This is a genomic window from Actinokineospora lacus, from assembly GCF_053813445.1.
The window spans coordinates 221,796-277,680 of record NZ_JBQERA010000001.1; the positions used below are offsets into that span (position 1 = coordinate 221,796).

The 55,885-nt window shown below is 73.1% G+C and carries 50 protein-coding genes, 2 tRNA genes and 1 pseudogene (2 of these 53 only partly in view); 29 read left to right on the plus strand and 24 right to left on the minus strand.

Features of this window, described 5'->3' with window-relative positions; genetic code table 11:
• The 4 genes from ACTG9Q_RS01135 to ACTG9Q_RS01150 form a co-directional block, all read right to left on the minus strand.
• Window positions 1-196: the 5' portion of a sensor histidine kinase gene (locus ACTG9Q_RS01135; protein ID WP_455570657.1), read on the minus strand. Its footprint begins 1,052 nt before the window's first position; 196 of the gene's 1,248 nt are visible here — the first part of the coding sequence; it begins with the start codon at window positions 194-196; its stop codon lies beyond the left edge, outside the window.
• 47 nt (window positions 197-243) lie between these two features.
• On the minus strand, window positions 244-1,107 hold the full coding sequence (locus tag ACTG9Q_RS01140; protein WP_455570658.1) for an Fpg/Nei family DNA glycosylase: 864 nt from the start codon (window positions 1,105-1,107) through the stop codon (window positions 244-246).
• A gap of 31 nt (window positions 1,108-1,138) precedes the next feature.
• On the minus strand, window positions 1,139-1,576 hold the full coding sequence (locus tag ACTG9Q_RS01145; RefSeq protein ID WP_455570659.1) for a DUF983 domain-containing protein: 438 nt from the start codon (window positions 1,574-1,576) through the stop codon (window positions 1,139-1,141).
• A 133-nt stretch (window positions 1,577-1,709) separates the two neighbouring features.
• Window positions 1,710-3,116, minus strand: a complete 1,407-nt coding sequence (locus ACTG9Q_RS01150) for a sigma factor (protein ID WP_455570660.1) — start codon at window positions 3,114-3,116, stop codon at window positions 1,710-1,712.
• 230 nt (window positions 3,117-3,346) lie between these two features.
• On the opposite strand from ACTG9Q_RS01150, the gene ACTG9Q_RS01155 reads away from it, so the two are divergent.
• Window positions 3,347-3,419 (plus strand) — tRNA-Gly (locus ACTG9Q_RS01155).
• Between the two features lie 43 nt (window positions 3,420-3,462).
• Here the strand turns inward: ACTG9Q_RS01155 and ACTG9Q_RS01160 are convergent.
• The 4 genes from ACTG9Q_RS01160 to msrA are packed head-to-tail and all read right to left on the minus strand — an operon-like array spanning window position 3,463 to window position 7,369.
• Window positions 3,463-4,992: an Eco57I restriction-modification methylase domain-containing protein gene (locus ACTG9Q_RS01160; RefSeq protein WP_455570661.1), complete on the minus strand. Its 1,530-nt coding sequence runs from the start codon at window positions 4,990-4,992 to the stop codon at window positions 3,463-3,465.
• 17 nt (window positions 4,993-5,009) lie between these two features.
• Window positions 5,010-6,374 (minus strand): DUF2252 domain-containing protein, encoded by a 1,365-nt coding sequence (locus ACTG9Q_RS01165; protein WP_455570662.1) that lies wholly within the window; start codon window positions 6,372-6,374, stop codon window positions 5,010-5,012.
• Between the two features lie 48 nt (window positions 6,375-6,422).
• Complete coding sequence (locus ACTG9Q_RS01170; RefSeq protein ID WP_455570663.1) at window positions 6,423-6,665, minus strand: helix-turn-helix domain-containing protein; 243 nt, start codon at window positions 6,663-6,665, stop codon at window positions 6,423-6,425.
• Window positions 6,666-6,706: 41 nt separating this feature from the next.
• Complete coding sequence (msrA, locus tag ACTG9Q_RS01175) at window positions 6,707-7,369, minus strand: peptide-methionine (S)-S-oxide reductase MsrA (protein ID WP_455570664.1); 663 nt, start codon at window positions 7,367-7,369, stop codon at window positions 6,707-6,709.
• 102 nt (window positions 7,370-7,471) lie between these two features.
• Here msrA and ACTG9Q_RS01180 point away from each other — a divergent pair, with 102 nt between their 5' ends.
• The 7 genes from ACTG9Q_RS01180 (at window position 7,472) to ACTG9Q_RS01210 (ending at window position 17,493) form a co-directional block, all read left to right on the plus strand.
• Window positions 7,472-9,148, plus strand: coding sequence for a hypothetical protein (locus tag ACTG9Q_RS01180; RefSeq protein WP_455570665.1), 1,677 nt, complete (start codon window positions 7,472-7,474; stop codon window positions 9,146-9,148).
• A complete protein-coding gene (locus ACTG9Q_RS01185) occupies window positions 9,145-10,125 on the plus strand; it encodes a glycosyltransferase family 2 protein (RefSeq protein ID WP_455570666.1) in 981 nt (326 codons plus the stop codon). Before ACTG9Q_RS01180 ends, ACTG9Q_RS01185 begins: the two co-directional genes overlap by 4 nt.
• The gene (locus ACTG9Q_RS01190) at window positions 10,122-10,823 is read left to right on the plus strand and encodes a class I SAM-dependent methyltransferase (protein WP_455570667.1); all 702 of its coding nucleotides are present in this window, start codon (window positions 10,122-10,124) and stop codon (window positions 10,821-10,823) included. Before ACTG9Q_RS01185 ends, ACTG9Q_RS01190 begins: the two co-directional genes overlap by 4 nt.
• Window positions 10,816-11,793 carry a lysylphosphatidylglycerol synthase transmembrane domain-containing protein gene (locus ACTG9Q_RS01195; protein WP_455570668.1) on the plus strand — a complete coding sequence of 326 codons (978 nt, stop codon included), beginning with the start codon at window positions 10,816-10,818 and terminating at the stop codon, window positions 11,791-11,793. Before ACTG9Q_RS01190 ends, ACTG9Q_RS01195 begins: the two co-directional genes overlap by 8 nt.
• A 20-nt stretch (window positions 11,794-11,813) precedes the next feature.
• The gene (locus tag ACTG9Q_RS01200; protein ID WP_455570669.1) at window positions 11,814-12,695 is read left to right on the plus strand and encodes a hypothetical protein; all 882 of its coding nucleotides are present in this window, start codon (window positions 11,814-11,816) and stop codon (window positions 12,693-12,695) included.
• A gap of 110 nt (window positions 12,696-12,805) precedes the next feature.
• Window positions 12,806-14,011 carry a hypothetical protein gene (locus tag ACTG9Q_RS01205; RefSeq protein ID WP_455570670.1) on the plus strand — a complete coding sequence of 402 codons (1,206 nt, stop codon included), beginning with the start codon at window positions 12,806-12,808 and terminating at the stop codon, window positions 14,009-14,011.
• The gene (locus ACTG9Q_RS01210) at window positions 14,008-17,493 is read left to right on the plus strand and encodes a glycosyltransferase (protein WP_455570671.1); all 3,486 of its coding nucleotides are present in this window, start codon (window positions 14,008-14,010) and stop codon (window positions 17,491-17,493) included. Before ACTG9Q_RS01205 ends, ACTG9Q_RS01210 begins: the two co-directional genes overlap by 4 nt.
• Window positions 17,494-17,535: 42 nt before the next feature.
• Here ACTG9Q_RS01210 and ACTG9Q_RS01215 read toward each other — a convergent pair whose 3' ends face one another.
• The 3 genes from ACTG9Q_RS01215 to ACTG9Q_RS01225 are packed head-to-tail and all read right to left on the minus strand — an operon-like array spanning window position 17,536 to window position 21,912.
• The gene (locus ACTG9Q_RS01215) at window positions 17,536-19,449 is read right to left on the minus strand and encodes a glycosyltransferase (RefSeq protein ID WP_455570672.1); all 1,914 of its coding nucleotides are present in this window, start codon (window positions 19,447-19,449) and stop codon (window positions 17,536-17,538) included.
• Window positions 19,446-20,594, minus strand: a complete 1,149-nt coding sequence (locus ACTG9Q_RS01220; protein ID WP_455570673.1) for a hypothetical protein — start codon at window positions 20,592-20,594, stop codon at window positions 19,446-19,448. The genes ACTG9Q_RS01215 and ACTG9Q_RS01220 overlap by 4 nt, the downstream gene beginning before the upstream one ends.
• Before the next feature lie 13 nt (window positions 20,595-20,607).
• A complete protein-coding gene (locus ACTG9Q_RS01225; protein WP_455570674.1) occupies window positions 20,608-21,912 on the minus strand; it encodes an alginate O-acetyltransferase AlgX-related protein in 1,305 nt (434 codons plus the stop codon).
• Window positions 21,913-21,998: 86 nt separating this feature from the next.
• On the opposite strand from ACTG9Q_RS01225, the gene ACTG9Q_RS01230 reads away from it, so the two are divergent.
• Window positions 21,999-23,696 (plus strand): AMP-binding protein, encoded by a 1,698-nt coding sequence (locus tag ACTG9Q_RS01230; protein WP_455570675.1) that lies wholly within the window; start codon window positions 21,999-22,001, stop codon window positions 23,694-23,696.
• A complete protein-coding gene (locus ACTG9Q_RS01235) occupies window positions 23,693-24,217 on the plus strand; it encodes a DUF1697 domain-containing protein (protein WP_455570676.1) in 525 nt (174 codons plus the stop codon). Before ACTG9Q_RS01230 ends, ACTG9Q_RS01235 begins: the two co-directional genes overlap by 4 nt.
• 4 nt (window positions 24,218-24,221) lie before the next feature.
• Here the strand turns inward: ACTG9Q_RS01235 and ACTG9Q_RS01240 are convergent, their stop codons facing one another.
• Window positions 24,222-25,976, minus strand: coding sequence for a gamma-glutamyltransferase family protein (locus ACTG9Q_RS01240; RefSeq protein WP_455570677.1), 1,755 nt, complete (start codon window positions 25,974-25,976; stop codon window positions 24,222-24,224).
• Between the two features lie 92 nt (window positions 25,977-26,068).
• On the minus strand, window positions 26,069-27,034 hold the full coding sequence (locus ACTG9Q_RS01245) for an aldo/keto reductase (RefSeq protein WP_455570678.1): 966 nt from the start codon (window positions 27,032-27,034) through the stop codon (window positions 26,069-26,071).
• A 77-nt stretch (window positions 27,035-27,111) separates the two neighbouring features.
• Between ACTG9Q_RS01245 and ACTG9Q_RS01250 the strand changes: the two genes are divergently transcribed.
• Both ACTG9Q_RS01250 and ACTG9Q_RS01255 read left to right on the plus strand, forming a co-directional pair.
• Window positions 27,112-28,041 carry an oxidoreductase gene (locus ACTG9Q_RS01250; protein ID WP_455570679.1) on the plus strand — a complete coding sequence of 310 codons (930 nt, stop codon included), beginning with the start codon at window positions 27,112-27,114 and terminating at the stop codon, window positions 28,039-28,041.
• A gap of 69 nt (window positions 28,042-28,110) precedes the next feature.
• The gene (locus tag ACTG9Q_RS01255; RefSeq protein WP_455570680.1) at window positions 28,111-28,869 is read left to right on the plus strand and encodes an SDR family NAD(P)-dependent oxidoreductase; all 759 of its coding nucleotides are present in this window, start codon (window positions 28,111-28,113) and stop codon (window positions 28,867-28,869) included.
• 4 nt (window positions 28,870-28,873) lie between these two features.
• Here ACTG9Q_RS01255 and ACTG9Q_RS01260 read toward each other — a convergent pair whose 3' ends face one another.
• From ACTG9Q_RS01260 to ACTG9Q_RS01270, 3 genes are read right to left on the minus strand one after another with little or no spacing between them, the layout of a single operon-like run.
• Window positions 28,874-29,494 (minus strand): MBL fold metallo-hydrolase, encoded by a 621-nt coding sequence (locus ACTG9Q_RS01260; protein ID WP_455570681.1) that lies wholly within the window; start codon window positions 29,492-29,494, stop codon window positions 28,874-28,876.
• Window positions 29,494-30,579, minus strand: a complete 1,086-nt coding sequence (locus ACTG9Q_RS01265; RefSeq protein WP_455570682.1) for an S-(hydroxymethyl)mycothiol dehydrogenase — start codon at window positions 30,577-30,579, stop codon at window positions 29,494-29,496. Before ACTG9Q_RS01265 ends, ACTG9Q_RS01260 begins: the two co-directional genes overlap by 1 nt.
• A 36-nt stretch (window positions 30,580-30,615) precedes the next feature.
• Window positions 30,616-32,250 carry a TM0106 family RecB-like putative nuclease gene (locus tag ACTG9Q_RS01270; protein ID WP_455570683.1) on the minus strand — a complete coding sequence of 545 codons (1,635 nt, stop codon included), beginning with the start codon at window positions 32,248-32,250 and terminating at the stop codon, window positions 30,616-30,618.
• 77 nt (window positions 32,251-32,327) lie between these two features.
• Between ACTG9Q_RS01270 and ACTG9Q_RS01275 the strand changes: the two genes are divergently transcribed.
• From ACTG9Q_RS01275 to ACTG9Q_RS01295, 5 genes are all read left to right on the plus strand, one after another.
• Window positions 32,328-32,732 carry a DUF6474 family protein gene (locus ACTG9Q_RS01275; protein WP_455570684.1) on the plus strand — a complete coding sequence of 135 codons (405 nt, stop codon included), beginning with the start codon at window positions 32,328-32,330 and terminating at the stop codon, window positions 32,730-32,732.
• 55 nt (window positions 32,733-32,787) lie between these two features.
• Window positions 32,788-33,291: a hypothetical protein gene (locus tag ACTG9Q_RS01280; protein ID WP_455570685.1), complete on the plus strand. Its 504-nt coding sequence runs from the start codon at window positions 32,788-32,790 to the stop codon at window positions 33,289-33,291.
• Between the two features lie 42 nt (window positions 33,292-33,333).
• Window positions 33,334-34,080, plus strand: coding sequence for a YcnI family copper-binding membrane protein (locus ACTG9Q_RS01285; protein WP_455570686.1), 747 nt, complete (start codon window positions 33,334-33,336; stop codon window positions 34,078-34,080).
• A gap of 255 nt (window positions 34,081-34,335) precedes the next feature.
• Window positions 34,336-34,860 (plus strand): copper resistance CopC family protein, encoded by a 525-nt coding sequence (locus tag ACTG9Q_RS01290; RefSeq protein ID WP_455570687.1) that lies wholly within the window; start codon window positions 34,336-34,338, stop codon window positions 34,858-34,860.
• Between the two features lie 207 nt (window positions 34,861-35,067).
• Complete coding sequence (locus ACTG9Q_RS01295; RefSeq protein ID WP_455570688.1) at window positions 35,068-36,087, plus strand: copper resistance D family protein; 1,020 nt, start codon at window positions 35,068-35,070, stop codon at window positions 36,085-36,087.
• Window positions 36,088-36,213: 126 nt separating this feature from the next.
• Here ACTG9Q_RS01295 and ACTG9Q_RS01300 read toward each other — a convergent pair whose 3' ends face one another.
• The 3 genes from ACTG9Q_RS01300 to ACTG9Q_RS01310 form a co-directional block, all read right to left on the minus strand.
• The gene (locus ACTG9Q_RS01300; protein ID WP_455570689.1) at window positions 36,214-36,492 is read right to left on the minus strand and encodes a hypothetical protein; all 279 of its coding nucleotides are present in this window, start codon (window positions 36,490-36,492) and stop codon (window positions 36,214-36,216) included.
• A 96-nt stretch (window positions 36,493-36,588) separates the two neighbouring features.
• Window positions 36,589-37,476, minus strand: a complete 888-nt coding sequence (locus ACTG9Q_RS01305) for a phosphotransferase enzyme family protein (protein ID WP_455571293.1) — start codon at window positions 37,474-37,476, stop codon at window positions 36,589-36,591.
• A gap of 41 nt (window positions 37,477-37,517) precedes the next feature.
• Complete coding sequence (locus ACTG9Q_RS01310; RefSeq protein ID WP_455570690.1) at window positions 37,518-38,891, minus strand: helix-turn-helix domain-containing protein; 1,374 nt, start codon at window positions 38,889-38,891, stop codon at window positions 37,518-37,520.
• A gap of 262 nt (window positions 38,892-39,153) precedes the next feature.
• Here ACTG9Q_RS01310 and ACTG9Q_RS01315 point away from each other — a divergent pair.
• The 3 genes and pseudogenes from ACTG9Q_RS01315 to ACTG9Q_RS01325 form a co-directional block, all read left to right on the plus strand.
• A pseudogene (locus ACTG9Q_RS01315) lies at window positions 39,154-39,345 on the plus strand (hypothetical protein); the annotation flags it as partial.
• Window positions 39,346-39,357: 12 nt separating this feature from the next.
• On the plus strand, window positions 39,358-39,702 hold the full coding sequence (locus ACTG9Q_RS01320) for a hypothetical protein (RefSeq protein ID WP_455570691.1): 345 nt from the start codon (window positions 39,358-39,360) through the stop codon (window positions 39,700-39,702).
• A gap of 264 nt (window positions 39,703-39,966) precedes the next feature.
• On the plus strand, window positions 39,967-40,587 hold the full coding sequence (locus ACTG9Q_RS01325; protein ID WP_455570692.1) for a TetR family transcriptional regulator: 621 nt from the start codon (window positions 39,967-39,969) through the stop codon (window positions 40,585-40,587).
• Here ACTG9Q_RS01325 and ACTG9Q_RS01330 read toward each other — a convergent pair.
• Entirely contained in the window at window positions 40,584-41,780 is a 1,197-nt protein-coding gene (locus ACTG9Q_RS01330; protein WP_455570693.1) for an amino acid deaminase/aldolase, read from the minus strand. The two genes, ACTG9Q_RS01325 and ACTG9Q_RS01330, sit on opposite strands and share 4 nt — an antisense overlap.
• Window positions 41,781-41,841: 61 nt before the next feature.
• Between ACTG9Q_RS01330 and ACTG9Q_RS01335 the strand changes: the two genes are divergently transcribed.
• Complete coding sequence (locus tag ACTG9Q_RS01335) at window positions 41,842-43,149, plus strand: D-arabinono-1,4-lactone oxidase (protein ID WP_455570694.1); 1,308 nt, start codon at window positions 41,842-41,844, stop codon at window positions 43,147-43,149.
• Here the strand turns inward: ACTG9Q_RS01335 and ACTG9Q_RS01340 are convergent.
• The 3 genes from ACTG9Q_RS01340 to ACTG9Q_RS01350 all read right to left on the minus strand — a co-directional run bounded on the left by ACTG9Q_RS01340 (window position 43,113) and on the right by ACTG9Q_RS01350 (window position 45,251).
• Window positions 43,113-43,778, minus strand: a complete 666-nt coding sequence (locus tag ACTG9Q_RS01340) for an NAD(P)H-binding protein (RefSeq protein WP_455570695.1) — start codon at window positions 43,776-43,778, stop codon at window positions 43,113-43,115. The genes ACTG9Q_RS01335 and ACTG9Q_RS01340 overlap by 37 nt on opposite strands.
• Window positions 43,779-43,794: 16 nt before the next feature.
• Window positions 43,795-44,433 (minus strand): hypothetical protein, encoded by a 639-nt coding sequence (locus ACTG9Q_RS01345; RefSeq protein WP_455570696.1) that lies wholly within the window; start codon window positions 44,431-44,433, stop codon window positions 43,795-43,797.
• A gap of 735 nt (window positions 44,434-45,168) precedes the next feature.
• Window positions 45,169-45,251: transfer RNA gene (locus ACTG9Q_RS01350), tRNA-Leu, on the minus strand.
• Between the two features lie 128 nt (window positions 45,252-45,379).
• Between ACTG9Q_RS01350 and ACTG9Q_RS01355 the strand changes: the two genes are divergently transcribed.
• The 7 genes from ACTG9Q_RS01355 (at window position 45,380) to pknB (ending at window position 55,026) form a co-directional block, all read left to right on the plus strand.
• Window positions 45,380-46,597, plus strand: a complete 1,218-nt coding sequence (locus tag ACTG9Q_RS01355; protein WP_455570697.1) for an FhaA domain-containing protein — start codon at window positions 45,380-45,382, stop codon at window positions 46,595-46,597.
• Between the two features lie 164 nt (window positions 46,598-46,761).
• Window positions 46,762-47,214 carry an FHA domain-containing protein FhaB/FipA gene (locus ACTG9Q_RS01360; RefSeq protein WP_455570698.1) on the plus strand — a complete coding sequence of 151 codons (453 nt, stop codon included), beginning with the start codon at window positions 46,762-46,764 and terminating at the stop codon, window positions 47,212-47,214.
• Entirely contained in the window at window positions 47,211-48,623 is a 1,413-nt protein-coding gene (locus ACTG9Q_RS01365) for a PP2C family protein-serine/threonine phosphatase (protein ID WP_455570699.1), read from the plus strand. The genes ACTG9Q_RS01360 and ACTG9Q_RS01365 overlap by 4 nt, the downstream gene beginning before the upstream one ends.
• Window positions 48,623-50,086 carry an FtsW/RodA/SpoVE family cell cycle protein gene (locus ACTG9Q_RS01370; protein ID WP_455570700.1) on the plus strand — a complete coding sequence of 488 codons (1,464 nt, stop codon included), beginning with the start codon at window positions 48,623-48,625 and terminating at the stop codon, window positions 50,084-50,086. Before ACTG9Q_RS01365 ends, ACTG9Q_RS01370 begins: the two co-directional genes overlap by 1 nt.
• Window positions 50,083-51,576, plus strand: coding sequence for a peptidoglycan D,D-transpeptidase FtsI family protein (locus ACTG9Q_RS01375; RefSeq protein WP_455570701.1), 1,494 nt, complete (start codon window positions 50,083-50,085; stop codon window positions 51,574-51,576). The genes ACTG9Q_RS01370 and ACTG9Q_RS01375 overlap by 4 nt, the downstream gene beginning before the upstream one ends.
• A 2-nt stretch (window positions 51,577-51,578) precedes the next feature.
• Window positions 51,579-52,970, plus strand: a complete 1,392-nt coding sequence (locus tag ACTG9Q_RS01380; RefSeq protein ID WP_455570702.1) for a protein kinase domain-containing protein — start codon at window positions 51,579-51,581, stop codon at window positions 52,968-52,970.
• A 52-nt stretch (window positions 52,971-53,022) separates the two neighbouring features.
• Entirely contained in the window at window positions 53,023-55,026 is a 2,004-nt protein-coding gene (gene pknB / locus ACTG9Q_RS01385) for a Stk1 family PASTA domain-containing Ser/Thr kinase (RefSeq protein WP_455570703.1), read from the plus strand.
• A gap of 57 nt (window positions 55,027-55,083) precedes the next feature.
• On the opposite strand, the gene ACTG9Q_RS01390 is transcribed toward pknB, so the two are convergent.
• Window positions 55,084-55,734, minus strand: a complete 651-nt coding sequence (locus ACTG9Q_RS01390; RefSeq protein WP_455570704.1) for an aminodeoxychorismate/anthranilate synthase component II — start codon at window positions 55,732-55,734, stop codon at window positions 55,084-55,086.
• Between the two features lie 42 nt (window positions 55,735-55,776).
• On the opposite strand from ACTG9Q_RS01390, the gene ACTG9Q_RS01395 reads away from it, so the two are divergent.
• A protein-coding gene (locus ACTG9Q_RS01395; protein WP_455570705.1) for an APC family permease crosses the window boundary here: on the plus strand, window positions 55,777-55,885 show its beginning. 1,079 nt of this gene lie beyond the right edge of the window; only the first 109 of its 1,188 coding nucleotides appear in the window; it begins with the start codon at window positions 55,777-55,779; its stop codon lies off the right edge, out of view.

Here is a 55,885-nt window from a genome sequence, read left to right on the forward strand (position 1 = left end):
TGGCCTGGTCGGCCGCCTGCTCGGTGAGCCCGCCGCGCAGCCCGGGGGCGGCCTTGGACAGCCGCTGCACGGCGTCGAGCACCGCGTCCTGCACCGAGCCGGACTTCTTGGGCCTGCACAGCACCACGAACAGGCCCAGGACGAGCAGTGTGGCGGCAACGCCGATGAACGCGCGCTCGGTCAGCAGTTCGGCCACCCGGTCATGCTCCCGTCCGGCGGCGGGCGTGACAAGGCCGGGGCACGCTATTTGAGCAGCCGGGACATCCGGCGGTCGGCCAGCGGCTTGCCCCCGGTCTGGCACTGGGGGCAGTACTGGAAGGACTTGTCGGCGAACGACACCTCCCTGACGGTGTCCGCGCACACCGGGCAGGGCAGGCCGGTGCGGGCGTGCACGCGCAGGCCGGAGCGCTTCTCGCCCTTGAGCCGGGCGGCGGCCTGCCCCACCGAGCGCTCGACCGCGTCGGTGAGGACCGTGCGCAGGGCGCCGTAGAGGGTGTCGATGGCGTCCGCGTCGAGCTTGCCCGCGGTCGCGTAGGGCGAGAGGCGGGCGGTGTGCATGATCTCGTCGGAGTAGGCGTTGCCGATCCCGGCCAGGACCCGCTGGCTGGTCAGGACGGTTTTCAGGCGCTCTGAGCGACCCTGGAGCAGGGCGGCGAACTCATCGCGCGTCAGCGAGAGCGCGTCCGGGCCGAGGGTGGCGATCTGCTCGATCGAGGCGAGGTCCTCCACGATCCAGACGGCCAGGCCCTTTTTGGTGCCCGCCTCCGTCAGGTCGAACCCGGGACCCTCCCCGGGCGGGCCGAGGTGCGCGCGCAGCGCCAGCGGGCCCTTGCCGGGCTTGGGCGGGACGGCGGAGAGGGTGTCCGACCAGCGCAGCCAGCCCGCGCGGGCCAGGTGCACGACCAGGTGTACGCCGTCGCAGTCCAGGTCGAGGTACTTGCCCTGGCGGCCCGCGGCGGTGACGGTCCGGCCGTGCAGGGCCGTCCACGGCGGGGACGCGGTCTTGAGCACGCTCAGCGAGGCGACGTCGACCCGGGCGACCACGCGGCCGACCGCGTGCTCGCGCAGGTGGTGGGCTAGGGCTTCGACCTCGGGCAGCTCGGGCACCGCACCAGTCTCGCCCGTGCGCGCCCCGCTGTCACTCGATGGGCTTGAGGACGCCTTCCCAGCTGGGCTGGGTGTCCTGCTGGATGCTCTTGGCGATCTTGGCGATCTCCCCGCGCGCGGTGAAGTACCCCCGGACCACGCCCACCCAGCGCTCGACGGGCTCGTCCTCGGCGTCGTCGCCGGTCTCGGCGACCAGCTTCCACGGCCTGCGCAGGGCCCACCGGACAGGGAAGAACAGGGCCACCAGCAGCAGGACCAGGATGAGCCAGCCGGGGACGACGACGTCCTCCGGCATCCAGCTGACCAGCACGATGCCCAGCACGGCGATCAGCACGATCATGAAGACCCCCGGCAGGTAGCCCGCCGCGACGTCGTGCTCGAAATCGTCCTCGGTGGCCGGGGTGCGCCATTCGAGCGTGCCGTGCACCGTCCACAGCCTGCCGTTGGAATCGCGTACCTGGCGCGTCATGTTCAGCCCTTCGGCGCGGGTAACGGGAACGACACAGTGCGTGACACCGAAAGTACCCTCTCGGCGGCCCGCGGGACAGACGAGCAGCCCGCCCGCGCCGATTGTCGCACCGCCGGGTTAGTTGATCAACGCCTCAGCCCGCGGGGGTCGACATGAGCTGGGCGTCGGAGGGCTGCGCCCGCATGCTGGTGTACACGGCGGAGCTGGTCACGACCGTGGTCTGGTTGGCCGAGTTCACCCGGGTCTCGCGCGTGGTGACCGTGTAGACCTCGCGGTCGTCGTAGACCGACCACTTCCGCTGCGTCGAGCTGCTCTGGTACACCACGGGCAGCGACGCGTCGTAGGGCTCGGGCTGCGAGCGCGCGGCGCTGATGTTCGGGGCCGCGGTGGTGGTGCTGATCCGCGGGGCCGGTCCCGCCGGGTCGCCGGTCGCGGTGTCCGAGGTGGTGCCCGGCGCGTCGGTGGTCGTCGTGGGGTCGGCCCGGGGAGCCGCCTCGAAGGCGATGGTCTCGTCCCGGCGCTGCGGGGCGCGCCCGCCGGTGGTGGTGACGACCGCGGGCGGCTCGGGCGCCGAGGTGTCGGTCAGGACGATGCCCTGGTCCGCGTCGAGGTCGTCGATGGCCAGCTGGTCGGACTCGGTGGAGCCCCACGGCAGCAGCGCCAGGCCCAGCGCGCCGACCGCGGCGGCGCCGGTCAGCGCCACCTGGGCCTTCGCGCCCGCGAGGAAGCCCTTGATCTGCTGCCACAGCCCGATGCTGATGACCGGCACGCCGATGTAGGCCGCGTGCGCGCGCAGGCCCGAGCAGACGTCGCGCAGCTCGTCATACATGGAGGTGCAGGACTGGCAGGCCGCCAGGTGCGAGCTGACGCGGTGGTGCTCGGCGCCCTTGATCGCACCCGCGGTGTAGGCGCCCAGCTTCTCCAGCACGGGGCGGCAGCCGGTGGGGCGGCTCTCGGTGGTCAGGTGGGCCTGCAGGTAGGCCGCGCGCAGCCCCTGCCGCGCCCGGCGGGCCAGCGCCGCGGTGGCGTTCGGGCTCAGCCCGAAGTTGCCCGCCACGACGGCCGGGCGCTCGCCCTCGACCTCGACCTTCCACAGCACGCTGCGCCAGCGCTCGGGCAGGCTGACGAACGCCCGGGTGATCAGCGTGCGCTCGGTGGACTGCCCGGTGGTGTCCGGGTCGGCGCCCACACGCACGTCCAGCTCCTCGTCGGAGACCGGCACGTCGCGGCGGCGGCCGTTCCACTCCCACGCCACGCGGCGGGCGACGATCAGCAGGTAGCCGCGGACGTTGTCGACCGGCCCCGAGCCCCGGCGGATGGCCTGCAGCACCCGGAAGAACGCCTCGGCCACCAGGTCGTCGGCCTCGGCGCGGTCCGACACCAGCCCCAGGGCCAGCCTGCGCACCGCGTCGCAGTGCCGGGAGAACAGCTCCCCGAAGGCGGCGTTCTCCCCCGCCCGCAGCCGTTCCAGCAGCACACGGTCCTGCGGACACCCGCCACTGGCCCGCGGCGCGTCGGCGGGCCGGTCGTTCCAGCTCATCCGGCCCGGTACCTCCTCCAGCCCGCCTGGCAATCCTGAACAACATGCCACATTCGAGGGTCCATCGGACCTCAACCGTGAATAACGGTAAGTGTTACCCGACGGTCGGCCACCCCCATTCGGGTGAGCAAGCGCTCCCACAGCAGGAGGGGTCGATCAGCCCGAAGGGACGCCGACGGAGACCCCCGCGTCACCACGTCTTCCCTCGCGGTTATAGTTCTCCCCGTTACGCGGACGTAGCGCAGCTGGTAGCGCATCACCTTGCCAAGGTGAGGGTCGCGGGTTCGAATCCCGTCGTCCGCTCGCGCCGAGGGCCCGGATCACCGATCCGGGCCCTTTCGCGTGCTCACGCCTGGCCGAAGGCGGCGGCAACCGCGTCGTCCATCTCGGCACGGTCGCCCGCGCCCCGGGTCAGGGCGCGGGCCAGGGCGATGATCCGGCGGCCCGGGGCGCCGTCGGGGTCCGGCAGCGGGAGGCGGGCGACGTACTGGGTGATCCAGCGGCGGCGGCCCGCGTAGAGGCGGTTGCCGCACACCTCGTCGTAGAAGCGCAGGCCGAAGGTCGAGTTGGCCACGCCCAGGACGAGGTGGGCGACGTCCTCGCCGGTCTCGGCCAGGGTGATCCAGTAGCAGTCGCCGTTGACCACCGCGCCGCTGCGGTCGAGGGTGAAGCGCGGGTCGGGGCTGATGTCCGGGAAGACGATCTTGGGCGCGCGCCAGAGGGCCGGGCGCTGGGGCACCCAGATCTCGAACCACTCGCGGCCCGCCTTGGCCAGGTAGGCGCGGGCCTCGAGGCGTTCGCGGTGGCCCGCCAGGTAGGCCGCCGCGCGCGGGTGCTCGGCGAGGTCGACGACCTGCCTGGTGGCGAGGTCGAGGTAGGGGTAGAGGACCTTCAGGCGCGGCTCGGCGGGGGTCGCCCACGCCTGCAGGTCGGTGTGGCTCAGCAGGGGCCGCAGGAGGGCGTCCTCGGGGCGGCGGTCGGGGGGCAGGGCGTCCCAGTCGGCGATGAAGACCGGGTCGGCGGTGGTCTTGATGCCGACCCGGATCTTGGCGATGTCGCCGACGGTGCGCCAGGTGTGCCGGTCGGTCGCCTCGCGCCGCCGGGCGCGTTCCGGTGTGGACAGCCGCCAGTCGTCGAGGGTCCCGGTCAGCACGGCGTAGTTGCGCCCTTGCAGGGTGATGACACTGTCCTGTGTGTCCAGTAGCGCGGCGAACAGGTCCGTGCCGGTCGCGGGTTGGTCTGTGGTATACGCGGTGGCGTAGTGCGCCGGTCGCTGTTCTTGGCCCTTGACGGCGATCACGACCGCGGGCAGGACGGCGGCGGCGAACAGGCGGGTGTCGCCGAGGTCGAACACCTCGCGCACGGCCAGGTCGCGGGTGAGCACCGTGCGCACGTTCTCCCCCGCGCGGGTGCTGAGGAACCGGTTGGAGCACAGCAGGGCGAGCACGCCGCCGTCGGCGAGCAGCTGCGGGGCCATGGCGACGAACGGGTGCGCGAGGTCCACCCGGCCCCGGAGGCCGAACCGCTTGGCCAGGTGCGCGGCCTGGGACCCCAGCACCTGCGTGCGGACGTAGGGCGGGTTGGTGATGACGAGGTCGAAGCGCTCCGGCGGCGGGCCGTCCAGGAAGTCCTTGTGCGCTATCGCGGCGTCAGGCAGGCGGGCCTGGGCGATGTGGACGGCGCGCTCGTCCAGGTCGTAGCCCGTCAGGACGGCGTCGGGACGCCGCTGGGCGACGGCGGCCAGCAGCTCGCCGTCACCGCAGGCCGGGTCCAGGACCCGCAGTGGACCGGCCGGGGCCGCCGCCAGCGCGCGCTCGGCGACGAACGCCGCGAGCGCGGGCGGGGTGTAGTGCAGGCCGTGCCGCTTCCGGTCCACCGGGCGAATCGTACGGATCAGGCGTCCCCGTGCGCGGCCAGTCGCCCCGCCCGCACCGCGGCGGCCAGTTCGGCGTGGTCGGCCTCGGTGCGGTCGGCGTAGTCCACCGCGTAGCCCGCGATCGCCTCATCGAGGTCGCCGCCGCAGTAGCCCGCGAGCAGGCGCGGGTCGACCGAGCGGGTGTGGGCGCGGGCGAGCAGGGCGCCCGCGAACCGGCCGTAGTCGTCGAGGTGGTCGGCCCCCAGGGTGGTGGCGTCGATCTCGCCCTTGCGGTTGCGGAACTGGCGCACGATGAAGTGCCTGCCCTCGACCGTCGTCCAGCCGAGCAGGATGTCGGTCTCGGCCTGCACCAGCCGCGCCCCGTGCACGACCCGCTTGCCCTCGTGCTTGCTGGTGGCGTCGACGTAGGGCGCGAGCGCGGACGGCCGGGCCTCCTTGACCTGCAGCACCAGCGCCTCGCCGCCGTTGCCGTGCAGGAGCACCAGGTAGTTGCGCAGCCCGACGCTGCCCGTGCCGACGACGCGGAAGGCCACGTCGGACACCCCGTACCGCATGATCAGGTTGCGGCGGGACTCCCTGAGGGAGTCGACGTACTCCGGCAGCGCCGCGATGACGGCCTCCGCGGTGCCCGGGGTGACGGCGCTGAGCACCGGCGGGTCGGGGATGAACCGCCACCGCTCGTCCGCCCCGCGCTGCGTCCACCGGGCGGCGACCTTGGCGCTGGTGTTCTTGCGCGCCCTCTTGGCCGCCTTGGCGAAGTCGTCCATGAGCGCCTTGGCGTCGACCTTGCTGAGCACCGACTCGTCCCCGAGCGCGGTCCACGACTCCAGGAACGGCAGCTCGGCGAGGTGGTCGATGGTGCGCCGGTAGGACTTCACGACGTCCTCCGCGGCCCGCCTGCACGCCGCCTCGTTCACCCCACCCTCACGGCCGGCCAGCACCAAGCTGGTCGCCAACCGCTTGAGGTCCCACTCCCACGGCCCCGGGACGGTCTCGTCGAAGTCGTTGATGTCCATCACGATCTGCCCCTCGGGCGTCCCGTACAGCCCGAAGTTCGCCGCGTGCGCGTCCCCGCACAACTGCACGTCGACCCCGCTGCGCGGCCCCGCGGCGAGGTCCCCCGCCATCAGCGCAGCACTACCCCGGAAGAACGCGAACGGCGAGGCGAGCATCCGCCCCACCCGCAACGGCGCCAGCTCCGGAATCCGCCCCTCGTTGGACCGCAGGACGAACTCGGCAACCCCGGGCCGATCAACGGCGAGCAGCATTTTCCGGTGCGCCTGGAGCCCGACCGCCTCCCGCAACTCCCGCCCCCGGGCGTGGACCTCTCCAGGCTCCACCCACCGACCCAACTGTCTGGCAACCTTCTCCCGCGCACCCATAAGCGCGCATCATGCGCCCTGCCCGGCCGTGAACCAAGCCTGGCGTCTCTAGGAGACGTAGCCCATCGCCCGAAGGAACCGCGACAGCGTCGGCTCCACCGGTGTCGTTCGGCCCGACTCGAACTGGACCACGTCGGATTCGGTCACGCCCGCGGCCTCCGCGAGCTGTGCACTGGTCCAGCCCTTCTCCAGGCGGGACACCTCGACCAGCCTGCCGCAGTCCTCGGCCTCCTGGGCTGCCTTGCTCGCCCCTGTGACCTCGGTCCGGTCAACCTGGCCGTTCGATGCCATGCCCTGTCCTCTCGCCGGTGTTCACGTGTGGCATCGGCGAATCAGGCGTCGCCGTTGACAAGACCGATCGGGCAGGAGACGCCGGTGCCGCCTAGACCGCAGTAGCCGTGGGGGAACTTGTGCAGGTACTGCTGGTGCACTTCCTCGGCGTAGTAGAAGGGGCCCGTGTCGGCCAGTTCGGTGGTGATCTCGCCGTAGCCGCGGGTGGTGAGGGCCTGCTGGTAGGCGGCGCGGCTCTGTTCGGCGATGGGGCGTTGGGCGGGGTCGGTGAAATAGATGCCGGAGCGGTACTGGGTGCCGACGTCGTTGCCCTGGCGCATCCCCTGGGTTGGGTCGTGGGACTCCCAGAAGACCTTCAGCAGGGCCTCGTACGACACGACCGCCGGATCGTGGACGACGAGGACGGCCTCGGTGTGGCCGGTGTGGCCGCCGCAGACCTCGTCGTAGGTCGGGTTGGGGGTGTACCCGCCCGCGTAGCCCGCCGCGGTGGAGTACACGCCAGGGGTCTGCCAGAACTTGCGCTCGGCGCCCCAGAAGCAGCCGAGGCCGAAGACCGCGGTGGCCATGCCCTCGGGGAACGGCGGCTTCAGCGGGGCGCCGGTCACGGCGTGGGTGGTGGGGACACCGGGCAGCGGGGTCTCGCGGCCGGGCAGCGCGGCGCCCGGCTCGACCATCCGGCTCTTGGATCGCCCGAACAGCATCATGGCTTCCAGTCTACGGCCGCCGCGCCCGACGCGGTCTCCCGGCGAAATGCCTCCTCCTACACTGCCGTCCCGGGGAACGTCCGGAATCAGTTGGGGAGAGCAGTGACCACCACCGTGTCCGCGCCTGTGGCGCCCGAGGTCAAGGCTACGGACAGGCGGGTCGCGCCCGCGCTCGTGGAGGCCCTGGCGCTGGTGCCGCTCATCGCCATGGTCATCGACGTGGTGCGGGCGCCCAGGCTGCCGCTGCTGGACTACTGGGCGGTCCTGCTGCGGATCACCACCCCGGACGGCGGCTTCGAGCCCGCCGGGCTGCTGACTTTGCAGAACGAGCACCCGCTGATGCTTCCCTCGGTCCTCTACTGGATCGACGCCCGCTTCTTCGACGGTGACAACCGGGTGCTCGGCCTCGCGGTCGTCTGCATCGCCGCGCTGACCGTGCTGCTGCTGCGGATGGCCCTGCCGAAATCCCTCCCACCGCTGGTCAGGGCCGGTCTGGTGGTCGCGGCGGCCGCGCTGGTCTTCAGCCCGCACGGGCTGCACAACTTCGCGATGGCGATGAGCGGCGCCGCCTGGCTGATGGCCAACCTGTTCGCCGTCGCGGCGCTGCTGCTGGCCGCGCGCGGGCGGTGGTGGCCCGCCTGGGTGGCCGGGCTGCTGGCCTGCCTGAGCTACGGGACCGGGTTCCCGGTGTGGATCGCGCTGGCGGTGATCGCCACCGTCCGCGGGGAGCCGATGTGGCGGCGGCTGCTGCCGGTGGGGATGCTCGCCTGCGTGCTGGCCGGGTGGTCGGCGCTGCGCCCCGCGGTGGACGCGGGCGCCGCGGGCACCGACGACCTGGGCACGCTGGTGTTCCGGTTCTTCACCGTGGTCGGCCACCTGTGGACGGCCAGGGACCCCGGGATGGCCGCCTTCGCCGGGGTGGTCGTGGTGGGCGCGCTGGCCGCGCTGCTGACCGTGCGGGAGGCCCGGCGGCCTGACCTGCTGTTCTGGTGGGCGCTGGCCGCCCACGGCCTCATGTGCTGCGGGATGATCGCCCTCGCCCGCCTCGACTACGGCGCCAACCAGGGCCTCACCGGCCGCTACACCTCCCTGTCGACCCTGTCGTGCCTGTCCCTGCTGGTGATCGTCGTGGCGGTCGTCGTCGCCCGGCGGCAGGCCGGCCGGGCGGTGGTGCTCGCCGTGGCCGCGGGTGTGCTCGGGTTCGCACTCGGGTCGCCGGAGGCGATCTCGGTGCGGTCCAACGTGCGCGAGGCGCCCCTGCAGGCCGTGGCGATGCGCGCCGGCCTGGCCGACGCGCTCGGCTACCGCCTGCCCGACGCCGACACGCTCAACCCCCGCCTGGCCGCGATGGGGCACTACCCGTTCAGCGGGGACTTCAGCCTCGGCTGCGGCGGACCCGAGCTGGGCTCGCGGGTCGACCTCGCGCGGGCGACCCCGCTGCCCACGCCGCCCGAGCCGGGCGGGGACGCCCAGGACGCGGGCTGGGTCGAGGACGTGAAGCCCAGCGGCGACGCCCTCGTGGTCCGCGGGTGGGTGGCGGGCGAGACCCTCGGCGCGCGGTGCGCGATGCTGGTGTCCCCCGACGGGACGGTCACCGGTGGCGGCATGGTCGCCCAGCCGCGGCCGGACGTCGTGGCGCGGTTGCCGTGGACGGGCCAGAACACCGGGTTCGCCGTGGCCGGCCGGGACGAACCGGGCGCTCGCCTGGTGATCGTGCTCCTGGACGGCCGGATGCTGACCGCCGAGGTGGCCAAGAGCGAGCCGGAGGGGACGGCGTGAGCGAGAAGCCCGTGGAGATCAGCGTGCTGGTCCCGGTCAAGGACGAGGAGGCGACGCTGGGCGAGCTGGTCACCCAGCTCGCCGCCGCCGTCCCCGACCGCGACTACGAAGTGATCTTCGTCGACGACGGCAGCACCGACCGCAGCTGGGCGGTCATGACCGAGCTGGCCGCCCGGCACCCGAACGTGCGGGCCCTGCGGCTGCGGCGCAACTTCGGCAAGGCCGCCGCGCTGGCCGCCGCGGTGACCGACGCGCGCGGCGACATCATCGTCACGATGGACGCCGACCTGCAGGACGACCCCGCCGAGGTGCCCCGGCTGCTGGCCGACCTCGACGCGGGCGCCGACCTCGTCAGCGGCTACAAGGCCGACCGCAAGGATCCGCTGTCCAAGCGGCTGCCGTCCAAGCTGTTCAACAAGGCGACCGGCGTCATCACCGGCCTCAAGCTCAACGACCACAACTGCGGGCTCAAGGCCGCCCGCGCCGAGGTGTACCGCAAGCTGCCGCTCTACGGCGAGCTGCACCGCTACATCCCGGCCCTGGCCCACCAGCACGGCTACAAGGTCGTCGAGCGCGCGGTCAACCACCGGGCCCGCGAGCACGGCGTGTCCAAGTACGGCTTCGAGCGCTACGTGCGCGGCGCGATCGACCTCATGACGGTCGTGACCATCACCCGCTACGGGCGGCGCCCGGCCCACCTGTTCGGCGGCCTCGGCCTGCTGTTCGGCGGGATCGGCTTCCTGGTCCTGACCTACCTGACCGCGGTGTGGATCTTCACCGCCGACCCGATCGGCACCCGCCCCCTGCTCAACCTGGGCATCCTGCTGGTCATCCTGGGCGTGCAGATGGTCTCCCTCGGGCTGATCGCCGAGATCGTCCTGCACCGCACGGCCAACAAGGGCGAGGTGGTCGACCTGCTGGCCGAACGCACCGAACCCGCGCCCGAGCGGCGCCCGTCCCTGAGGCTGGAGCGGTGAGCGCGCTGCGCTCGGGGTACGTCCACGCGGTCAAGTCGGCCCGCAGGGTCGCCGCCCGCACCGGGCTGCTGGAGCGGCTCGGCGCGAGCCGCTCGCCCGCGGCCCGGCACGTGCGGTCCCTGTTCTCCATCCACGACGTCGACGACCTCGCCGCCCAGGACCTGGCCTGGTGGAGCTACCCGGCGATGCGCGAGGTGGAGCGCTTCCTCGCCGCCCGGCCCGCCGCGCGGGTCTTCGAGTTCGGCGCGGGCGCCTCGACGGTGTGGCTGGCCCGCCGCGCCGCGCGGGTGCACAGCGTCGAGCACGACGCCGGGTTCGGCGGGCACGTGCGCGAGCTGGTCGCCGACCTGCCCAACGTCGACCTGCGGATCGTGGCGCCGACCCCGGCGACCGCGGCGACGACGGTCCGCTCGGGCAGGCACGGCCACGAGCACCTGGACTTCGGCGACTACGTGGCCGCCATCGACACCGTCGGCGGTCCCTTCGACCTCGTCGTGGTGGACGGCCGCGCCCGGGTGGACAGCTTCCGCCGGGCCCTGGACCACCTGGCCCCGGACGGGGTGGTCGTCTTCGACAACGTCCGGCGCAAGCGCTACCAGCCCGCCCTGCGCGCCCCGGGACTGCGGGTCGAGCACCTGCGCGGCGCCACCCCCGCCCTGCCCTACCCCACGACGACCGGCATCGTGCGCCGTGCGTGAGCGCCGCCGCTGGGCCGACGTCGCCGCGATCGCGTTCGTGGTGCTGGCCTGCGCGGTGGCGGCATGGGCGCTGCACGGCGAGTGGGCGCGGGTCGGCGACGCGCTGGGCCGGATGCCCTGGTGGCGGCCCGTCGCGGCGCTCGCCCTGGCCGTGCTCGGGCTGCTGGTGACCGCCGAGGTGTGGCGGGCCTGCCTGGCCGGGCTCGGCTCGACGGTCAGCCCCGCGCGGGCCCGGCGGATCTTCTTTCCGGCCCAGGTCGGCAAGTACCTGCCGGGCGCGGTGTGGCCGTTCCTGGCGCAGGCCCGGCTGGCCCGCGACGCGGGTGTGCCCGCGGGCCGCGCGCTGCTGTCCGGGGCGACCTTCCTCGCCGTGCACATGGTGACCTCGGTGCTGGTGGCGGCCACCCTGGTCGTCAGCCAGCCGACGCTGGCCGGGCGGTTCGGCTGGCTGGTCCTGGCCGCGCCCGCCGCGTTGGCGCTGCTGCACCCGAGGGTCGTCAGGTTCATCGCGGGCAAGGTGGACCGCTCCGGCGCGGGCGTGCCGCCGCTGCGGTGGTCGCACGTGCTGCGGCCCGCGGCCTGGATGTCGGTGGCCTGGGTCTGCTACGGCGCGTCGGCGTGGCTGCTGGCCGCCGCCTTCGACGGGCCCGGCGCCCAGCTCGGGCTGGTCAGCGCGGGCGGGTTCGCCCTCGGCTGGCTGGTCGGGGTGGCGGTGGTGTTCGCGCCCGCGGGCATCGGCGCGCGCGAGGCGGTGATCGCGCTGGTGCTGACGCCGTTGATCGGGCTGGGGGCGGCGACCGCGGTGGGCCTGCTTCTGCGCGTGTGCCACACCGTGGCCGATATCGGCCTGGCCGTCCGATTCGGGCTGATCAGGACCAGTCGCCGCGACTCCCCACGAGCCGTACAACCGTCCGGGTACGATGCCCACGCTTCGTATTCGGACCGCGACCGGTCCCACGAGCGCCAATAGCGGCTGGGAGCAGGAGAAAGATGACCGACTGGCTCGACCAACTCCGGCGCTTGGACCAAGCGCTGGCCGCGGGCGAGATCTCCGCGGCCCAGCATCGCAGCAAGCGCGACGAGATCCTCGCCGAGGCGTCGTCCGCGCAGCCGCTGATGGCCCGCCCGCAGCCCGCGACCGGGCCGGGCCTGCCCGCCGAGCCACCACGGCACAACCAGCACCAGGTCCCGGCGTCCTGGCCGCTCCCGGCCGCGGAGACCGCGTCGGCGCGGGTCACGCCCGGCCAGGCGCAGGCGATCTTCTCCACCGCCCAGTCGACGACGTCCAAGCCGTGGCCGGCCGCCCTCGCCGCGCTCCTCGTGCTGGTGCTCATCGCGGCCGGGATCTGGCTGTGGTCGTTCAGCGGCGCCGACCCGGTCGCCGGGCCCACGACGACGACGCAGGCCCCCTCGCGGTTCACCGAGCTGCGCCTGCCCGGCCAGGCCGACATCCGCAGCGGCGACATGCGCCTCCAGCAGGCGCGGCAGGAGAACCTGATCACCGCGGAGGAGGCGGCCCTGCTGATCGGCCTCGGCGTGAACAAGGTGACCTACGTCGGGTCGGCGGACAAGCCCTACCAGTTCCTGGCCTTCTCCTACCCCAGCGCCGACCCGGGCGGGCAGACCGAGAAGATCCGGTCGATGCAGCGCGACCTGGGGTACACCGCGGTGGACGTGGCGGACCTGCCCGAGGGGTTCGAGGCGGTCCAGTGGTCGAACACCCGGGCCTCGCAACTGCGGCTCACCTACACTTCGGCCTCTGCCACGGTCCAGCTGATCGTCCTCCAGGTCCCCCTCGGGGAGCAGGACGAGCTGCTGGGCCGCGCTCGGGACGCGGTCGCGGCGGCGACCGCGGTGGCCCCGCCCGACTGAGGACAGCGGCACCCGCGACGGGCACTCCCCGCGCAGTGCCTACCGCCGACCCGGACGATTCGGCTCTTAGGCACAATGACCCCCGTTGTCGCGTGGGTGGGAGGACTTCGATGTCTTGGCAGGACGAGCTGCACCAGCTCGACACAGCGCTCGCGTCCGGCCAGCTCTCGGCCGACGATTACCGGGTCCGCCGCGACGCCCTGCTGAGCAAGGCATCCGGCCAGGTCGGGCAGCCCGGCCAGCCCCAGTCTCCGTTGCAGGTGCAGCCGCAGCCGCAGTCTCCGTTGCAGGCGCCGTCGCAGTCGCAGTCACAGGCGCCATCGCCGTCACCCGAGAACGAGCGGACCCAGTTCGTCGCGCCGGTGGTCCTGCCGCCGCAGAACGGCCCCCGCCCGCAGGAAGCCGAGCGCACCCAGGCCGTGCGCCCCGGCAGGCACACCGACCACACCCAGGTCGTCGGCAAGCACGACTCCTCGGCCGACAACACCCAGATCGTGCCGAACTCCGGGCTCCCGCCGCGGCCCGCCTACCCGGTGGTGCCGCCGTGGGAGACGGTGCACCCCGGCTCGGTGCCGCAGGCGTCCACCCCGTGGGGCGGCGACGAGCTGCCGCCGGGCTTCGGCCAGACGGGCTGGCCCCGCCAGGGCCCGGAGATCTTCGCCGAGCCGGAGAAGGGCAAGGGCGGCAAGATCGCCCTGATCGCGCTGGCCGTCGTGCTGGTGCTCGGCCTGGTGGGCGCCGGGGTGTGGTTCTTCGGCTTCAAGGACAGCGACACCGCGCAGCCGCCCCCGCCCGCCCCCACGACGACGACCAAGCAGGAGCCGGTGCTGCCCCCGCCGAACGTGCCGGACGGCCCGTTCATCGAGATCGCCGGGCGCGAAGCGCTCAACCGCACCATGACGATCGAGCAGGCGCTGCAGCGCAAGCTGCCCACCGAGCGCGAGTCGAAGCTCATGAAGGCCAACGGCATCGTGGAGGTCGGCGGCCTGGTCACCGAGGAGAACGGCCTGCGCCGGGGCATCTGGGCGTTCAAGGTCGCCGACGGCGGTGACGCCTCCGCCGCGCTGGTCGCGATGGACGCCCTCTACGAGCAGGCGAAGTACGCCAAGGTCGCCTCCCCGGAGCACCCCGAGGTGACGATCCGCAAGCTGGCCTCCTCCGGGGGCGACGCGCCCACGGTGTTCCGGGCGCACTACGTGACCGACGGCGGGTACATGGTCCGAGTCGAGGCGTTCGGCGCCGACGCGGCGAAGGTGGAGACGGCGTTCTTCGACCTGCTCGCCGAGGAGACCGGGAAGTTCCCGCCGCTGTCATGACCGACGCCACCGACCCCGCGGCGCTGCTGCGGGCCGCGGCCGACGTGACCGCTGGGTCGGTCGAGCTGTCCGCGCTGGTGACCGGCTGGGAGTCCGCGCGGCACTTCTCCCCCGCCCGCGCGGGCGTGCTGGCCCCGGTCCGGCTGCGGCCGGGGGCGCGGGCGCTCGAGTTCGGCTGCGGCAGTGGCGCGATCACCCGCGCGCTGGGCGAGGCCGGGCTGGACGTGGTCGCGGTGGAGTCCGACCCGGACCTGGCCGAGGCCGCCCGGGAGCGCTGTCGCGACCTCGCGAACGTCCGCGTCACCGCCGAGGTCCCCGAGGGCGCCTTCGACCTGGTCGTGAGCACGGGCGAGGGCGGGTCGCTGGAGACCGCCGCCGCCGCGCTGTCCGACTCCGGGGTGCTGGTGCTGGCCGTGACCAACCGGATGGGCTTCTTCCGGCTGTTCCAGGGCGGCGACGGCGGCTGGACCCGTTCGCGGCTGCGCTCGGCCCTGGCCGACGCCGGGCTGCCCGAGCAGCGGTTCCTGTTCCCCTACCCGGACTGGGTGGTGCCGCGGGTCGTGCTGGACGAGGCGGTCTTCGCCCGCGATGACGCCGTCGAGGTGGTCGACAAGCTGGTCCGGCACCCGTTCTCGGGGATGTTCGGCCTCGCCGACGTCCCGCTGCCCGGCCGGACCGCGCACGAGATGCTGCTCGCCGAGGGCGCGGCGAGCGCGACCGCGCCCGCCCTGCTGGTGCTGGCCGCGCGGACGCCGCGGGCGCTGGCCGAGGGCAGCGCGCCGGGGCTGGCCTGGCTGCTCACCCGGGGCAGGCTGCCGCAGTGGCGCCGCACCCGCGTGCTCGGTGCGGACCTGGTCCTGCACGGCGTCGACCAGGGTGGGGCCCACCAGCACCCGTGGCTGCGCCAGCGCGTGGTCAAGGCCGACCCGCTGGTGCCGGGGCGCCCACTGGACGCCTGCCTGCTCGACGCCCTGCGCGCGGGCGACACCGACGACATCACCGCGCTGCTGAACGACTGGCGCACCGCGTGCACCCGGGACGCCCGTCCGCCGCGGCCGCAGGACCAGCGCCACCCGTACCTGCCCGGGAAGCCGGGCGTGCCCGTGCTGCCCGCCGACCACCTCGACGTGCACCCGGGCAACCTGATCATGGGCGCGGGCGGTCTGGTCAGGGTCGACCTGGAGTGGCACGGCGGCGAGGGCGTCGACCTGGAGCTGGTCCTGCTGCGCGCCCTGCTGGAGTTCGCCCGCGAGGCCGTGCTGGACAAGGCGCCGACGCCGTGGCCGGGCGCCACGATCCGGGGGCTGGCCGTCGAGCTGGCGGGCCTCGTCGGGCTCGGGGACGCCGCCCGGACCCGGTGGGACGAGCTGGTGGCCGCCGAGGCCGCGTTCCAGGAAGCCGTCTCCGGCGCCGCGGCCGCGGACATCGCCAAGGCCATCGAGCGCACCGCGGACGCCGTCCCGTCGCTCTCGCTGACCGACGTCGACGGCGGTCTCGGCGCCCTGCTCGCCGGGCGGACCGAGCGGGACCGGCTGCGCGGCGACCTGGAGCGGGCCACGGCGTGGATCACCGAGCGCGAGCGGGAGCTGATCACCGAGGTCGACCGCGTGACGGCGCTGGCCCACGACTACGACGACCAGCGCGCGCTGCTGGACCACGAACTCGCGATGACGCGCTCGGAGCTGGCGGTCAAGGACGACCGGATCGGCCGGGCCTTCGCCGAGCTGGCGCGCACCACCGGCGAGGCGGAGGCCGCGTGGCGGGCCGCGGGCCACGCCGAGCAGGCCCACGAGAGCGCGGTCGCGCGGGCCGACGAGCTGGCCGCCCGGCTGGGCAGGACCAGGGCCCGGCTGGCCGCGCTGGAGGGCTCGCGCATCGTGCGCGCGGCCAACCAGGTGCTGTGGCCCGCGGGCAGGCTGGTCCGCGGGGTCCGGGACCTGGCGCTGGCCCGGCCGGGCGAGGAGTCCGACGGCGTGCTGCGCCGGGTCGCGCGCCGCGCGCCGGGGCTGACCGGCGCGCTGGTGCGCGGTGGCTACCGCGCCGCCGCCAACCGGGACACCGGGCTCCGGTTCGACCTGCCGCTGCCCTCGGAGCCGGTGGCCGTCGGCGCGGGCCAGGTCGTGGAGCTGACCGGGTGGGTCGCCCACGACGCGCTCCCCGTTGCGGAGGTCGACCTGGTCGTCGGCGGGCACCGGGTGAGCGCCGACCGCGGCCACCACCGCCCCGACGTCGCCGCCGCGCTGACCGCGGCCGGGGTGCGCGCGCCCAGCGGCAGCGGGGTCCGGTTCCGCGTCGCACTGTCCACATCGGACGCGGACACCGCGCTGCCCACGACGCTCCTGGTGCGCCTCGTCGACGGCACCGTCCTGCGCCGCGACCTCGGCGCGCTGGCGACGGTGTCGCGGCTGCCGGTCGCCGCGACGACCGCGCGGTGGCCCGGCGGCGGCACCCGCGTCGCCGTCTGCCTGGCCACGTACCGGCCCGACCCGGTGTACCTGGCCGCGCAGCTGGACTCGATCCGCGCCCAGGACCACACCAACTGGGTCTGCGTCATCTCCGACGACGGCTCCGGGCCCGCGAGCGTGGCCCAGATCCGCGCGCTGGTCGCCGGGGACGAGCGGTTCACCGTGCTCGCCCACGACACCAACGTCGGGTTCTACCGCAACTTCGAGCGCGCGCTGGCCTGCGCGCCCGCCGACGCCGACGCGATCGCGCTGTCCGACCAGGACGACGTCTGGGACGCCGACAAGCTGAGCACCCTGGCGGCCAGGCTGGCGGACCCGGCGGTCACCCTCGCGTACTCCGACATGCGCCTGATCGACGGCGACGGGAACGCCGCAGGCGAGTCGTTCTGGGGCAGGCGCGCCAATCAGTGGTCCAATGTGGACTCACTGCTGATGCTCAACACCATGACCGGCGCGTCGATGCTGGTGCGCGCGGAGGCGGTGCGCCAGCGGGTGCTGCCGTTCCCGCCGGGCAGCCCGTCGGCCTTCCACGACCAGTGGATCGGCGCGGTCGCCCTGGCGGGCGGGCGGGTCGAGTTCGTGGACCGCCCGCTGTACTCCTACCGCCAGCACGGCGCGAACGTGACCGGCCTGCGCGAGGACCGCCTCGACGACGACCTGCCCGGCGTGCTCGGGCTGCTGCGCTGGGCGCTGACCGGCAGCACCCCGGTCGAGGGCCCCAAGGCGGCGGAGCTGGAGGCGGTGGCCGACTACGAGCTGGCCCGCATCGCCCAGTTCGCCACCGTGCTGTCACTGCGCTGCGACCCCGACGACCGGCGCACCCGCCAGGCGCTGGACTGGCTGGCCTCGGCCGACCAGGGGCTGCTGCCGCTGCTGCGCGCCGCCGCCCGGGTCCGACTGCGCAAGACGGACGAGACCGCGGGCGCCGAACACCGCCTGGTGGCCGCCGCGCTGCGCAAGCGCCTGCTGCGCGCGGACCGCCTGGCGCTGCCGAGCCTGCCCCGGCACCCCGACTAGGCGATCACGCCCCCAGATGATCACGTCCCAGACGATCGCGCCCTAGACGATGACTCCGCAGTCGGCGATGACGCCGCGCATCTGGGCGGCGAAGGCGTTGGTGGAGAAGTGTTCCCGGCAGGTGTCCAGCAGGGCCAGCTGAATGTCAGTCCACAGTGGAACATCGGTGAGCAGGCGGTCGCACAGCTCGACCAGTTCGGCGGGTGAGCTGCCGACGAGGTGGCGGGCCGTCCAGCCCAGGTGCAGCCCCTCGCCGCCGACCGGGGTGGTGACGAACGGCAGGCCCGCGGCCATCGAGTCGACGAACTTGATCTTCACGCCCGCGCCGTAGCGCATCGGGACGACGTGCAGCAGGGCCGTGGACAGCACCGGGTGCGGGTCGGGCACCTTTCCCAGCACGCTGATCCGGCCCCCGGCGAGGGCCGTCACCGCGGGCGAGGGGTCCGCGCCGACGACGCGCATGGTCAGGTCCGGGTAGCGCCGCGCCAGCTCGGGGAAGACCTCGTCGGCCAGCTCCAGCACGGCGAACTCGTTGGGCGTGCCGGGCACGCCGTCGAACCCGCCGAAGAAGACGATGCCCTCCCGGCCCTCGCGACCGGCGACGGCGTCGGGCACGGTGGCCGGGTAGCACGCCACGTGGACCCGGGACTCGGGCGCGACCCGCCGGGCCCAGCGGGCCTCGTCCTCGCTGACGCACACCGCGACGTCGGCCCAGGTGAAGGCGTGGACCTCCTCCTCGCGCAGCCGGTGCGCCTCGATGGCGTACGCGCGGCGCACGTCCGGGTCCAGCGCGGAGTGGAAGTGCTGCTCCGGCCTGCGGTGGAACAGCGCCTCGGAGTCGTACACGCGCACCGCCTGCGGCTGGGCCGCGGCGATCGGCAGCCCGACGCCGGTGAAGTTGTGCGGGCGGAACGCGACGATGACGTCGTAGACGCCCGCCCGCTCCGCCGACCAGCGCGCCGGGTCCGCCACGCCCCACACGACCTCGACGCCGCGGGCACGCAGCCCGGGAGCGCATTCGCGGGCGCGGTCGGGGGTGACGGCGAAGAACGTCACGCTCGCCCGCGGGTCCACCGCCCGCCAGGCGTCGAGCACGGCCATCGTCCTCGGGTCGCCCCGGCCGCGGTCGGCCTGCGGCACCCGGTCGTCGATGAGCAGCACGCGGTAGGGCGCGCGGTGATCGCGCAGCCAGACCATCCGGTGCGGGTGCTCATCGATGCCGACGACGGGCACGCGACTCGCCAGCTCGGCGGGCCAGCGGCGGCGGAAGGTGCCGTGGTTGAGCCGCATCAGCTCGGTGGCCCTGGCCGACGAGCTGCTGCCGTGCCGCTCGTGCACGACCCGGGACGCGGGCTCGACCCAGGTCGGCCAGCCCTTGGCGGCCAGGGCCAGGGCCAGGTCGACGTCCTCGAAGTAGGCGATCTCGTACTCGGTGGAGAAGCCCGCGACCTCGATGAACGCCTGCCGCCGCATGAGCAGGCAGGCGGCGGAGGCGTAGTCGACCGCGCGCGGGTAGAGCTCCTCCTCGTCCGGGGCGTAGGCGCGGCACCAGCCGTCGCCGCCGATGACGCTGCCCGCCTCCTGGACGCTGCCGTCGGGGTTGAGCAGGACCGGGGACACCGCGCCGACCGCCGGGTTGGCGTCGAGGAAGGCCAGCAGCGGCTCGAGCCAGCCGTCGGTGACCTCGATGTCGGCGTTGAGGAAGCACACCAGCTCGGTGTGAGCGTGCCGCACGCCGAGGTTGCCGCCCGCGCCGAACCCGAGGTTGCTGTCCATCCGCAGCACGGTGGCGCCGCGCAGGTTGTCCTGCAGCCACTGCCCGGTGCCGTCCGGCGACGCGCTGTCGACCACCACCACGTCGTAGGGCTCGGGGGTGTGCTTGGCCAGCAGGTCCAGGCAGCGCACCACGAGGTCGGCGCCGCCGTAGGACACCAGCACGAACGTGACTCGGCTCATCGGCCGGAGACCTTGCCGTAGGCCGAGCGCAGGGGCTTGCTCCACCGCACGAGCTTCGTGTCCTGCCAGGCCCGCAGCTCCCGCTCGTTGACGGCCGCCGCTGCCTCGGCGTGCTCAGCGCGGGCGCGCAGGGCGGCGTTCTCGGCGCGGAGCCGGTCGAGTTCGTCGCGCAGCCGCTCGCGCTCGGCGCCCAGGTCGGCCATCGGCTCGGCGAGGCGCTTGCGCTCGATGAGCTGGCGCTCCCGCAGCCGGGCGTGCGCGGTGCGCAGCGCGGCGTTCTCGGCGACCACGGCGGCGAGGCGCGTCCGCGCGGTGTCGTCGTCCTCGATGAGGGCGGCCACCGCGGCGAAGTGCGCGTCGAGGCGGGCGCGCTCGGCGGCCAGGTCCGGCACGGCGGCGCGGCGGGCCAAGGCTTCCACGGAGGCCGCCTGGTTCGGCGAGCCATCCGGGTCGCCCGGGTCGCCCGGGTCGCCCGGGGCCCAGCGGACGCTGGGCACGCCGAAGGCCGCCGCGGCGGCGCGGGTGTGCTCGTCGGCGGTCACGACGATCCGGGCGGCGGACAGGATGGCCAGGCGGTCTTCGAGGACGAGGTCCTCGGGCAGCACGACCGTGGCGCCGTCGACGCGCTCGCGCAGGGCGGGGTCGGTGACGGCGTAGTCGGGTTCCGCGGGCAGGTAGCCCAGTATCCGCAGCTGCCGGACCCGCTCGGGCAGCGTGGCGGGGTCGACCAGGCGGTCGGCGGCGATGGCCGGGTGCGGGACGACGGTGATCTCCCGGTCGACACCGGCGGCGCGCAGGCGGGCCGCGGACCCCTCGTCGCGGACGGCGAGCAGAACGGCCTCGCGGGCCTGGCGGACGCAGTCCCGCGACACGTCGCCGACCCGCACCCCGGACCACACCAGCGGCCCGGCGGGCCGGGGGTCGTCCGCGGCGCCCAGCGGGCGCGCCACCGCCACGACGGTCAGCGCGGCGTCGCCCGCGGCGGCCGCGACGGTGACCTGCCCGCCGTCGACCCCGGCGCCTTGGGCGAGCACCCTCGGGCGCGCGCCCGCGCGGGCCAGCGCGTCGGCGGCCACCCGCGCGAGGACCTGCTCCCCGAGGCCGGGCCGGTCGGTGTCGCCCCAGACGTCAATTCTTCCCACCACGGGGGGACTGTATCTACCGGACGGGGTTGGCCATCAGCGCCCGCTCGATGTCGTCGATGGCGCCGTCGCTGAACAGGGCGTTGCGCCCGCTGACCAGCGAGCGCTCGACCGCCTCGAACACGAAGACCTCCCGGTCGGCGACGAAGTCGTCCAGCCCGACCGTGCCCTTGCCGATCGAGTCGGCGTGCACGAGCGTGATGTCGGAGAACGCGCCTGCGAGGTAGGGCGTGGCGGCCAGGGAGAAGGAGTCGGCCACCATCGCCACCCTGGGCTTGACGACTCCCTCGCCCACGCCCTGGCGCAGCGACAGCGGTTCGAGGAACTGCTTGTTGACCGGCCTGCTGCGCACCGTCTCGCCGTCCGGGAGCAGGTCGTAGTGGCGGGCCGCGGCGCTGACCTCGCGGCCGATCAGCGGCGGCAGGTCGCCGCCGGTGGTCAGCAGGTCGCCGGGGCCGATCCGCCAGGTCGCGGTCACCCCCGGCTCGACGGCCTCGGCCAGCGCGCGGACCATGACCAGCGCCCCGCCGGGCGTCCAGTGGCTGTCGACGGGGGTGTAGAGCGGGGTGTCGGCGGCGGCCCTGTCCAGGGAGTCGCGCAGGTCGATGCCGTCCAGCGCGGGCACGGTCTGGTCCCAGAAGACCGGCAGGACGCTCTGGGCGCACTCCTTGCCGACGTAGTCATCGGGCATGAACCGCGGGACCATCGTGGACTTGTTCGGCGCGACGACGAAGACGAACGTGCGCCCCGACGCCTCGACCGCCCTGCGCAGGCGCTCGATGCCCGCGACCACGTCCTCGCGCGCGACGGTGGGCAGGCAGGCGCCGCGGACGTCCTCGCCGAGGAACAGCCAGCCGTCGCGGCCCTCCAGCACCGTCGGGTAGGCCGAGCTGCGGGCCGCGGGGTCGTCGGGGTCGGGGAAGCGGGGGCCGGGCACCGGGCCAGGGCCTGCGCCGGGTCCCGCGCCGGAGTCCCCGCGCCCGAGGGTGGGGGCCTCGCCGAAGACGCCCCGGCTGATCCCGTCCTCCACCGCGACCGCGACGTCGCGCAGCGGCAGGTGGTCGGCCGCCCACATCGGCAGCCCGGTGAACAGGCCCCAGCCGTCGGTGACCGAGGGGAAGGCGGCCAGCTGGCGGTTCTCGAACGACGCGGGCCGCACGCCCAGCACGAGCAGGAGGATGGGGGTGAGGAAGAAGACCGCGGCGCACAGCAGCCCGGAGCGCTGCCGCTCGGAGTGCCGGGGCCGGTAGAGGGAGTGCTCCCTCGGCAGCCACGCCTCGTGGACCGGCGGCAGCTGTTCTACCTGGGCTTTCCCGTGCACCCGGCCAGGATAGCCGGCGGTCGCGGGCACCGTGGGCGACGTCGGCCCCTACCCCGTCAACCTACTTTCAAGTAGCATCGTCGCGCATGGACGCAAGGGTGCGGGTTCGGGACGTCCTGCGGGCGGTGCCGTCGCTGGTGGCGGACGCGCCGGTCATGCTGGGCGGCGCGGTCGGGCTGCTGACGTTGCGGGCCTCGGCGGTCACGTCGATCGGCCTGGTGTTCCAGAAGGCCGCCGCCGCGCACCCCGATCGGCCCTTCCTGCGGTTCGAGGACACCGAGATCACCTACGGCGCGGCGAACGCGCTGGTCAACCGGATGGCCTCGGCGCTGGCCGGGCGCGGGGTCGGACCGGGGACGACCGTGGGGATCATGGCCCCGAACCGGCCCGAGACGCTGCTGGCGGCGCTGGCCGCGGTCAAGCTCGGCGCGGCGGCGGGGATGCTCAACACCCACCAGCGCGGCGAGGTGCTCGACCACAGCGTCCGCCTGCTGGAGGCCACCGCGCTGGTCGCCGACGCCCAGCACGCCGACCTGCTGCCCGGCGCGCTCGACCTCGACACCCTCGCCGACGCGGGCACGACCGACGCCGACCCCGAGGAGACCGCCCGGATTTCCGCGCGCTCCACCGCGTTCTACATCTTCACCTCCGGCACGACCGGCCTGCCCAAGGCCAGCGCGATGTCGCACTTCCGGTGGCTCAAGAGCATGAGCGGACTGGGCAAGCTCGGCGTCCGACTCAAGGGCGACGACACGCTCTACTGCTGCCTGCCGCTCTATCACAACAACGCCCTGACGGTCTCCCTTTCCGCCGTCCTGGCCGCGGGCGCGACCCTCGCGCTGGGACGGTCCTTCTCGGCCTCCCGCTTCTGGGACGACGTCGTCGGCACCCGCTCCACCGCGTTCTGCTACATCGGCGAGCTGTGCCGCTACCTGCTCAACCAGCCGGAGCGCCCCATCGAGCACCAGGTGCGCGTGGTGGTCGGCAACGGGCTGCGGCCGGAGCTGTGGGACGAGTTCACCACCCGCTTCGGCATCAAGCGGGTGGCGGAGTTCTACGGCGCCAGCGAGTGCAACCTGGCCTTCATCAACGCGCTCAACATCCCGCGGACAGCGGGCACGTGCCCATTGCCCTACGCCGTGGTCGAGTACGACGGCGAGTCCGCGCGCCGGGTCGGCGGCAGGCTGCGGAAGGTGAAGGCGGGCGAGGTCGGGCTGCTGATCACCAAGGTCACCGACCGCGCGCCCTTCGACGGCTACACCGACCCGGAGTCCACCGAGCGCAAGCTGCTCCGCTCGGCGTTCAAGGACGGCGACCGCTGGTTCGACACCGGCGACCTGGTCCGCGCGCAGGGCTTCCGGCACGTCGCCTTCGTCGACCGCCTCGGCGACACGTTCCGGTGGAAGGGCGAGAACGTGGCCACCACCGAGGTCGAGGCCGCGCTCGACGAGCACCCCGACGTCGACCAGTCGGTGGTGTACGGGGTGGCCGTCCCGGGCACCGACGGCAAGGCGGGCATGGCCGCGGTGAAGCTGCGCGACGGCGTCTCCTTCGACGGCGGCTCCCTGGCCGGGCACCTGGGCGCGAAGCTGCCGGGGTACGCGGTGCCGCTGTTCGTCCGGCTCGTCGGCGAGGTCGACCAGACCTCCACCTTCAAGTCCCGCAAGGTGGACCTGCGCGCCGAGGGTTACACAGAGGACTCCTACGTCCTTCGCGACGGCGAGTACGTCCCGTACTACGCCGCCTATCCGGACGAGGTCGCGGCAGGCACAATCCGGACGTGACCGCATACGTCCTCCTGCTCCGCGGCGTCAACGTCGGCGGGCGCGCCAAGCTCGCCATGGCCGATCTGCGCGCTGTCCTGACCTCGCTTGGGTACGGCGGCGTGCGCACCGTCCTGCAGAGCGGCAACGCCGTCTTCACCACCGACGCCGTGCCGTCCGAGCAGGCCGTCGAGTCAGCCCTCGCCGAGCACACCGGCCTGCGCACCCGCTGCCTGGTCCGCACCGGGGACGAGCTGCGCGCGGTCGTCGCGGGCCACCCGTTCACCGCCGTCGCCGACAACGGCTCGCGGATGCTGGCCGTCTTCCTCGACAGCGACCCCGACCCCGCCCGGGCCGCCGAGCACGACCCGGTCGCCCTGGACCCGGACCACATCCGCCTGGGCGAGCGGGTGATCTACCAGTGGTGCCCGAACGGCATCGCCGAGGCGCCGGAACTGGTGCCGTTCCTGGACCGGCGGTGGAAGGTCGTCGGGACGGCGCGCAACTGGAACACCGTCGGCAAGCTCGCCGCCCTGGTCTGAGGGGTCAGCGGCCCACGGCGTAGCCCTGCATTCCCCGGGGGTTGGCGGCGGCGCGCAGCAGGCCGTTGTGGCGGGAGACGGCGGACATGCGGCCCAGGGTCCACGGGCCGACGTCGAGCAGGGAGTGGCCGCGGGCGGCCAGCGCGTCGAGGGTGGCCCTGCCGAGGCGGGACTCGACGTGGGCCTCGCCGGGGACGTAGGCGCGGGGGTAGAAGCTGCTGGGGACGGCGTTGCTGTGCCAGGTGGGGGCGTCGATCGCGGCCTGGAGGTTGAGCCCGGCCTCGACGTGGGCGAGCCAGAAGCAGAGCTGCCACTGGTCCTGGCCGTCGCCGCCGGGGGTGCCGAAGGCGAGGGTGGGGACGCCGTCGCGCAGCGCCAGGCTCGGGGTGAGGGTGATGCGCGGGCGCTTGCCGGGGGCCAGGGTGTTGGGCAGGCCCTCCTCCAGCCAGAACATCTGGGCCCGGGTGCCCAGGCAGAAGCCCAGGTCCGGGATGGTCGGGGAGGACTGGAGCCAGCCGCCGGAGGGCGTCGCGGAGATGATGTTGCCCCACCGGTCGACGACGTCGACGTGGACGGTGTCGCCCTTGGTGGTGCCGTCCGGGCGGACGGTGGGCTCGCCGATGGCGCCGCCGGTCTCCACGGCGCGGGTCGGGCCCGCCAGCAGGAACTCGGGCAGCCGCGGGGCGCGGCCGTCGGGGCTGCCCGGGCGCAGCTCCAGCGACGCCTCGCCGGTGATGAGCGCGCGGCGGTTGGCGGCGTAGGTCCGCGAGAGCAGCGCCTCCAGGGGCACCTCGGTGTCGCCGTACCAGGCTTCCCGGTCGGCGAAGGCGAGCTTGGCGGCTTCCAGGGCGTGGTGGACGGTGTCCGCGGTGGGCACGCCATCCACATAGGACACCGGCAGGCCCTCAAGGATGAGCAACTGCTGCAGCAGCACCGGTCCCTGGGTCCACGGGCCGCACTTGGCCAGGGTCCAGTCGCCGAAGTCGGCGGTGACCGGGTCCTCATAGGACGCCGACCAGGACGCGAGGTCGTCCCCGGTGAGCAGGCCGGCGTGGTCGCGGCCGGAGTCGTCGCGGAACGCCCGGCGGCAGAACGCGTCGACGGACTCGGCGACGAACCCGGTGGACCACGCCCGGCGGGCGGCGTCGATGCGGGCCTCGCGGGTGGGGCCGACGGCCTCGGCGAGCAGGCGCTCCCAGGTGTCGGCGAGGACCGGGTTGGCGAAGCGCTCGCCGACGGCGGGCAGCCACAGCTCCGCCGAGGTCGGCCAGTGCTCGGTGAACAGCTCGCGCACGGTGCCGACCACCATGGGCACGCGCTCGATGAGCGGGAACCCGTCGCGGGCATACGAGATCGCGTAGGACAGGACCTCGGGCAGCGACTTGGTCCCGTGGTCGCGCAGCAGCGTCAGCCAGGCGTCCCACGCGCCGGGGACGGTCGCGGCGAGCAGCCCGCTGCCGGGGATGAGGTCCAGGCCCAGCTCGGCGAACCGCTCCGGGGTGGCCGCCCGGGGTGCCACGCCCTGCCCGCACAGGACCCGCGGGCTCGGGTCCGCCGCCGTGGCGAAGATCGCGGGCACCTCCCCGCCGGGCCCGTTGAGGTGCGGCTCCACCACCTGGAGCACGAACCCGGCCGCCACCGCCGCGTCGAAGGCGTTGCCGCCGTCCTCCAGCACCGCCATCCCCGCCGCCGACGCCAGCCAGTGCGTGGAGGCGACCATGCCGTACGTCCCTGCCAGCTCTGGCCTCGTGGTGAACACCAGGTCAAGCTACCCCGGCTAGTTACCATTGCTAAAGAGCCAGTTGTTCCCATCGAACAGTTGTTCACACTGTGGATAACCCCTGTGGACAACTACCGCCTGCCCGGTGGGCAGATCTCGTCCAGGGCGGCCAGGTCGTCGGGGGTGGGGCGCCAGCGGGCGGCGGCGGCGGCGTTGGCGGCGACCTGTTCAGGGGTGGTGGCGCCCGCGATGACCGAGCCGACGACCGGCTGGGCCGCCAGCCAGCCGATGGCCAGGGCGGTCATGGCGATGCCCCGCTCCCCGGCGAACGCGCGCAGCCGGTCGATGCGGGTCCACGGCGCCTCGGCCAGCATGTGCGGCCTGGTCGCCAGCCTGCTGCCCTCCGGCGGGGCGGCGTCGCGGGCGTACTTGCCGGTCAGCAGGCCGTTGGCCAGCGGGAAGTATGGCAGGACGCTGACGTTGAAGCGGGCGCACGCGGGCAGCACCTCGCGCTCGGCCTCGCGCTCGAGCAGGGAGTAGTGGTTCTGCGCCGAGACCGGGCCGCGCACGCGGGCCTCGCGGGCGGTCCAGGCGGCGTCGGCGATCTGCCAGCCCGCGAGGTTGCAGACGCCGACGTAGCGGACCATGCCGTCGCGGACCAGGTCGTCGAGGGCGGTGAGGGTCTCCTCCAGCGGGGTGCTCGGGTCGGGGCGGTGCAGCTGGTAGAGGTCGATCCAGTCGGTGTCGAGCCTGCGCAGGGACGCCTCGACGGCGCGGCGGACGTAGCGGCGCGAGCCCCGGGCGCCGAAGTCCGGCCCGTTGCCGCCCTGCATGTCGACGCCGAACTTGGTGGCGATGACGGCGTGCTCGCGCCTGCCCGCCAGGGCCTGGCCGAGCAGCTCCTCGCTGCGCCCGCGCGGCGCGCCGTAGACGTCGGCGACGTCGAACAGGGTGACCCCGGCGTCCAGGGCACCGCGGACCAGGGCCCGCGCGCCCGCCTGCGACTCCGCCGCGGTGCCGGGCCTGCCCAGGTTGTTGCAGCCCAAGCCGACAGCGCTGACCACGAGGCCGGACGCGCCGAGGTGCCGCAGTTCCACAACCCGACAGTAGGCCGGTGCGCGCCTGTGATCTAGATGTCCGGTGGCGGGCCCGCCCGGGTGAGACCCTTAGCGCCATGAGTACTCCCGAGGCGGAGGCGCCCGGCTGGACCGCCGCCGACATCCCCAGCCTGGTCGGCCGCTCCTACATCGTGACCGGGGCCAACAGCGGCCTCGGCTACCAGACGTCGCTGGCCCTCGCCCGCCGCGGCGCGCACGTCGTGCTGGCCGCGCGCGACCCGGAGAAGGGCGCGGCCGCGGCCAAGGCCATCCAGGCCGAGGACGCCGACGCCAACGTCGAGGCCAGGCAGCTGGACCTGGCCGACCTGGACTCGGTGCGCGCGTTCGCCGCCGAGGTCGACCGGGTCGACGTGCTGATCAACAACGCGGGCGTGATGATGCCGCCGCGCACGCTGAGCGCGCAGGGCTACGAGCTGCAGTTCGCCGTCAACCACCTGGGCCACTTCGCGCTCACCGGCATGCTGGTCGACGTCCTCGCCGCGGGCCGCGAACCCCGGGTGGTGACGGTCAGCTCCTTCCTCCACAAGCGCGGCGTCATGCACTTCGACGACCTGCACGGCGAGCACAAGTACAGCCGCACCGGCTACTACGCCCAGTCCAAGCTGGCCAACGTGGTCTTCGGCCTGGAACTGCACCGGCGGCTGCGCTCCAACGGCGTGCCCGTGGCCAGCGTGCTGGCCCACCCGGGGTACGCGGCGACGAACCTGCAGACCAGCGGCCCGACCGGGCTGTCCAAGCTGGCGATGAAGGTGTCCAACCGCCTCGTCGCCCAGGACGCGGCCATGGGCGCGCTGCCCCAGCTCTACGCCGCCACCCACCCGGATGTGGAGAGCGGGCAGTTCATCGGGCCGAACGGGCGCCGCGAGCAGAAGGGCTACCCGGCGCTGGTCGAGCCGCTGGACGCCGCCCGGGACCGCGACATCGCCAGGCGGCTGTGGGACGTCAGCGAGGAGCTGAGCGGAGTGCGCTACGACCTGCCGCGTTGAGGTGGGCACACCGCCGGGACTGAACGAGCGTTAACCTTTCGGCCGACTGTCTCGGGCGAAAGGACGACCATGCAGATCGACGGGATTGCCGCCCTCGTCACCGGCGGCGCCTCCGGCCTCGGCGCCGCGACCGCCTCGGCGCTGGCCAGGCAGGGGGCGACGGTGTACGCGCTGGACCTGCCGTCGGCCCTGGAGCACGCGCCCGAGGTGGACGGGGTGACCTACATCGGGACCGACGTCACCGACGGGGACCAGGTCGAGTCGGCGGTCGCCGGGGCGGTCGCGGGCGGGCGGCCCCTGCGGGTGGCGGTGAACTGCGCCGGGATCGGCCCGTCGGCGCGCATCCTGTCCCGCAAGGGCCCGCACGACCTGGGGCTGTTCCGCAAGGTGATCGAGGTCAACCTGATCGGCACCTTCACCGTCCTGACGGCGGCGTCGGCGGCCATCGCCGCCACCGAGCCCCTGGAGCACGGCGCCCGAGGTGTGATCATCAACACCGCCTCGATCGCGGCCTACGACGGGCAGGTCGGCCAGGCCGCCTACGCCGCGTCCAAGGGCGGCGTCGTCGGCCTGACCCTGCCCGCGGCGCGCGACCTGGCCACCTCCGGAATCCGCGTGGTGACCATCGCCCCGGGGATCATCGACACGCCGATGCTGGCCACGGTCAGCGAGGAGTTCCGCGCCGCCCTCGCCGAGGGCGTCCCCTTCCCGAAGCGCCTCGGCCTGCCCGCGGAGTACGCCCGCCTGGCCCTGTCGGTCATCGACCAGGACTACCTCAACGGCGAGGTCATCCGGCTCGACGGCGCGCTGCGCATGGGCCCGCGCTGACCCCTCACCGCCCCCGGTCGATCCACTCCTGCCGGTGCGGCGCCTCGGCCCCGATCGTGGTCGAGTCGCCGTGCCCGGTGTGGGCGATGGTATGCGGCGGCAGGGTCAGCAGCTGGTCGGTGATGGAGTCGATGATCGTCGGGAAGTCGCTGTAGGAGCGGCCGGTGGCGCCCGGCCCGCCCGCGAACAGGGTGTCACCGGTGAAGACGACGTCCAGGTCGGGGACGTAGAAGCAGACGGCGCCGGGGGCGTGGCCCGGCGTGTGCAGCACGCGCAGGGTCGTGCCCGCGACCTCGATGATCTCCCCCTCGTGCAGGGGGTCGAAGTCGTCGTCGGGGTAGACGTGGCGCCACAGGGGCTCGTCCGCCGGGTGCAGGTGCACGCGGGCGTCGGTGGCGGTGGCGACGGCCTCCGCGGCGTTGATGTGGTCGTCGTGGGCGTGGGTGCACAGGATCGCGCGGACCACGCGGTCGTCGATGGCGGCGATGATGGCGTCGGCGTCGTGGGCCGGGTCGATGACGACGACCTCGGTGTCGTCGCCGACCAGCCAGACGTTGTTGTCGACCTCCCAGGTGCCGCCGTCGAGGCTGAACGTGCCGGAGGTGACGATGTGGTCGACGCGCATCAGAGGACCACCACCGAGCGCAGGACGTCGCCGTCGTGCATCCGCGCGAACGCCTGCTCGACGCCGTCGAGCGCGATGGTCTCGGTGACGAAGGCGTCGAGGTCGAGGCGGCCCTGGCGGTAGAGGTCGACCAGGTACGGGAAGTCGCGCGAGGGCAGGCAGTCGCCGTACCAGCTGGACTTGAGCGAGCCGCCGCGGGAGAACAGGTCGATCAGGGGCATCTCGATGGTCATGTCCGGGGTCGGCACGCCGACCAGGACCACCGTGCCCGCCAGGTCGCGGGCGTAGAACGCCTGCTTCCAGGTCTCCGGCCTGCCCACGGCGTCGATCACCACGTCGGCGCCGAAGCCGCCGGTCAGCTCGCGGATGGCCTCGACCGGGTCGCCGTCCTTGGCGTTGACGGTGTGGGTGGCGCCCAGGCCCTTGGCCCACTCCAGCTTCCGGTTGTCGACGTCGACGCCGATGACCGTCGTGGCCCCCGCCAGCCGGGCGCCCGCGATGGCCGCGTCGCCGACGCCGCCGCAGCCGATCACCGCGACCGAGTCGCCGCGGGTGACCGCGCCGGTGTTCAGCGCCGCGCCGAGGCCCGCCATGACGCCGCAGCCGAGCAGGCCCACGGCGGCGGCCGAGGCGTCCGGGTCGACCTTCGTGCACTGTCCGCTGTGGACCAGCGTCTTCTCGGCGAACGCGCCGATGCCCAGCGCGGGCGACAGCGGCGTCCCGTCCTCCAGCGTCATGGGCTGGGCGGCGTTGTGGGTGGCGAAGCAGTACCAGGGCCTGCCCCGCAGGCACGCCCGGCAGCGCCCGCACACCGCGCGCCAGTTGAGGATCACGAAGTCGCCGGGCGCGACGTCGCTCACGCCCTCGCCGACGGACTCCACCACGCCCGCGGCCTCGTGGCCGAGCAGGAACGGGAACTCGTCGTTGATCCCGCCCTCGCGGTAGTGCAGGTCGGTGTGGCACACCCCGCACGTGCGGACCGCCACCACCGCCTCGCCCGGACCCGGGTCGGGGACCACGATGGTCTCCACCGACACCGGCAAACCCTTGGCCCGTGCCACGACACCCCGAACGCGCTGTGCCATTCATCCTCCTCGACGCCGGGCACCACCGTAACGCGATCAGAGATCGCCGACGTACGGAATCCCTTCCACGGCGGGAGAGGACATCCAGCGGCGCAGGGCGGCCGTGGCGAGCACGTCGTCCTCGTTGTACTCCAGCAGCCGCACGCGCTGCGCCGGGTCGGGCTCGCCGCCGTCCAGGCCGACGGCCGCGCGGTACCAGCGCATGGAGTTCTCCCCGCCCGCGTCCGGGTCGCGCCAGGTGAAGCCCGCGACCGGGGCGATCGTCTTGAGGCCCTTGCCCTGCGAGCACAGGAACTGGTCGCGGACGCCTGCGAACAGGTCGAACCACCCGTCGGACTCGATGAAGGCCAGGATCTCCCCGCGCCGGGGTATCCCCGGGCGGCCCGCGAAGCGCCGGGCCGAGGACAGCAGCCAGCGGTTCTCGGCGAGCTCGTTGTAGCAGTACGCCCGGAAGGACAGGCCGCGCTCGGCCGCCGCCTGCCGGACACCGCTCAGCCAGCGCCAGAACTCCGCGAACGAGCGGGCCTCGTCGTCGGTGGGCAGCGGCTCCCAGCTGACGAAGGCGCGGTAGCCCGGCTGCTCTCCGACGTCGGCGCCGGAGAGCAGCGCCCCCCACAGGTACGCCCCGGCGTCGCCGAAGCTCTCCATGTCCACGTCGACCTCGACGTCGGCGCGGGGCACGGTGACCGACTCGACCCTGCGCACCAGCGTCAGGCCTGCCAGCCAGGCGCGGGCCAGGCCGACCGCGTCCTGCACCGGCATGCCGACCAGGGCGGGCACGTCGTCGTCGGCGGGGTCGACCAGGGCCAGCTCGTCGACGGTGCGCACGCCCGCGGCGCGCAGCAGACCGGCGTCCTCCCCCCGGACGACGAGGCTGACGTCGCGGTTGGCCCGCAGGTGCCCCTCGCACACCGGCCACCACGGGCAGCTGCGGCACTCCACGATCCGCGACGGCTCGGCCAGCGGGTCGGCGCCGGTGGCCGCCGCGGCGGCGACGGAGAGGCGGTCGGCGAAGCGGCTGTCGTACTCCTCCAGCGCCGTGCGCCCGCCGGGCCAGGTCGGGGCGGCCAGGTCGTGCCAGACGACGACGTCGCCCTCCAGGCCGACCACGCCCGCCAGGGTGTGCCGCGGGTCGGCGTGGCCCGCGGCCTCCAGGAGCCTGCGCACGTGGGCCAGGCGGAGCTGGTCGCGCGGCTGCGGGCGCACCTTGCGGGCGGTGTCCGGCGTGCCGCCGACCATCGTCAGGTCGGTCAGGGCGCAGGTGCGCGCGCCGGACCCGGGATCGGTGACCTTGTGCCGCACGACCAGCACCGGCACGTACCCCTGCTCGGTGCGCACCAGCAGGTCGATGGTGCCGCGCCTGCCGCCCGCCGGGTCGCGCGGCAGCTGGGCGGCCCAGACGAACGCCGCGCCGTCGGCCAGGGCGGCCAGGGTGGCGGCCTCGCGCTCGCCCGCGGGGCCGGGCGCCACCTCGGTCCAGCTCGCGCCCATGCGCTCGGCCAGGCGGTCGGCGATGGCGCGGCGGTGGGCGGCGGCGTCGGCCTTGCGCAGCTCGGCGGTCGGGTCGGGGGCGGCGCGCGGGGCCTCCCGCATGGCCGGGTCGTGCTCGAGGTGCACACGACGCCTGCAGCGGCTCACCACGCCGGCGTCGAGGAGCACCGTAGTAGTCACGTACCGCAGTTTAGTTGCCCTGTGCGACACATCGGCGGGGTCGGTAGGTTGCACACCATCGAGCCGGGAGGCAGGAGATGGGGCGGATCACGCCGAGCAGGGCCAGGAACGCCATCGGGGTCGCCAAGGTGCTGGCGCCCGCGCTGATTCCGGTGGTGACGCCGTACCTGATCCAGACCGCGGGCACGCTGCGCGACCACTGGGACCGCCACCGCGCGCGGCGGCTGGGCGTCGCCGTCGGCGACCTCGCCCAGTACTCCGGGTACGGCGGCTCGCTGCACGCGCGCATCACCGGCATCGCCACGGCGCTGCCCGAGCTGCCCCAGCGCGACGAGGACACCGAGCTGCGGCTGCGCCAGCTCGCCGCCGCCGTCCGCGCCGCCGAGCGGATGCCCGCGCCGCGCAGGCGGGCCGCGCACCGGGCGATCGACGTCGAGCTGACCCGGATCGAGGAGCGCCTGCTGCGCTCGATGGGTGTGTGACCGAGCATCCTCGGAGAGCCCGGCCACTGGACAGCGCCCTTTAGGCTGTGGTGCTGTGACCACCCGTCCCGCCCGCTCCCCGCGCTTGGCGCGCGGCGCGCTGCTGGGCGCGTGCACCGGGGCGCTGGCCGTCGCCGCGCACGGGATGGCGGGCGGCGGGGTGCCCGACCTCGCCCCGACGCTGGCGATCGTGGCGCTGGTCGCGTGGGCCGGGTCGGCGGTGGGCAGGCTGGGCCTGTTGATGACGACGGGCCTGCTGGCGGGTAGTCAGACGGCTCTGCACTTGCTGCTCACCGTGGTGGCGCATTCAGGTTCTCTCGTCTCCATGACTTTCGCCCACTTGGGCGCGACGCTGATCGCCGCCGTGCTGGTGACCCGGGCAGGTGTCGCGCTGGACGCGCTGGCCACGGCCGTGCGCGGCCTGGTGCGCGCGGTCGTCGCGCCGCCGTCGAGCCCGGCTTTCCGGGTCGCGCTGTGGGTGTTCCCGCGAGTGGACTCGCTGCTCGCGGTCGTTCTGCGCGTGGTGTGCGGGCGGCGCGGGCCGCCGTTGTTCTCCTGAAATTCGCTTCGGTTCCCCCTTCTCATTTCAGGAGACAACAAAATGAGTCGCTTCTTCGCGCGCGCCACAGTCGTGGCCGCGATCGCGGGCAGCGCCGCGCTGCTCGCCGCCGGTCCCGCCTCGGCCCACGTGACCGCCAAGGTCATCGGCGAATCCGCCGAGCAGGGCGGCTACACCAAGATCACCTTCCGGGTCCCGAACGAGGACGACGCGGCGGGCACGGTCAAGCTGGAGCTGCGCCTGCCCACCGACACCCCGATCACCTCGCTGCGCACCAAGCCGATGGCCGGGTGGACGGCCAAGATCACCAAGTCCGCGCTCGCCGAGCCCATCAAGGTCCACGGCAGCGAGGTCACGGAGGCGATCACCTCCATCGTCTGGACCGCCGCCTCGGGCACCCGCATCGGCCCAGGCGAGTTCGGCGAGTTCGAGGTCAGCGGCGGCCCGATGCCCGAAACCGACCAGCTGGTGATCCCCGCGATCCAGACCTACGACAGCGGCAAGGTCGTCGCCTGGGACGCGCCGCCCACCGACGGCGAGGAGCCCGAGCGCCCGGCCCCGGTCGTCACCCTGGCCGCCGCCTCCGGCGACCATCACGGCACCTCGACCCCGGTCGCGGCCGAGGCCGGGGCTGGGACCGGGGGTGACGACCACGCCGCCGCGGCGTCCTCGGACACCACCGCCCGCTGGCTGGGCGGCGCCGGGCTGGCCGTCGGCGCCCTGGGCCTGGGCATCGGCGTCGGCGCCACCCTCCGCGCCCGCCGCCTCACCGCCCGCTCGGAGGCGTAGCAGATGCGCGCACTCCTCGCCCTGGTTGTCCACAGCACCCCGAGTTGTCCACACCCCCAGCTTTCCCCCCCTTCCGCACCCCTTCGCGCCGGTAGACTGGACAAGGGCCGTCCCCCCAGGGTGGGTGGGGGCTGTCCTGGTGTTGGCGGGGGCGGCTCTGCCGCGGGTGGGGGTGACGTTTCCGCAGGTGGAGGCGGCATTTCCACAGGTGGGGGTCGCTTTGCCGCGGGTCGGGTTTTGGGGCGTGGGGGGTGGGTGGTCCGGCGGGTTGTGGCGGTTGGGCTGGCTGCCTTTTTCGGGCTGGTTTGGCTGGCCGGGCCCGCGTTCGCGCACAACCAGTTGGTGGGGAGTTCGCCCGCGGACAAGGCGTCGGTGGCGTCGGGGCCCGCGTCGGTGGAGCTGACCTTCGACCAGCCGGTTCAGGGGAACGCGGAACTGAACTCGGTGGTCATCGTGGGGCCCGGGGACACGCAGTGGCAGGACGGGGAGCCGTCGGTCAGCGGGAACAAGGTCTCCGTGGGGGTCCGCGAGTTGGGGCCTGCCGGGGAGTACCGGGTCGGCTACCAGATCCTGTCGGCCGACGGGCACCCGGTGCGGGGGGAGATCCGGTTCACGCTGACCCAGGCGGGGAACGGGACGCCCGCCGCGGTCGAGGCGCCGGTGATCGAGGACAGCGGGGACGGCGGGGTGCCGGTCTGGGTGTGGATCGGTGGCGCTGTCGTGCTCGTCGCGGCCGGGGTTGTCCTGGCCATGCGGCTGGGCGGTGGACCGGGCAAGTAGGGCTGATCGGCGAGATGCCCGGTTGGTTTCCAGCCGGGCATCTCGCGTCGGCGCGGTCGCTGCTCACGCGGCGGGCCTGGGAGGGCTCGCGGCACTGCTCGCCTGGGACCTGGTCCGGGCGCTGACCGGCGGTCCCGGAAGGCGCGGTACGCGCAGCCGACCGTGCTCGCGTCACCATTGCCTCACCCACAAGACGAGGACGGAACCGTGCGGCACAACCACTCCGGCCGGACAGCGGCGCCCGCCGGTCGCCACCTGGTCGTGGTGCTGGGGCTCGCGGCGGTGGTCGGTGTCCTGGTGGGGATGGCGGTGACCGCCGCCGAGCCGATCCCGGGGCTGCCGGAGCCAGGCGCGCTGGTGCGGGTCGGGCTGCCGGTGGCGCGGGTGCTGCTCGACCTGGCCGCGGTGGCCACGGTGGGGTTGTGCCTGCTGCCGATGCTCGTCGGGGTCGACCGGCCCAGGGCCGCGGAGCCGGTGCTCGCCACCGCGCGGCGGGCGGCGGTGGCGGCCGCGGTGGCGTGGGCCGTCGCCGCGCTGGTGGCGCTGGTGCTGCAGACCGCGGAGTTGCGGGCCAGTGGGGATGTCGGCCTGGGCGCGATCACCGACTACGTCACCACCGTCGGGGCGGGGAAAGCCCTGGTGTTCGTGGCGGTGTTCGCCCTCATCACGGCGGTGTTGTGCGGGCTGGCCGTGCGGCGGGGGGACGCGGTGCCCGCGGAGTTGCGGGCGGCGGTCGCGCTGTTCACGCTGCTGCCGCTGCCGGTGACCGGGCACGCGACCGGGTGGCGGTGGCACGACTTCACGATGATCTCGATGGAGCTGCACGTCATGGCCGCCGCGGCGTGGACCGGCGGGCTGGGCGCGGTCGTCGTGCTCCTGGCAGCCAACCGGTCGCTGTTGGCGCGGACGCTGCCGCGGTTCTCCAGGCTGGCCACGGTGTGCATCGGCGTGGTGGCCGTGACCGGGGTGTTCAACGCGCTGATCGAGCTGTCGGGGCCCGGGTTCTGGACCGGGCTGTTCGGCACCGGCTACGGCGCGGTCGTGGTGCTCAAGGTGCTCTGCCTGAGCGCGCTGGCCGTGCTCGGGGCCACCATCCGGTTCCGGCTGCTGCCCGGCATCGCCGCGCACCGGCGGGCGCCGCTGGTGGCGTGGGCCACCGCCGAACTGGCGGTGATGGGCCTGGCGTTCGGGCTCGCCGTGGTCCTCACCCGCGTGCCCGCGCTCTGAGGTGTCCAGAGGGAGGTATCCACAGGTTTGTCCACAGACCCTGTGGACAAACCCCTTTCATCGACCGTTGGTGCCGCTCAACGGTCTGGCGGCAGTCCGAAGCAACCTCGGACAGCTGTCCGGCTTTTACGGTGAATGGTCCGTCCGGCTCGGTGAGATGCAGGCCGTCCGGCGGATCAGGACGAGGCGGTCGGCGGCCGCGCGGGCGCGGCGGTCGAGCTCGCGCCGGGGAATCCAGCCCTTGGCGTAGTGCCGGTACGCCTGCGCCAGCAGGACCAGCTCGGCCAGGTGGTCGGCGGCGCGCTGGCGGCCCTCCTCGGGCAGCCGCGCGAGCATGGCGAGCTGGCTCTCCACGACGTCGTCCAGGACCTTCGCCGAATCCAGCGCCTTGCGTTTTCCGAACACTCCCCGACCGCCCCTCATGCCAACCCTCGCAGTGCTGTCGCACACACAACGCATCCCGTTACCGCGCCAACACCGCCGAATGGGGGAATCGACGGCTCACGTGTACCGGGACCAGGTCGCCGAAGTATCACCGAGACGGAAGTCACGCAGGCGGCGCAGCAGTTCCGGGCGCACTTCCGGGCTACTCGCCATGATCGGCAGCACGCTGGTGGTCAGCTTGAGCTCGCGCACCTCGCGCAGCACCGCGAACCCCGGCCAGGCCATCACGTCGAACCCGTAGGACTCGGCCAGCTCCTCGTACCGCCGCACCGGCTCGCCGAAGCGGCGCACGCCCACGGCCAGCGGGGTCAGGTCCCACTCCGGCGGGCCGACGCAGCCGGAGTCGAAGTCGCAGAGCACCGGGCCCAGCGGGGTGGGGATGAGGTTGCCGAGGTGGGCGTCGCCGTGGACGAGGCCGGTCGGCAGGGCGTACTCGACGCGGGTCAGGGCGTCGGCCACCTCGGCGCAGCGCTCGCGCAGGAACGCCAGCTCGCCGTCGTCGACGCCGTCGGCCTCGCCGATGCGCCTGCGCACGTCATCGAGCGGGTCCCACTCGGGCAGCCCCGGCGGCGGGGGCAGGGCGTGCACGGCGCGCAGCAGGCGGGCCAGGTCGGCGGGGCCGCAGACCTCGTCGCAGGGCGGCACCTCCTGCCACAGCGTGGCCGTGTACTGGCCCACCGCGACCGGCTGCTCGACCCCGTCGAGCAGGCGCACCGCGGGCACGTCGTGCTCGGTGAACCAGCGGGCCAGCTCGACGACCTTGCGCACCCGGTGCCGCAGCGCGACCGATCCGACGATGCGCACCACCACGGGGGCGCCTGCCAGCAGGAACACCGCGTTGTTGGTGAAGCGCAGCAGGCGCGCGCCCGCCGGGTCCAGGTCGACCGCGCGGCAGACCTCGGCCAGGGCGGACCGCAGGTTCGCCCTGGTGAACAGCCCCTCGATGGTCACCTCGCCCGCCAGGAGTCCAGTGGCGACCGACCCCGTCACGCCACGTTGATGTTGTTGATCTGCTCGGCGAGGTCGCGGGCGTCGGCGTTGTTGGCGCGCTTGTTCGCCTCCTCCTTCAGCGTGTCGAGCCGGTCGCGGACCCGGCTGGACTTGAGGTTCTCGGCCAGCTCCACCGCCTGGCGCCCGATCCGGGCGCCGTGATCGATGTCGCCCTCGAGCAGGTGGTTGACCGCCAGCGCGCTCAGGTTGAACGCCTTGCTGCGGGTCATCTCCTCGCCGTAGGCGTCGATCGCCCTGGACAGGGCCGGGATGGCGAACTTGGTGTGGGTCGGGTCCACGGTGGTGGCCAGCACCGTGTGGACCGTGCCGATCATCGCGTAGACGTCGGTCTCGTTGAAGAACTTGACCCAGTCCTCGGCCTCGTTGAGGTTGGCCCGGCTGAACTCGTCGCGGGTGCGGTTGATGAGCTTCATCGTCTGCTCCTTGCGGCCGAGCATCGCGTACGCCCACGCCTGGTTCGCGCAGATCACCGCGACGGCCAGCTCCGAGCCGGACTCCTGGGCGGCGATCTGGCCGAGCTGGAACATCTTCAGCGCGTCGTCGGGCGCCTTCTGGTGCAGGTACACCCGGCCCATGCGGTAGAGGATGTTGGCCACCAGCGGCTCGCTCTGGCCCGCCTTGGCCAGCTCCAGGGCCTTGCCGAAGTGGGAGCGGGCCGAGTCGGTGAGTCCGATGTCGAACGACGTCCACCCGGCCAGGCTGTGCAGGTCCGCCAGCGCCACGTGCAGGCGCTGCTTGACGTGCTCGGTGCCCGACGCGGTCAGCATCTGCTGCCCCCAGGACAGCTGCGCGACCACGGCGTCGCGGCAGAACCCGCCGCCGTACTGGTAGTCCAGGGACCGCAGCGCCCTCGTCGCCGCCTCCACCTGCCGCACGTCGGTGATGCCGATGCGACCCGGGCCGGGGGTGTGCTCAGGACTGGCCACCCACGAGCCGGAGTCCTTGCCCAGCACGTTGGCGCCCACCGTCACCTTGGCGGCGTGTGCCAGGAACTCCCGACGCTTCACCTCTTCGCTCTCCTCAGAACCATCTGCGGCGTCACGGCTCACCGCCACCCGCACCGCGGTGACCTCGTCGTAGGCGAGGCCCATGTATCCCCTGGGGACACCCAGGCCGTCGGCGATCCTGGCGAGCACGTCATAGGCCATGACCTGCCGACCCTTGAGGATCTCCGACACCTCGGACTGCGACTGACCGGTCATCGCGGCGATCTGGCGCTGCGAGACACCGGTGCGCCGGAGCAGCCGGTAGACGGAACTGACCTCCCGTGCGGCGAGCACGGCCCGCATCTCGGGGTCTTCCCACGTCTCCGTTGAAATGGGAGAACTCTGAGATCCGATCGAGTTCATTCCGCCCCCTCGCAGTCCATCGGGCGTCAAACGCAGATTAAGCGCACTCCACGAGCCGTGAGAAGTGCACTTCGGCCAAGCTGATCGGCCGGGCCGAAGGACCGCCGACCGCTTAGCGTGGAGCGGCCGCCGATCGGCGCTGCGTCTAGCCAATCCCGTCCATCAGACCTCAATGTAGTTCCTTGTAAGCGCAAGAGCACGGAGGGAAACCAAAGTCGTGGAACTGCTCCGGTCAGCACCGAACGCGGTCCGCGAGCTCCCCGACGGCGGGCGCAGGGTGTGGCGCGTCCAGTGCGGCGACGTGGTCAACCGCGACCGCTGCCTCACCGTGCTCGTCGAGAAAGACACGGTCGTCCTCGTCGGACCCCCCGGCGAGACGGCGGTTCTGACCACCGGCCAGCTCGGCCAGTTGCGGACCGCCCTCCAGGAAGCCGCCGAGCAGGCGGAAAGGTGACGGTGACGTTAGGTGGACGAAATACTCGGCCAAGTCCTGCGCAGCGCCGTGTGGGAGCGCCTGGACATGCTCACCGAGCTGGCCAACCGTGCTGATGCCCCTTCCCTGCTTTCCGTTGCCCGTTCCGAGCTGCCTCGCCTGACCGAGGGCTGGCGCGCGATGCTCAGCGCCCACGAGCCCGACGAGAAGGGCAACTGCCCGGTCTGCTCCAGCCGCTGGCGCCACCAGAAGGCCCCGTGCCCGGTGTGGCGTGCGGCGTACGAACACCTGGTCGCGGGCGGGCTGGCCCCTCAGCAGCCCGCGCGCCACGCCTTGGGCAGGCCCCGGACCCGTCGGGTCCCCGCGGGCGCCCGCTAGACAGGCGGCTGTGGGCGCCGCCACCCCGGACACGTGCGGCGCCCACGGCCGTCGGACAGGCAGGCGGGCCGGTTCACCCGTGCCCCCGAACGCGGTGACCCGGCCTGCCGCCGACACCCCAGAAGACCCCGCGGGCCGGTGCTGCTGTACTCCCCTCCCCGACCGGCACCGGCCCGCGGTACCACACTCCCCATGACCACAGTGGCCCACGCGGGACGCGCCGACCGGGCAAGATGGAAGGCCACTGATCAAGGAGGAGCCGCGGTGGCCAGTCCGACCCCGCTACGCAGGCAGCCCGTGCAGCAGCGCAGCGCCAAACGCGTGCAGCGCATGCTCGACGCCTGCGCGGAGTTGATCGAAGAACTGGGGTACGACGGCGTCACCACCACCCTGATCGCCGAGCGCGCGGGCGTCGCGGTGGGGTCGCTCTACCAGTTCTTCCCCGACAAGCGCGCTGTCGTGCAAGCGCTGACCCAGCGCAACTTCGGGCACTTCACGGCCGAGATCCACCGCCGCTTCGACGAGACCCCGGTCGAGCACTGGGCGCTGGGCGCGGACATCGTCTTCGACCTCTACGTCGAGATGTACCGCGAGATCCCCGGTTTCCGGCGGGTCCGCTTCGGCGACGTGGTCGACATCCGGCTGATCGACGGCGAGCGCGACAACAACACCGTCATCGCCGAGCACATCGCCGCGTTCCTCGCCGAGCGGTTCGCCGTGCCGCTCGCGGAGATCCGGCTGCCGGTCGCGGTGGCGCACGAGATCGCCGACAGCATCCTCAACCTGGCGTTCCGGCGCAGCCTGTTCCCCGAGGACACGGTGATCTCCGAGGCGAAGATGGTCGTGCGCGCCTACCTCTCCGGACAACTGGAGACCTGGCGCTAGCCGAAACTCAGCCCTTCGCCCCGGTAGGTGGGGACTGTCGCGGTGACCCGGTCACCGTCGACCAGGTGGTACTCGGTGAACCGCTCGGCGGGCTCGCCCGCCTTGGCGTGCCGCAGCCACACCCGGTCCCCGATCGCGAGGCCGTCCGCGGCGCGGCCCAGCAGCGGGGTCTGCACCTCGCCCGCACCCTCCATCGGCGACAGCGACAGCCCGGCGGGCAGGTACGGCCGGGGCAGGCGCGCCCGGTCGGCCGGGCCGGAGGCCAGGTAGCCGCCCGCGAACACCGTCGCCACACCGGGTCCCGGCCTGCGCACGACCGGCGCGGCGTAGAGCAGCGCGGGTCGCGGGGTGAAGGACCGGTAGTCGTCGAAAAGTGCCGGTCCGATGAGGCCGGACCCGGCGGCGATCTCGGTGACCGCCGGGTCGGCGCCGGTCAGCTCGACGCTGCCGGTGCCGCCGCCGTTGACGAATTCCAGCGGCGCCACCGCGGTGACCGCCCGCACCGCCTCCCCACGGCGGCGCGTCAGCTCAGCTCCGGAGCGCTTTTGCATCCAGCGCAACGCAGCGGCGCGCGGCCTGCTGCTCGGGCTGTCGCCCAGTCCGGCGATCTGACCCTCGTAGGCCATCACACCAACGAGTGAAAAACCGGGCCTGCGTCCGATCTCGACGGCCAGGGCCCGCGCCTGGGCGGGGGTGAACACCGGCGAGCGGCGGGCGCCGATGTGCAGGCGGGGCAGCGGCCGCCAGGAGACGTCGAGTTCCAGGCAGAGGCGGATGGGCGGATGGCCCGCGCCGATGACCTCGGTGATGAAGTCCAGGTGCTCCAAGGAGTCCACGATGACGGAGACGGCGCGGCGGGCGCTGTCGTCGGCCGCGAGCGCGCGCAGCCCGGCCCGGTCGGCGCTCGGGTAGGCGACCAGGATGTCGGTGTCGGCCAGGTCGGTGCCCGCCCAGGTCCGGGTCAGCCAGAGGGCCTCGGGCAGCGAATAGGCCATGAGTCCGCGGTAACCGGGCACCCGCAGCACTCGTTCCAGGAGTGCGCGGCAGCGCACGGACTTGCTCGCCACCCGGATCGGCCGCCCGGCGGCGCGCCGGAGGAGGTCGGCGGCGTTGTGGTCGAAGGCGGCCAGGTCGACCACGGCGACCGGGGGGTCGAGGTGGGCGGTGGCGGTGTCGAGCCTGCGGCGGTCCACGACCACCACCGTACGACAGGAACGGTTGAAACGTGAAGTCGATTCGCATATTCTGCCGATCGTGACAAGGGCCTGGCGGAACTGGGCGGGCACCGAGCGCGCGGTGGCCGCCGAAGTGCTCACCCCGCGATCGGTCGAGGAGATCCAGGCCGCGGTGAGCGCCGCGGCCCGCGCGGGTCTGACCGTGCGGGCGCGCGGCAGCGGCCACTCGTTTACCGCGGTCGGCGCCGCCCACGGCGTGGCGCTGGACCTCTCGGGCTGGACCGGGATCACCGCGGCCGACACCGAAACCGGTCTCGTCACCGTCCGCGCGGGCACCACGCTGGCCGCGCTCAACGCCGAGCTGGACCGCCTCGGGCTGGCCATGACGAACCTCGGCGACATCGACGCGCAGACCGTCGCGGGCGCCATCGCCACCGGCACCCACGGCACCGGGGCTCGCTTCGGCGGCCTGGCCACGCAGGTCGCCGCGCTGGAGATGGTGCTGGCCGACGGGTCGGTGACCACCTGCTCCGGTGACGACGAGCTGCTCGCCGCCGGGCGCGTCGGCCTCGGCGTGCTCGGCGTCGTCACCGCGGTGACCCTGCGCACCGAGCCCGCTTTCGTGCTCTCCGCCGTCGAGCGCCCGGAACCGCTCGACGCGGTGCTCGACGAGTTCGACGGGCACTGCGCGGCCAACGACCACTTCGAGTTCTACTGGTTCCCCTACGGAACCACGGCGCTGACCAAGCGGAACAACCGCTTGCCGCAGGGAAGCGCACCGCGGCCGCTTGGCCCGGTGCGGCGATTCGTGGAATACGAGCTGATGGAGAACGCCGCGTTCGGCGCGCTGTGCCGGATCGGTCGGGCGGTGCCCGCGCTGGTGCGCCCGCTCAACCGGTTCTCCGCGTCCGCGCTCTCCGAGCGGTCCTATCAGGACGTCTCCCACCGGGTGTTCGTCACCAGCCGCAAGGTCCGGTTCGTGGAGTCGGAGTACGCCGTCCCCCGGCAGGCGCTGGGCGAGGTGCTGGCCGAGCTGCGCGCCCGGGTCCCCCGGCTGGCCGACCCGGTGATGTTCCCGGTGGAGGTCCGGGTCGCGGCGGCGGACGACGTGTGGCTGTCGACGGCGTACGGGCGCGACTCGGCCTACCTCGCGGTGCACCAGTTCGCCGGGATGCCGTACCGGGAGTACTTCGCGCTGTTCGAGTCGGTCGTCGGCGCGGTGGGCGGTCGGCCGCACTGGGGGAAGACGCACTCGCTCGACGCGCACGCGCTCTCCGACCGCTACCCGAGGTTCGCCGACTTCCGCCGCGTCCGGTCCTCTGTGGACCCTGGTGGGCTGTTCCGGAACCCTTACACCGACCGGGTGTTGGGCCCCATCGCTTCCTGAACCGCCTCGGCGACCGGGGTCGCGCCGCCGACGAGTTCGAGGGTCTGCCCGGAGCTGGAGGGCTCGTCGAGCAGGGCGAGCAGGACGGCGGCCACGTCGGCGCGGGCGACCGCGCCGGGGTCGACCGACTCGGCGAGGGTCACCAGGCCGGTGGGCTCGTCGTCGGTCAGCCTGCCGGGGCGCAGGATCGTCCAGTCGAAGTCGCGGGAGCGCAGGTCGTCCTCGGCGGCGGCCTTCGCCCGCAGGTACGCGCCGAACACCGGCTCGACGTCGGCGCGGTCCAGGCCCATCGCCGAGACCTGCACGACCCGCACCACACCGGCCATCCGCGCCGCGTCGTTGACCAGCACCGCGGCGCCGCGGTCGACGGTGTCCTTGCGCGCCACGCCACTGCCCGGTCCCGCGCCCGCGGCGAACACCACGGCGTCGGCCCCGGTGAGCGCGGCGGCGGCCTGCTCGGCGGTGCACGCCTCCAAGTCGAGCACGACGGCGTCGCCGCCGAGTTCGCGCACGTCAACCACGTGGTCGGGGTTGCGGACGATGCCGATGACGTCGTCGCCCCGGCCCGCCGCGAGGGCGGTCAGCAGGAGGGCGATCTTGCCGTGGCCGCCCGCGATCACTATGCGCATGGACCCGACCCTAGGGTCACGCGGGCTGCGCCGCCGTGTCCAGCAGCTGCTCGTAGGCCAGCTCGCACACCCAGCGGTACAGCGCGTCGACCTCGGGGAAGGCCCGCTCACCGCGGCCGGGGAGGTCGACCTGCACCCCGGCGCAGGTGTCGCCGTCGGGCTCGGCGGCCAGCACGGCGACGCCGTAGGCGCGGGCCCTGGGCAGGCAGTTGGCGAGGTAGTCGTGGGTCAGCACGGCCGTGGTCGGCAGCACGACGGCGGCGTCGCCGTAGCGCAGGAAGGGCACGGCGTTGGCCAGCCCGGTCCGCCAGTGCCGGGCGACCGCGACCGCCCCGACGATCCGCACGGCGGGCTCCGGCACCTGCCCGGCCAGCTCGGGCCAGGCCCAGGTGGAGACCGAGGCGCGGTCGGTCACCGGCTCCTGGCCGAGGCAGATCCGCTCGGCGTGCACGTCGGCGAGCAGCTCGGCCACCAGGCACACCCGCCTGCCGAGAAGCGTGGTCTCCGGCAGCACGGTCCCGGCCCAGCCCAGCGCCGCGACCGCGTCCTCGGCGAGCTCCGCCACCGGGCCAGGCAGCTCCACGGGCGGGGCCAGCTGTGCCGGGAGCGCGTTGAGGTGCTCGCTGACCGCAGTGCGCCCAGGGGTGCCGCTCACGAAATCCACCCTTCATCTGCCGCCCGTCGCAGCCAATGGTCAGCCGGGACAAGGGGTCGATTGGTACTCCACTGGAGTACCAGCCCGGAAGGGGTCAATCAGAGACCGCCAAGGGGCCCCTGCGGCCGGCGGCGCGAAGCGGGCGATAACCGGTCGACAGGCGGCCACAAGACTTCACCGCGACTGTGCCACCAACTGGGTGACCCCCACCCACCTGCATCAACGCACCCCACCCACCGTGTGCCCTGGCTCACTCACAAAGCACCAAACTCCCCGCGCACACCCAAACACACCCCGTGAACACCAATCAACCCCCACCACAACCATCCGCCAAACCCAAATTCACCAAACCCACCAAGCAACCCGCCAATCGAACAACCCAACAACAGACCCACCCCAACCCACCCGACTCAAACCAACCAACCAACCAACCGACCCGCAAGCAACACAACCACCCGACCCGCAGGCCAACTCACCGATCCGCAGGCCAACCCACCCAACCCAACAGACCCGTCCAAACCAGCCACCGCACCGTGGGCGACCCGACCGATGCTTACGTTCCCGGCCCGCACGCCGGTTCGAGAGATACCGCACCGTGGGCGACCCACCCGATGCTTACGTGCCCTGGCGCCGGTTCGAGAGATACCGCACCGTGGGGGTCTGGGGGCTCGGCCCCCAGAATGGAAACAGCCGACCCGGTTCACGCTTTCCGTGAACACAGATCGGCTGAGGCCGTGGGCGAGGGGGGAGTTGAACCCCCACGTCCTTTCGGACACACGGACCTGAACCGTGCGCGTCTGCCATTCCGCCACTCGCCCGAGTGCCGCGCCCCTCATCGGGACGTGCAGAACTCTAGCACGGTGGAAAAGTGGGTCCGCACATACCCGTGTCCCCCCTCGCCTACCCGGATACGATCGGTCCAGGAGCCCGCGCGGAAGGAGGTGCCATGAACATCGGACAGCGGCTGAACCGCAGGCTGGAGGATGTTGTCGGCAACACCTTCGCGCGCGTGTTCGGTGGCAACGTCGTGCCGCAAGAGGTGGCGCAGGCGCTGCAGCGCGAGGGTGAGGCCAACGTCCGCGAACTGGCGGGCGGCCGCCTCTTGGCGCCGAACCACTACGTGGTGGAGCTCGGCCCTGCCGACCATCAGAACTTCTCGGGTGACGAGGGTCGGCTGACAGCGCTGCTCGCGGACTGTGTGGCCGAGCACCTCGCCGAGAACGGATGGGAGACCTACGGGGAAGTCGTAGTCTCCCTGGAGCGCTCCGACGGGCTGCACACCGGACAGTTCCGAACCCGCTCTACCGTCGACCCCGACGTGCAACGTCGCTCCGAGGGGGCTTCCTCCCCGGAGGGAAGACGGCAGGCATCCCCCCGCAACGCAGGAGACCGATCCATGAGCCAGCCTCCCGGCTACGGCCACCAGCCCGAGGGCGATCCCTACGGCCAGCAGAACCAGCAGTACGGGTACGGGCAGCAGCCAGGCCAGTACGCGAACGACCCGCAGTACGGACAGCCGGGCTACGGCCAGCCGGGTTATGACCAGGGTTATGGCCAGCAGCAGCAGGCGGGCTACGACCAGGGCTACGGCCAGCAGGGTTACGGCCAGCAAGGCGGCGGTTACGAGCAGCAGGGCTACGGCCAGCCTGGCTATGAGCAGCAGGGTTACGGCCAGCAGCCGGGCTACGGGCAGCCGGGGTACGGCCAGCCTGGCTATGAGCAGGGTTATGGCCAGCAGCAGCAGGCGGGCTACGACCAGGGCTACGGCCAGCAGGGTTATGCCCAGCAGCCCGGCTACGACCAGGGCTACGCACAGCAGCCCGGGTACGGCCAGCAGGGCTACGTGCCGCCCGCGGTGCAGAGCGGCCCTCGCCAGCTGACGGCGTCGCTGCAGCTCGACGACGGGTCCAACCGCAACTACAGCCTCAAGCAGGGCGGCAACGTGGTCGGCCGCGGCCAGGACGCCGACTTCCGGCTGCCGGACACCGGCGTGTCGCGTCGGCATCTGGAGATCACCTGGGATGGTCAGAGCGCCACGCTCGCCGACCTCGGCTCCACCAACGGCACGACGGTGAACGGGACCCCGGTGCAGACGTGGCAGCTGGCCGACGGCGACGTCGTCCGGATCGGCCACTCCTCGCTGGTCTTCCGCACCCAGGGCTGAGAGCGTCCGGGTCCGGACAGGGCAACGTCCGGGGCCGGTCGCGCGTCTATCCGACCGGCGGGGCGATGAGCCCCGGTGGTCGCAGAGTCATGTCCACTGCAGTCATGTCCACCGGGTCACGCCCACCAGGCCATGTCCAACGGAACCAGGAGCGGTCGCGTCAAGTGCCGGAGTTGGTGATGCAGCTGACCAGAGCGGGCTTCCTTGCCCTGCTCTGGCTGTTCGTGCTGGCCGCGCTGCGGGTGGTGCGCTCGGACATCTACGCGGCCTCCGGGCTGCGGGTGGCGATGCCGGGATTCCGCAAGTCGGGGAAGACGCGCGGGAAGGCCCCCAGGCAGCTGGTGGTGACCCACGGCGCGCTGGCCGGGACGAGGATCACCCTGGACGGGCGGCCGATCATGATGGGCAGGGCGGACGACTCGACGCTGGTCCTGGACGACGACTACGCCTCCACCCGGCACGCCCGGCTGTCGATGCGCGGGACGGACTGGTATGTGGAAGACCTGGGCTCGACGAACGGGACATATCTGGACCGGGCTAAGGTCACCGCACCCCTTCGGGTCCCTCTGGGTGTCCCGATCCGTATTGGCAAGACGGTGATCGAGCTGCGCTCATGACGCTTGTGCTTCGCTATGCGGCCCGCAGCGACCGGGGCCTGGTCCGTTCCAACAACCAGGACTCCGTGTACGCGGGTCCACGACTGCTCTCCCTCGCCGACGGGATGGGCGGCCACGTCGCGGGCGAGGTGGCCAGCAAGGTCGTGATCGCCGCGCTGGCCCCGCTTGACGACGACGAGCCGGGTGAAGACCTGCTCAGCCAGCTCCGCGAGGCGGTGGTGGCGGGGAACAGCGCCATCGCCGAGCTGGTAGCGGGCGACCCCGACCTCGACGGCATGGGCACCACGCTGTCGGCCATCCTGTTCGCGGGGAACCGGATCGGCCTGGTCCACGTCGGGGACTCGCGCGTCTACCTGCGCCGCAACGGCCAGTTCAGCCAGATCACCCACGACGACACCTTCGTGCAGTCGCTCATCGATGAGGGGCGGATCACCGAGGAGGAGGCCGCCACCCACCCGCAGCGCTCGCTGCTGCTCAAGGCGCTCACCGGCCACGAGGTCGAGCCGAGCCTGACCGTGCGCGAGGCTCGCGCCGGCGACCGCTACCTGCTGTGCTCGGACGGCCTGTCCGGGCCGGTCAGCCACGAGACGCTGGCCGAGGCCATCCAGATCCCGGACCCGCAGGAGTGCGCCGACCGGCTCATCGAGCTGGCGCTCAAGAGCGGCGGCCCGGACAACGTGACCGTCATCGTCGCCGACGTCCTCGACGTCGACTACGGCGACAACAACCCCATCGTCGGCGGCGCCGCGGGCAACGGCCAGGACGAGACGCCGCCACCGGACTCGGCCGCGTCGCGAGCCAGCGCGCTCAACCCGCCCCGGCCGCAGGAGCCGCGGCGCGACCCGCTGGCCCCACCGCCCGCCGACCCCCGGCTCAAGCGCCGCAAGCGGGTGCGCGCGGTGGTGATCTCGGTCCTCGTGCTGGTCCTGCTGGCCGCGGCGGCCGTCGCCGCGCGGATCTGGGTGAACAACCAGTACTTCGTCGGCGAGGGCGGCAGCGGCGAGGTCGCGGTGTTCCAGGGGGTGCGCGGCAGCGTGCTCGGGCTCTCCCTGAACAGCCAGGTGGAGGGGTCCTGCGCCCAGTTGCCCCAGTGCGACCGGCTCTTCGTCGACGACCTCGAGCAGTTCGGCAAGGACGAGGTGCGCAACGGCAGCAACACCTTCGACAGCATCACCGCGGCGCGCGAGTTCCTCAGCGGGCTGCGGCACCGGTTCTGGCTGCCGACGTGCGCGGACCTGGCCCGCCAGCTGACGCCCGTCGAGCAGCCCGCCACCGGGCCCGTCGGCGGTTCCGCGCAGCCTGGGACCACCAGTGTGGTCGAGACCACGCCGCCGCCGACCACCTCGGCGGTCGGGCGCACGCCCCAGCCGGGCGTGAACTGCCGCGAGCCGAGGGACGGCGGCGGCTGATGGCGCTCCCGGTCCAGGGCAGGGGTCCGGCGACCGGGCAGGGCGCGGGCAGTGATCCCGCCGCGCCCACCCGCCGCGGCACCGAACTGCTGCTGTTGGGGTTCGCCGCGCTGTTGGTCTCGATCGCCCTGATGCTCGTCGAGGTGAACGGCGAGCAGCAGCTCACCGTGCGCATCGTCTGGTACGGCCTCGCCTACCTGGCGCTCTTCGGTGTCGCGCACATCGCGGTGCGGTACTGGGCGCCCTACGCCGACCCGCTGATCCTGCCGTGCGTCGCGGTGCTCAACGGGCTCGGCCTGGTGATGATCTACCGCATCGACCTCGCGCTGGCCGAGCGGGCGGTGCAGGCGGGCAGGCAGATCAACAACGACGTGCCCAAGCAGATCGCCTGGACCGCGCTGGCCCTGGTGCTCTTCCTGGTGGTGCTGCGGGTCGTGCGCGACCACCGCACGCTGACCAAGTACAGCTACATGTTCGGGCTGATCGGGCTGTTCCTGCTGGCGCTGCCCGCGTTCCTGCCCAGCGTGATCGCCCCGACGATCAACGGCGCGAAGATCTGGCTGCGGGTCGGGCCGCTGTCGATCCAGCCGGGCGAGTTCGCCAAGATCCTGCTGCTGGTCTTCTTCGCGGGCTTCCTGGTCTCCAAGCGCGACCTGTTCATGGCCGCGGGCCGCCGGGTGCTCGGCGTCGACCTGCCGCGCGCCCGCGACCTGGGCCCGATCCTGTTCGCCTGGGGCGTCTCGGTCGGCGTCCTGGTCTTCCAGAAGGACCTGGGCACCTCGCTGCTGTTCTTCGGCACCATCCTGGTGATGCTCTACGTGGCGACCGAGCGCGCCATCTGGGTGGTCATGGGGCTGAGCCTGTTCGTGGCGGGCTGCATGATCGCCTACCAGCTGTTCGGCCACGTGCAGCAGCGCGTGGCGAACTGGCTCGACCCGCTGAGCACCTACGAGGAGGTCGGCGGCGGCTTCCAGATCGCCCAGGCCCTGTTCGGGCTGGCCACCGGCGGCATGGGCGGCACCGGCCTGGGCGCCGGGCGCCCCGACCTGGTCCCGCTGGCCAACTCTGACTTCATCACCGCGGCCATCGGCGAGGAGCTGGGCTACATCGGCCTGGCCGCGCTGCTGCTGGTGTACACGCTGCTGGCGATGCGCGGGCTGCGCAGCGCGCTGGCCGTGCGCGACACCTTCGGCAAGCTGCTCGGCGGCGGGCTGTCCTTCCTGCTGATCATGCAGGTCTTCGTGGTCGTCGGCGGGGTCACCAAGCTGATCCCGATGACCGGCATCACCGCGCCGTTCCTGTCCCTCGGCGGCTCGTCGCTGCTGGCCAACTACATCCTGGTGGCGCTCCTGCTGCGTATCTCCGACGCGGCCCGGCGGCCGCAGACGGCGGCCCCGCGCAAGCCCGTCCCGCAGACCCCGATCGCCGAGGCGGGCACGGTCATGGTGGAGCGTCCGAAATGAACACCCCGCTGCGCCGCGTCGGCCTCGCGATGCTCGTGATGGTCGTGCTGCTGCTGGCCAACGCCTCCTACATCCAGGTCATCAAGGCCGACGACTACCGCGAGGACTCCCGCAACGGGCGCGTCCTGCTGGAGGAGTACTCCCGCGAGCGCGGCAAGATCCTGGTGCGCAACGCCGACAACCAGATGGTGGCGCTGGCCACCGTGCAGCCGACCGACAACCGCTACCGGTTCCTGCGCAAGTACACCAGCGGCCCGATGTACGCCCCGGTCACCGGCTTCTACTCGGTGCGCTACGGCGCGGGCGGGCTGGAGCGGGCCCAGGACGAGATCCTCAACGGCTCCGACGACCGGCTGTTCGTCCGGCGCCTGTCCGACCTGATCACCGGCCGCGACCCGCGCGGCGGCAACATCGTGCTGACGGTCAACCCGGCCGCCCAGAAGGCCGCCTACGAGGCGATGGAGTCGCGCGGCTTCGCCGGTTCCGTCGTGGCGCTGAACCCCAAGACCGGCGAGATCCTGGCGCTGGTCAGCACGCCGTCCTACGACCCGAACCCGCTGGCCGCGCACTCCTTCCAGGCCCAGGAAGACGCCTGGAAGAAGTACAACAACAACAAGCGCAACCCCATGCTCAACCGGGCCACCCAGGAGCTCTACGCGCCCGGCTCGACCTTCAAGCTGGTCGTGGCCGCGGCGGCGCTCGAGGACGGGCTGACCAAGGAGAGCCCGGTCACCTCCACCGACAAGCTCGCCGTCGGCGGCTCGGAGCTGCGCAACTACAACCGCGGGTTCTGCAACAACAGCCCGGCCGACGTGCCGCTGGAGACCGCGCTCGCGCAGTCGTGCAACACCGCCTTCGCCAAGCTCGCCCACGACATGGGCGGCGAGCGGCTGGCCGAGCAGTCCGCCGCGTTCGGCATCGGCGAGCCCGAGCTGGGCGTGCCGATGCCGGTCGTGCAGTCCTGCATCGGGCCGAAGGTGGAGGGCGGCTGCATGGTCGTCGCCGACGAGAACGCGCTGTACCAGAGCGGCATCGGCCAGCGCGACGTGCGGCTCTCGCCGCTGCAGAACGCGATGGTCGTCTCGGCCATCGCCAACGGCGGCGAGCTGATGAAGCCGCAGCTGGTCCAGTCGATCCTCGCCCCCGACCTCGCCGAGATCGACAAGTTCGACGAGGAGAGCATGGGGTCGGCGGTCTCCGGCAGCACCGCCGAGCAGCTGACCCAGATGATGGTCTCCTCCGAGGAGCGCACCGGCGGCGGCGGGAAGATCAACGGGCTGACCATCGCCTCCAAGACCGGCACCGCCGAGACCGGCAACGACCCGAAGAACACCCCGCCCTTCGCCTGGTACGTCGCGTTCGCGCCCGCCGAGGACCCGCAGATCGCCGTGGCCGTCGTCGTCGAGAGCAAGGACGTCGCCGCCACCGGCGGCAAGCTCTCGGCCCAGATCGGCCGGGCCACGATCGGCGCCGCCCTCGGGAGGGGCTGACCATGCTCACCTCGGGCCAGCTGCTGGCCGACCGCTACCGGCTCAACCGCCGGATCGCGGTCGGCGGCATGGGCGAGGTGTGGGAGGCCGCCGACATCCGGCTCGACCGGCCGGTCGCGGTGAAGGTGCTCAAGCCCGAGCTGTGCGGGGACGCGGAGTTCCTGCACCGCTTCCGCACGGAAGCGCGCACCACCGCGTCGCTGAACCACCCCGGCATCGCCGCGGTGCACGACTACGGCGAGACCGCGGCCATCGTCGACGGGCCCAAGGACACCGCGTACCTGGTGATGGAGCTGGTCGAGGGCGAGCCGCTGGCGGCGATCGTGTCCCGCGACGGCAGGCTCAACGCCGACCGCACGCTGGACATCCTGGAGCAGGCCGGGTTCGCCCTGCAGGCCGCGCACGAGCGCGGGTACGTCCACCGCGACGTCAAGCCCGGCAACATCCTGATCACCCCGTCCGGGGTGGTGAAGCTGACCGACTTCGGCATCGCCAAGGCCGCCGACGCCGCCCCGGTGACCCGCTCGGGCATGGTCATGGGCACCGCGCACTACATCGCCCCCGAGCAGGCGCTCGGCCACGAGGCCGAGCCCGCCAGCGACGTGTACTCCCTGGCCGTGGTCGGGTACGAGTGCCTGACCGGGCGCCGCCCGTTCCTGTCGGAGAACGCGGTGACGGTGGCGATGATGCACATCCGCGACGCGCCGCCGCCGCTGCCGCCGGACGTCCCGCCGGGCGTCCGCGCGGTGATCGAGACCACACTCGTCAAGGACCCGCGCCGCCGCTACGGCAGCGGCGGGGAGTTCGCCGCCGCGGTCGCCGCCGTGCGCGCGGGCCGCCCGCTGCCCGCGCCGACGGGGTACGCCATGGCGCGGGCCGGGCACCCGGGCGGCACGCACCCGAACGGCACGCACCCTGGCCTGCTTCCCGTGGGCCCACCGCCGAACACCGGCACTTACCCGCGGCCGCAGCCACCGGTTCCAGGGCGCACCGGGTTGTGGGTGACAATCATCGTGCTCGCGGTGGCCCTGATCGCGGTGGTGGCCATCGGCCTGCCCGCGGTCATGGACGACGACAGCGCGCCACCGACGCGGACCCCGGACACCACCCAGTCCCGGGAGACCGAGCCGAACACCGACACCGAGCCGGGCGGGCCACCCGGCGGACAGCGGACACCGGTCGCCTTCGTGCCGACGCCCTACCTGGGCCAGAGCGCGCTGGCGGCCGCGGAGGAACTGGGCAGGATGGACGTCGACGTCGACGTGGTCACGGAAGACGGCGGGCCACCGGACAACCTCGCCGCGTGCATGGTCACCGGCTCGCGGCCGGAGGGCGCGGTTTTTCGTGGCGATACGGTCACAATCGTGTGCAGGCCGCAGGTTGGGTCACGGTGACGCCGATGCAACCTCAGGACAGGGATATGACTAGGAGCGGGACGACGCACCGATGACCACACCGCGCTTGCTCTCCAACCGCTACGAGATAGGCGAGACGCTCGGTTACGGCGGCATGTCCGAGGTCCACCACGGCCGCGACGTCAGGCTCAGCCGCGAGGTCGCGGTGAAGGTGCTGCGCCAAGACTTGGCCCGCGACCCGCAGTTCCAGGAGCGGTTCCGCCGCGAGGCGCAGAACGCCGCCGCGCTGAACCACCCGGCGATCGTGGCCGTGTACGACACCGGCGAGACCCTGCTGGAGCAGGGACCGCTGCCCTACATCGTCATGGAGTACGTCGACGGGCGAACGCTGCGCGACATGGTCAAGTCCGAGGGCCCGCTCTCCGGGCAGCGCGCCATGGAGATCATGGCCGACGTCTGCGCCGCGCTGGACTTCAGCCACCGCCACGGAATCGTGCACCGCGACGTCAAGCCCGCCAACGTGATGATCACCCGCTCCGGCGCGGTGAAGGTGATGGACTTCGGCATCGCCCGCGCCGTGGCCGACGGCCAGGCCGCCGTCACCCAGACCGCCGCGGTCATCGGCACCGCGCAGTACCTCTCGCCCGAGCAGGCCCGCGGTGAGTCCGTCGACGCGCGCAGCGACGTCTACGCCGCAGGCTGCGTGCTGTTCGAGCTGCTGACCGGCGAGCCCCCGTTCACCGGCGACTCCCCCGTCGCCGTGGCCTACCAGCACGTGCGCGAGGACCCGCGCCCGCCGTCGCAGCTCAACCCCAGGGTGAGCCCGCAGCTGGACGCGATCGTGCTCAAGGCGATGTCCAAGGGCGCGGCCAACCGCTACCAGTCGGCCGCGGAGATGCGCGCCGACATCGTGCGGGTCCTGTCCGGCCAGCGCCCGTCCGCGCCAATGGTCATGACCGATGACGACCGCACCGCGGTGCTCAACGCGAGCAGGCCCGTCCCGGCCACCGGCGGCGGCAGGCACCGCCCCGAGTCCCTGGCCGACGAGTACGACGACTACGGCTACGACGACGAGGAAGACCGCCGCCGCAGGCAGCGCAAGACGTGGGCGATCATCCTGGCCGCGCTGCTGGTGGCGGGCCTCATCGGGCTGCTGTTCTGGCTGCTGAACAAGGACGAGCCCCCCACCGAGCCCTCGACCTTCGCCATGCCGGGCGTCACCGGCCAGCTGGAGGCCGACGCCCGCCGCACGCTGCAGGACCTCGGACTGACCGTGCAGCGGGAGGAGGTCCCCTGCGAGCCCACCGCCGACGGCCAGCCCGGCGTGTGCGGCAACGACAACATCGGCCGGGTCATCGGCACCACCCCCGCGGCGGGCGCTTCCGTGGCCAAGCGCGACACGGTGGTCATGCAGGTCGGCGGCCGCCCGGGCAAGATCTCCGTCCCGGACGTGAAGGGCAAGGGCCCCGACGAGGCGAGCACCCAGCTCCGCGACGCGCGCCTGCAGGTGGCGGAGAACGTGCTGGAGAAGGAAGTCGACGACGAGGGCCAGGTCGGCAAGGTCATCGCGCAGAACCCGGCCGCGGGCCAGGAGGTCAACGTCGGCACGCAGGTGACGCTGACGGTCGGCAAGGCGCAGGCGAAGGCGTCGGTGCCGAACGTGATCGGGCAGGACTACGAGACCGCGGCGAAGAACCTGACCGACGTCGGCCTGACCCCGCAGCGGCGGGACGTGTCTTCGGACAAGCCCGCGGGCACGGTCGTCGACCAGGCGCCCAAGAGCGGCGAGGTGAGCCCGGGGTTCACGGTGGTCCTCGACGTGTCCAACGGCGACCAGCAGGACAAGCGGATCGAGATGCCCGACCTGGAGGGCATGACGCCCGACGAGGCCAAGGGCAAGCTGCAGGAGCTGGGCTGGACGGGCAGCCTCAACCAGATCGACCAGCGCACGTGTGAGGAAGACGAGATCGGCAAGGTCCTCAACCAGAACCCGAGCCCCGGGCAGGAACTGCAGAAGGACAGCACGGTGAACGTGCTTGTGGGCCGCGAACAGCAGGTCTGCGTCCCCGGCGGTGGCGGCGGCGGGAACGGCTGATCCCGCGAGAGCCGAGCAAGCGGCCCCGGACCCGACAACGGGTCCGGGGCCGCTTTTTCAGCTCAGGGCCGCGGTGAGGGCGCGCATCTCGCGCTCCAGCTCCGCCACGCGGGACTCCGGCACCGGGAACCCCGCCGACGCCATCCAGTTGGCCAGCATGCGGTGGCCGCCGTCGGTGAGGACCGACTCGGGGTGGAACTGGACGCCCTCCACCGGCAGGGTCCGGTGGCGCATGGCCATCACGATGCCGGACCCGGTCCGGCCGGTGACCTCGAACTCGGCGTCCGGGATCGTCTCCGGGAGCACGGTCAGCGAGTGGTACCGGGTCGCGGTGAACGGGCTGGGCAGACCGGCCAGCACGCCCGCGCCCCCGTGCTCCACCAGGCTCGTCTTGCCGTGCAGCAGCTCGGGCGCGCGGTCGACCGTCGCCCCCCACGCCACGCCCATGGCCTGGTGGCCGAGGCAGACGCCCAGCACCGGCAGGCGGGCCGCGGCGCACCGGCGGATCACGTCGATGCTGTGCCCGGCCCGCTCCGGCGTGCTCGGCCCCGGGCTGATCAGCACCCCGTCGAACCCGGCGAGGGCGTCATCGGCGGTCAGCTCGTCGGCGTCGTTGCGCCAGACCTGGCACTCGGCGCCGAGCTGGGCCAGGTACTGGACCAGGTTGTAGACGAAGCTGTCGTAGTTGTCGACCACGAGGACGCGCATACCGTCAACCTACCGGCCACCCGCGCCTGTCAGCATCGGTGTATGCGCCGTGAGCTGGGAGTGCGGGACGCCACCGCGATCGGCCTCGGGTCGATGCTCGGCGCCGGGGTGTTCGCCGTGTTCGCCCCGGCCGCCGCGGCCGCGGGCGGGC

What these genes read in the sequence shown, in the direction of transcription:
- ACTG9Q_RS01145 (WP_455570659.1), bottom strand. Translation starts at nt 1,576, where the DNA reads ATGACGCGCCAGGTACGCGATTCCAACGGCAGGCTGTGGACGGTGCAC.
- ACTG9Q_RS01355 (WP_455570697.1), top strand. Translation starts at nt 45,380, where the DNA reads ATGAACATCGGACAGCGGCTGAACCGCAGGCTGGAGGATGTTGTCGGC.
- ACTG9Q_RS01260 (WP_455570681.1), bottom strand. Translation starts at nt 29,494, where the DNA reads ATGCGCGTCGACCACATCGTCACCTCCGGCACGTTCAGCCTCGACGGC.
- ACTG9Q_RS01310 (WP_455570690.1), bottom strand. Translation starts at nt 38,891, where the DNA reads ATGAACTCGATCGGATCTCAGAGTTCTCCCATTTCAACGGAGACGTGG.
- ACTG9Q_RS01150 (WP_455570660.1), bottom strand. Translation starts at nt 3,116, where the DNA reads ATGAGCTGGAACGACCGGCCCGCCGACGCGCCGCGGGCCAGTGGCGGG.
- ACTG9Q_RS01230 (WP_455570675.1), top strand. Translation starts at nt 21,999, where the DNA reads ATGGACGCAAGGGTGCGGGTTCGGGACGTCCTGCGGGCGGTGCCGTCG.
- msrA (WP_455570664.1), bottom strand. Translation starts at nt 7,369, where the DNA reads ATGATGCTGTTCGGGCGATCCAAGAGCCGGATGGTCGAGCCGGGCGCC.
- ACTG9Q_RS01205 (WP_455570670.1), top strand. Translation starts at nt 12,806, where the DNA reads ATGTCTTGGCAGGACGAGCTGCACCAGCTCGACACAGCGCTCGCGTCC.
- ACTG9Q_RS01165 (WP_455570662.1), bottom strand. Translation starts at nt 6,374, where the DNA reads ATGGGTGCGCGGGAGAAGGTTGCCAGACAGTTGGGTCGGTGGGTGGAG.
- ACTG9Q_RS01380 (WP_455570702.1), top strand. Translation starts at nt 51,579, where the DNA reads ATGCTCACCTCGGGCCAGCTGCTGGCCGACCGCTACCGGCTCAACCGC.
- ACTG9Q_RS01215 (WP_455570672.1), bottom strand. Translation starts at nt 19,449, where the DNA reads ATGAGCCGAGTCACGTTCGTGCTGGTGTCCTACGGCGGCGCCGACCTC.
- ACTG9Q_RS01375 (WP_455570701.1), top strand. Translation starts at nt 50,083, where the DNA reads ATGAACACCCCGCTGCGCCGCGTCGGCCTCGCGATGCTCGTGATGGTC.
- ACTG9Q_RS01365 (WP_455570699.1), top strand. Translation starts at nt 47,211, where the DNA reads ATGACGCTTGTGCTTCGCTATGCGGCCCGCAGCGACCGGGGCCTGGTC.
- ACTG9Q_RS01210 (WP_455570671.1), top strand. Translation starts at nt 14,008, where the DNA reads ATGACCGACGCCACCGACCCCGCGGCGCTGCTGCGGGCCGCGGCCGAC.
- ACTG9Q_RS01170 (WP_455570663.1), bottom strand. Translation starts at nt 6,665, where the DNA reads ATGGCATCGAACGGCCAGGTTGACCGGACCGAGGTCACAGGGGCGAGC.
- ACTG9Q_RS01250 (WP_455570679.1), top strand. Translation starts at nt 27,112, where the DNA reads ATGAGTACTCCCGAGGCGGAGGCGCCCGGCTGGACCGCCGCCGACATC.
- ACTG9Q_RS01370 (WP_455570700.1), top strand. Translation starts at nt 48,623, where the DNA reads ATGGCGCTCCCGGTCCAGGGCAGGGGTCCGGCGACCGGGCAGGGCGCG.
- ACTG9Q_RS01255 (WP_455570680.1), top strand. Translation starts at nt 28,111, where the DNA reads ATGCAGATCGACGGGATTGCCGCCCTCGTCACCGGCGGCGCCTCCGGC.
- ACTG9Q_RS01390 (WP_455570704.1), bottom strand. Translation starts at nt 55,734, where the DNA reads ATGCGCGTCCTCGTGGTCGACAACTACGACAGCTTCGTCTACAACCTG.
- ACTG9Q_RS01275 (WP_455570684.1), top strand. Translation starts at nt 32,328, where the DNA reads ATGGGGCGGATCACGCCGAGCAGGGCCAGGAACGCCATCGGGGTCGCC.
- ACTG9Q_RS01340 (WP_455570695.1), bottom strand. Translation starts at nt 43,778, where the DNA reads ATGCGCATAGTGATCGCGGGCGGCCACGGCAAGATCGCCCTCCTGCTG.
- ACTG9Q_RS01265 (WP_455570682.1), bottom strand. Translation starts at nt 30,579, where the DNA reads ATGGCACAGCGCGTTCGGGGTGTCGTGGCACGGGCCAAGGGTTTGCCG.
- pknB (WP_455570703.1), top strand. Translation starts at nt 53,023, where the DNA reads ATGACCACACCGCGCTTGCTCTCCAACCGCTACGAGATAGGCGAGACG.
- ACTG9Q_RS01285 (WP_455570686.1), top strand. Translation starts at nt 33,334, where the DNA reads ATGAGTCGCTTCTTCGCGCGCGCCACAGTCGTGGCCGCGATCGCGGGC.
- ACTG9Q_RS01200 (WP_455570669.1), top strand. Translation starts at nt 11,814, where the DNA reads ATGACCGACTGGCTCGACCAACTCCGGCGCTTGGACCAAGCGCTGGCC.